This window comes from Synechococcus sp. RC10B2 (assembly GCF_047502635.1).
Window position 1 is genome coordinate 1 of the sequence record NZ_JANSHO010000089.1, and the last position, 40,615, is coordinate 40,615.

At 61.4% G+C, this 40,615-nt stretch carries 38 protein-coding genes, 1 tRNA gene and 2 pseudogenes; 27 read left to right on the plus strand and 14 right to left on the minus strand.

All coding sequences use genetic code 11. The features are described from left to right. Positions 1-359 precede the first annotated feature (359 nt). Both glgA and NW855_RS14035 read left to right on the plus strand, forming a co-directional pair. The gene (glgA, locus tag NW855_RS14030) at positions 360-1,754 is read left to right on the plus strand and encodes a glycogen synthase GlgA (RefSeq protein WP_049749844.1); all 1,395 of its coding nucleotides are present in this window, start codon (positions 360-362) and stop codon (positions 1,752-1,754) included. A gap of 126 nt (positions 1,755-1,880) precedes the next feature. Continuing rightward, positions 1,881-2,498, plus strand: coding sequence for a hypothetical protein (locus tag NW855_RS14035; RefSeq protein WP_011431432.1), 618 nt, complete (start codon positions 1,881-1,883; stop codon positions 2,496-2,498). On the opposite strand, the gene rsmD is transcribed toward NW855_RS14035, so the two are convergent. The 4 genes from rsmD to NW855_RS14055 all read right to left on the minus strand — a co-directional run bounded on the left by rsmD (position 2,495) and on the right by NW855_RS14055 (position 7,694). Beyond that, complete coding sequence (gene rsmD / locus NW855_RS14040; protein ID WP_011431433.1) at positions 2,495-3,046, minus strand: 16S rRNA (guanine(966)-N(2))-methyltransferase RsmD; 552 nt, start codon at positions 3,044-3,046, stop codon at positions 2,495-2,497. The two genes, NW855_RS14035 and rsmD, sit on opposite strands and share 4 nt — an antisense overlap. Before the next feature lie 5 nt (positions 3,047-3,051). After that, positions 3,052-3,942 carry a Sll0314/Alr1548 family TPR repeat-containing protein gene (locus NW855_RS14045; RefSeq protein WP_414508983.1) on the minus strand — a complete coding sequence of 297 codons (891 nt, stop codon included), beginning with the start codon at positions 3,940-3,942 and terminating at the stop codon, positions 3,052-3,054. Between the two features lie 60 nt (positions 3,943-4,002). Next, a complete protein-coding gene (locus NW855_RS14050; protein WP_228375357.1) occupies positions 4,003-4,767 on the minus strand; it encodes a HEAT repeat domain-containing protein in 765 nt (254 codons plus the stop codon). A 515-nt stretch (positions 4,768-5,282) separates the two neighbouring features. Then, positions 5,283-7,694 (minus strand): DEAD/DEAH box helicase, encoded by a 2,412-nt coding sequence (locus NW855_RS14055; RefSeq protein ID WP_414402509.1) that lies wholly within the window; start codon positions 7,692-7,694, stop codon positions 5,283-5,285. A 195-nt stretch (positions 7,695-7,889) separates the two neighbouring features. On the opposite strand from NW855_RS14055, the gene NW855_RS14060 reads away from it, so the two are divergent. The 3 genes from NW855_RS14060 to NW855_RS14070 are packed head-to-tail and all read left to right on the plus strand — an operon-like array spanning position 7,890 to position 9,923. Then, positions 7,890-8,543 (plus strand): anthranilate synthase component II, encoded by a 654-nt coding sequence (locus NW855_RS14060; protein ID WP_011433980.1) that lies wholly within the window; start codon positions 7,890-7,892, stop codon positions 8,541-8,543. After that, positions 8,540-9,358 carry an MBL fold metallo-hydrolase gene (locus NW855_RS14065; protein WP_414402510.1) on the plus strand — a complete coding sequence of 273 codons (819 nt, stop codon included), beginning with the start codon at positions 8,540-8,542 and terminating at the stop codon, positions 9,356-9,358. The genes NW855_RS14060 and NW855_RS14065 overlap by 4 nt, the downstream gene beginning before the upstream one ends. Before the next feature lie 4 nt (positions 9,359-9,362). Beyond that, entirely contained in the window at positions 9,363-9,923 is a 561-nt protein-coding gene (locus NW855_RS14070; protein ID WP_414402511.1) for an ankyrin repeat domain-containing protein, read from the plus strand. 7 nt (positions 9,924-9,930) lie between these two features. Here NW855_RS14070 and NW855_RS14075 read toward each other — a convergent pair whose 3' ends face one another. Then, positions 9,931-10,908, minus strand: a complete 978-nt coding sequence (locus tag NW855_RS14075) for a deoxyhypusine synthase family protein (protein WP_099834974.1) — start codon at positions 10,906-10,908, stop codon at positions 9,931-9,933. Between the two features lie 142 nt (positions 10,909-11,050). Here NW855_RS14075 and bioB point away from each other — a divergent pair, with 142 nt between their 5' ends. The 4 genes and pseudogenes from bioB to NW855_RS14095 all read left to right on the plus strand — a co-directional run bounded on the left by bioB (position 11,051) and on the right by NW855_RS14095 (position 14,834). Continuing rightward, positions 11,051-11,983: a biotin synthase BioB gene (gene bioB, locus NW855_RS14080; RefSeq protein ID WP_011431441.1), complete on the plus strand. Its 933-nt coding sequence runs from the start codon at positions 11,051-11,053 to the stop codon at positions 11,981-11,983. Between the two features lie 132 nt (positions 11,984-12,115). Continuing rightward, complete coding sequence (locus NW855_RS14085; RefSeq protein ID WP_414508984.1) at positions 12,116-14,197, plus strand: ATP-binding protein; 2,082 nt, start codon at positions 12,116-12,118, stop codon at positions 14,195-14,197. Between the two features lie 38 nt (positions 14,198-14,235). Further along, positions 14,236-14,481: pseudogene (locus NW855_RS14090) on the plus strand (DUF4126 domain-containing protein); the annotation flags it as partial. A 56-nt stretch (positions 14,482-14,537) separates the two neighbouring features. Further along, complete coding sequence (locus tag NW855_RS14095) at positions 14,538-14,834, plus strand: 2TM domain-containing protein (RefSeq protein ID WP_099812735.1); 297 nt, start codon at positions 14,538-14,540, stop codon at positions 14,832-14,834. Positions 14,835-14,843: 9 nt separating this feature from the next. Here the strand turns inward: NW855_RS14095 and NW855_RS14100 are convergent, their stop codons facing one another. From NW855_RS14100 to petG, 3 genes are all read right to left on the minus strand, one after another. After that, on the minus strand, positions 14,844-15,881 hold the full coding sequence (locus NW855_RS14100) for a hemolysin family protein (RefSeq protein WP_414402512.1): 1,038 nt from the start codon (positions 15,879-15,881) through the stop codon (positions 14,844-14,846). Between the two features lie 196 nt (positions 15,882-16,077). Next, positions 16,078-17,700 (minus strand): bifunctional pantoate--beta-alanine ligase/(d)CMP kinase, encoded by a 1,623-nt coding sequence (locus NW855_RS14105; protein WP_011431446.1) that lies wholly within the window; start codon positions 17,698-17,700, stop codon positions 16,078-16,080. Positions 17,701-17,771: 71 nt separating this feature from the next. Then, positions 17,772-17,885: a cytochrome b6-f complex subunit V gene (petG, locus tag NW855_RS14110; protein ID WP_011431447.1), complete on the minus strand. Its 114-nt coding sequence runs from the start codon at positions 17,883-17,885 to the stop codon at positions 17,772-17,774. A 222-nt stretch (positions 17,886-18,107) separates the two neighbouring features. Here petG and NW855_RS14115 point away from each other — a divergent pair, with 222 nt between their 5' ends. Continuing rightward, positions 18,108-19,514, plus strand: a complete 1,407-nt coding sequence (locus NW855_RS14115) for a 2-succinylbenzoate--CoA ligase (RefSeq protein WP_011431448.1) — start codon at positions 18,108-18,110, stop codon at positions 19,512-19,514. Here NW855_RS14115 and NW855_RS14120 read toward each other — a convergent pair. Continuing rightward, entirely contained in the window at positions 19,511-20,092 is a 582-nt protein-coding gene (locus tag NW855_RS14120; RefSeq protein WP_011431449.1) for a DnaJ domain-containing protein, read from the minus strand. The two genes, NW855_RS14115 and NW855_RS14120, sit on opposite strands and share 4 nt — an antisense overlap. 350 nt (positions 20,093-20,442) lie before the next feature. On the opposite strand from NW855_RS14120, the gene NW855_RS14125 reads away from it, so the two are divergent. The 5 genes from NW855_RS14125 to NW855_RS14145 all read left to right on the plus strand — a co-directional run bounded on the left by NW855_RS14125 (position 20,443) and on the right by NW855_RS14145 (position 25,953). Continuing rightward, positions 20,443-21,198: an ankyrin repeat domain-containing protein gene (locus tag NW855_RS14125; protein WP_099812733.1), complete on the plus strand. Its 756-nt coding sequence runs from the start codon at positions 20,443-20,445 to the stop codon at positions 21,196-21,198. A 730-nt stretch (positions 21,199-21,928) separates the two neighbouring features. Beyond that, the gene (locus tag NW855_RS14130) at positions 21,929-22,279 is read left to right on the plus strand and encodes a hypothetical protein (RefSeq protein ID WP_011431451.1); all 351 of its coding nucleotides are present in this window, start codon (positions 21,929-21,931) and stop codon (positions 22,277-22,279) included. Between the two features lie 282 nt (positions 22,280-22,561). After that, complete coding sequence (locus tag NW855_RS14135) at positions 22,562-23,482, plus strand: L-lactate dehydrogenase (protein ID WP_414402519.1); 921 nt, start codon at positions 22,562-22,564, stop codon at positions 23,480-23,482. A gap of 157 nt (positions 23,483-23,639) precedes the next feature. Then, complete coding sequence (gene trmB / locus NW855_RS14140) at positions 23,640-24,272, plus strand: tRNA (guanosine(46)-N7)-methyltransferase TrmB (protein ID WP_041439245.1); 633 nt, start codon at positions 23,640-23,642, stop codon at positions 24,270-24,272. Between the two features lie 67 nt (positions 24,273-24,339). Continuing rightward, a complete protein-coding gene (locus NW855_RS14145) occupies positions 24,340-25,953 on the plus strand; it encodes a CPBP family intramembrane glutamic endopeptidase (RefSeq protein ID WP_011431455.1) in 1,614 nt (537 codons plus the stop codon). Between the two features lie 12 nt (positions 25,954-25,965). Here NW855_RS14145 and NW855_RS14150 read toward each other — a convergent pair whose 3' ends face one another. Genes NW855_RS14150 through NW855_RS14160 form a run of 3 tightly spaced genes read right to left on the minus strand, consistent with a single transcriptional unit; the run spans position 25,966 to position 28,760 of the window. Further along, positions 25,966-26,991 (minus strand): J domain-containing protein, encoded by a 1,026-nt coding sequence (locus tag NW855_RS14150; protein ID WP_011431456.1) that lies wholly within the window; start codon positions 26,989-26,991, stop codon positions 25,966-25,968. Beyond that, entirely contained in the window at positions 26,949-27,875 is a 927-nt protein-coding gene (locus tag NW855_RS14155) for an ABC transporter substrate-binding protein (RefSeq protein ID WP_414402514.1), read from the minus strand. Before NW855_RS14155 ends, NW855_RS14150 begins: the two co-directional genes overlap by 43 nt. A gap of 30 nt (positions 27,876-27,905) precedes the next feature. After that, positions 27,906-28,760 (minus strand): inositol monophosphatase family protein, encoded by an 855-nt coding sequence (locus NW855_RS14160; RefSeq protein ID WP_414402515.1) that lies wholly within the window; start codon positions 28,758-28,760, stop codon positions 27,906-27,908. A 297-nt stretch (positions 28,761-29,057) separates the two neighbouring features. Here NW855_RS14160 and NW855_RS14165 point away from each other — a divergent pair, with 297 nt between their 5' ends. From NW855_RS14165 to coaD, 6 genes are all read left to right on the plus strand, one after another. Then, complete coding sequence (locus NW855_RS14165) at positions 29,058-29,660, plus strand: FHA domain-containing protein (RefSeq protein WP_228375359.1); 603 nt, start codon at positions 29,058-29,060, stop codon at positions 29,658-29,660. Positions 29,661-29,680: 20 nt separating this feature from the next. Then, positions 29,681-29,752 (plus strand) — tRNA-Gln (locus tag NW855_RS14170). A 211-nt stretch (positions 29,753-29,963) separates the two neighbouring features. Then, positions 29,964-31,445, plus strand: coding sequence for a cobyric acid synthase (locus tag NW855_RS14175; RefSeq protein ID WP_414508985.1), 1,482 nt, complete (start codon positions 29,964-29,966; stop codon positions 31,443-31,445). Between the two features lie 68 nt (positions 31,446-31,513). After that, complete coding sequence (galE, locus tag NW855_RS14180; protein WP_414508986.1) at positions 31,514-32,524, plus strand: UDP-glucose 4-epimerase GalE; 1,011 nt, start codon at positions 31,514-31,516, stop codon at positions 32,522-32,524. A 71-nt stretch (positions 32,525-32,595) separates the two neighbouring features. After that, positions 32,596-32,931 (plus strand): divalent-cation tolerance protein CutA, encoded by a 336-nt coding sequence (gene cutA / locus NW855_RS14185; RefSeq protein ID WP_414401745.1) that lies wholly within the window; start codon positions 32,596-32,598, stop codon positions 32,929-32,931. A 25-nt stretch (positions 32,932-32,956) separates the two neighbouring features. Continuing rightward, positions 32,957-33,439, plus strand: coding sequence for a pantetheine-phosphate adenylyltransferase (gene coaD, locus NW855_RS14190; RefSeq protein WP_414401744.1), 483 nt, complete (start codon positions 32,957-32,959; stop codon positions 33,437-33,439). On the opposite strand, the gene psbQ is transcribed toward coaD, so the two are convergent. Next, on the minus strand, positions 33,428-33,850 hold the full coding sequence (psbQ, locus tag NW855_RS14195) for a photosystem II protein PsbQ (RefSeq protein WP_414508987.1): 423 nt from the start codon (positions 33,848-33,850) through the stop codon (positions 33,428-33,430). The genes coaD and psbQ overlap by 12 nt on opposite strands. Before the next feature lie 163 nt (positions 33,851-34,013). Between psbQ and NW855_RS14200 the strand changes: the two genes are divergently transcribed. From NW855_RS14200 to NW855_RS14215, 4 genes are all read left to right on the plus strand, one after another. Next, the gene (locus tag NW855_RS14200) at positions 34,014-35,192 is read left to right on the plus strand and encodes a TRC40/GET3/ArsA family transport-energizing ATPase (RefSeq protein WP_414390718.1); all 1,179 of its coding nucleotides are present in this window, start codon (positions 34,014-34,016) and stop codon (positions 35,190-35,192) included. 342 nt (positions 35,193-35,534) lie between these two features. Then, positions 35,535-36,890, plus strand: coding sequence for an FADH(2)-oxidizing methylenetetrahydrofolate--tRNA-(uracil(54)-C(5))-methyltransferase TrmFO (gene trmFO, locus NW855_RS14205; RefSeq protein ID WP_414347011.1), 1,356 nt, complete (start codon positions 35,535-35,537; stop codon positions 36,888-36,890). Positions 36,891-36,947: 57 nt separating this feature from the next. Beyond that, the gene (locus tag NW855_RS14210) at positions 36,948-38,159 is read left to right on the plus strand and encodes an acetate kinase (RefSeq protein ID WP_099812726.1); all 1,212 of its coding nucleotides are present in this window, start codon (positions 36,948-36,950) and stop codon (positions 38,157-38,159) included. A 174-nt stretch (positions 38,160-38,333) separates the two neighbouring features. Then, positions 38,334-38,804: a hypothetical protein gene (locus NW855_RS14215; protein WP_099812725.1), complete on the plus strand. Its 471-nt coding sequence runs from the start codon at positions 38,334-38,336 to the stop codon at positions 38,802-38,804. Positions 38,805-39,031: 227 nt separating this feature from the next. Here NW855_RS14215 and NW855_RS14220 read toward each other — a convergent pair. Beyond that, positions 39,032-39,248, minus strand: a pseudogene (locus tag NW855_RS14220) (RNA-guided endonuclease TnpB family protein); the annotation flags it as partial. Positions 39,249-39,355: 107 nt separating this feature from the next. On the opposite strand from NW855_RS14220, the gene remA reads away from it, so the two are divergent. Further along, entirely contained in the window at positions 39,356-39,625 is a 270-nt protein-coding gene (gene remA, locus NW855_RS14225) for an extracellular matrix/biofilm regulator RemA (protein WP_011431477.1), read from the plus strand. Between the two features lie 94 nt (positions 39,626-39,719). Further along, positions 39,720-40,373 (plus strand): guanylate kinase, encoded by a 654-nt coding sequence (gmk, locus tag NW855_RS14230; protein ID WP_011431478.1) that lies wholly within the window; start codon positions 39,720-39,722, stop codon positions 40,371-40,373. Positions 40,374-40,615: the final 242 nt, after the last annotated feature.

The window sequence follows — 40,615 nt, forward strand, 5'->3', positions numbered from 1 at the left end:
CGACGATGTCGAACCATCCTCGCTCCTGGCGCGCGCGCCCTACTGCGATGGTCATAGGACAATTTTCTCCAGAAAAAGACAACCAACCAAAAATGCAGTGCAGCACCGCCCCCAGCATTTCTGAGCGGCACCGCCCTTCTATCTTACGAAAAATTAATAAATTGCAACACTTCTCAGGATGAGGCTCTGCCCCAGCTTGGCCGGCACAGGGATCCCTTGTGTTTTAGGATGGGAAGGGTTTTGCCGGGATCCGCTTGCCTCAGCAGGACGAGGGTCATCGCAACACGGAGGGCATTGTGGTGCAAGCCAGGATTTTGTTTGCAGCGGCGGAGGCTGCCCCCATTGCCAAGGTGGGGGGTATGGCGGATGTGGTGGGATCCCTGCCCGTCGTTTTGCGCAAGCTGGGGCAGGATGTGCGCATCATCATGCCCCTGTACGGGTTTCTCTGGGACAAGTTCGGCCCGGAACCGGGGCAATACCCCCGCTCCAAGGATCCCATCTGGTCTAAACAGGTCATGGGGCAGGTGGCCGATATTTACGAAAGCGTTTTGCCCGGCACCGATGTGCCCCTCTACTTGGTCAGCCACTATTGTTTTGCTCCCCACCGCATCTACTACGGCGAGGACGAGTTCTGGCGCTTTACTTTTTTTGCCAACGCCGTGGCTGAATTTGCCTGGACCTACTACCCTTGGAAACCCAACATCATCCACTGCCACGACTGGCACACCGGCATGATCCCGGCCTGGATGCACCAGGCTCCCGATATCGGCACCGTCTTTACCATCCACAACCTGGCCTATCAGGGGCCTTGGCGTTGGCAACTGGAACGCATGACCTGGCTGCCCTGGTATTTTTCCGCCCACAACACCATGGCTGCCGGGATCCTCTACGCCGACCAAGTGAATACGGTTTCGCCCACCTACGCCATGGAGATCCGCACCAGCCTCCATGGAGAGGGCCTCCAGGATCTGCTGGCCTGGAAAGGGGAGCGCCTGCGGGGGATCCTGAACGGCATCGACACCGAGAAGTTCGATCCCCGCACCGATCCCGCTCTCGAGGCCAACTTCAGCATCGACGACCTCAGCGGCCGGGCGGTGAACAAGGCGGCGCTCCAGTCTCGCTTGGGTTTGACCGTTAACCCCGACGTGTTCTTGATGGGCATGGTAGCGCGTTTGGTGGAACAAAAGGGGATCGATCTGCTTATCCAAACCCTGGATCGCTTTTTGGCCTATAGCGATTCACAATTTGTCTTGCTGGGCAGCGGGGAAGCCTACTACGAGGGGCGGATCCGGGAGATGGCCGAGCGGCACCCGGGCAGAATGGCCTATCAACAGGGTTACCAGCCGCAACTGGCTCAGTTGATCTATGGAGGAGCAGACGTCTTTTTGATGCCCAGCCGCTTTGAGCCCTGTGGCATCAGCCAGATGATCGCCATGCGCTACGGCTGTGTGCCCATTGCCCGCCGCACGGGAGGGCTGGTGGATACGGTCAGCCATCACATTCCCAGCAAGGGGATCGGTACGGGCTACTGCTTTGATCGCTACGAAGCCCTGGACTTCTACACCTGCTTGGCGCGGGCTTGGGAGGCCTTTCAGCACAAAGACACTTGGCAGGCGCTGCAAAAGCGGGGCATGGCCACCGACTTCAGTTGGCAGCGCTCGGCGCTGGAATACCTGCGCCTGTACGAGCTGATTATGAACTTGCCGCTGAGGCCGGAAAAGACCTCCTCTGAGAATCAGCCCGCCCCCACTTAGCTCTACTCCGTCCAAACAGCCAGCCTCCCAGCAACTTCTGGCTGAGGGGATCCCTGAGCTGCGGCGGAGGCACCCAGAGTGAGATAAAGTAGAACGGGTTAACGAGGTTTTGAGGACTGCCTGCCAATGTTCGGACGACGTCCCGCTGTTATTGGCCAAGGTCGGCGCCAAGACGCCACTGTCCAAGGGCTCAACTTTCTGCGCCGTTCTTGGGCGCGGTTGGCTTTCGGCTTGTTGCTTGGCCTTGTCCTGGGCGTCGGCTCGACTCTCTGGGCCACGGCTCAAGAGCTGCCCCCTGGCCAGCAGCTCATTCCCAACCCGCAGCAGTTTCGGGCCCTAGAACAGCCCAACAATGCCCTCAGCGTGTTGCGGGCTGAACAACTGGCCGCCGAAGCCGATGCCGCCATCCAAGCGCAAAACTACGACCGGGCCATCGAGCTGCTGCAACAGGTGTTCAACGCCTACAACCAGCGCTCCAACTACCACCAAGATCTCTCCCGGGCTTTTGCCGGGATCCAAAACCGCATCTCCGAAGAGCAGCGGGAGCTGGCCCGGGTTGCCGCCCAGGCCCGAGATGAGGCTGCCTACGATCTGGCCGTGGTCTATCGGGCTGCCGGGCGCCCCGAGGAGGCCGTAGCCTGGCTGATTCAGGTCATCAAGAGCCAGACCCCAACCCGGGAGCTAGGCACCCAGGCCTACCAGCAGCTTCTGGAGATCGGCTTCGTCAGCACCCCCTTCCCCTAGCGCTCCTCTCCCAGATGCCGGTAGAAAGCCAGCGCTGTTTGCCCGTAGGCCCGCTGGTCAAAGCGCAGCAGGGATCCCACCTGGTCGGGCAGCTCGTGGCTGCTGCGGTGCTCGACGATCAAAGTTCCGCCTGGCTTGAGGAGGGGCGGGATCAGCGGCAGCAGGGGGGCATACAGACCCGCCTCGTAGGGGGGAGCAAAGTAGACGTAATCAAAGGGATCCAAACCCAAGCCTCGGCTGAGCAGCTTGCGGGCATCTCCCTGGATGACCTGGAAAGATTGCCCCGGCTGCGCCACCTTGGCCCAGTTGGCTCGGATGATGCGACAGGCAGGGGCGGCGATCTCGATCCCGGCCACAAAGGCCGCCCCATGGCACAGGGCCTCTGCCCCCACTGTGCCGGCTCCACAGCAGAGATCCAGCCAGCGACAGCCCTCCACCTGCCCCCGCAAGATGTTGAACAGGGCCTGCCTCACCCGCCCAGGGGTGGGTCGAGTGCCCAGGCCGGCAGGGGTCTGCAGCGCTCGTTTGCCGCTGATACGCAGGCCCATTAGTGTTAGGGGGAGGGAGTCGGTGTAGGCAACTGGCCGGTTAACCCGCTGCGCTGGGCGGCACGATCCCGTTCCATCTGGATCTGCTCCACCAAAGCTTCAGGCAACTGGGCAGCAGCCTGCAGGGCTTGGTCGAAAAGGGGAACTGCCTCCCGGTCTTGGCCCTTGGCAACCAAAATTTGCGCCTTGAGGTAGTAGAGCTCAGGGTTGTTGCAGGAAGCAGCAATGGCCCGCTCCACCGCCTCCAGCGCCTCGTCAAAGCGTTTCATATCCCGATAGGCCAGGGCTTGGCCGCGGTAGGACAAATAGTCAGGCGCTGCCAGGCGAAATTGATTCAACGCTTTCTCCCGATAGGTCAGCAGCAAATCCATATAGCCGTTGAGGAGATTCAGCTCTGGGTCGCTGCTGTCCACGGCCTGGGCGGCCCGGATGGACGCAAACAATTGATTGAGGGTGGGCAATGCCTTGGGCAGCCCGATCACCACCCCCTCCCGCACCACAGTGTTGGCCGCCTCCAGCCCATAGCCCACGCCCTCATACAGGTTGCCGCGCAAGGGATCCGTCTTTTTCAGCTCGGCAGCCACTTGTCGGGTTTGGGTGGCCAACTGGGCAAAAGCATCCAGATCCCCCTCCTGGTAGGCCAGCGCCCCCAACAGGGCATAGACCATTGGCTCGTCGGGGGAAGCTTTCTTGGCTATTTCCAGCTTCTCTCGGCTCTGGGTGTAGCGGCCTGCGCAGAAAAACTCCTCAAACGCCGCAGCCACCTCAGGGCTGATGGGGCGGGCATTGGCCCCGCTGCGAAAAGGATCCTGCGCCCAAACCGGCAAGGCGGATCCCCACACCCAACACAGGATCCCTGCGAGCTTGGCCCCTCTGCCGAACTTGTCGCTTCTCATCCCCTGGCCTCAGCACCCACTACGAACTTTTAGCGAATCGACGCGTCCTTGACCTGCTCTTCAGCGCAGCATTTGCGCAATCGCAGCAATGGCTGCGTCCTGAACCAACTCATTGGTCTCGTGGGCCAGGAGAGCGTGCAAGGGATCCAGGGCGCGCGGATCCCCGATTTGGCCGAGGGCGCGGGCTGCCGCCTCCCGCACCGCCGGTTCGCCGTCAGAAAGCTTGGTCAGCAAAGCCGGCACCGCCTCAACTGCACGCATTTGACCCAACTGATAGATGGTTTGCAGTTGGGCCTCAAGAGGGGTTGTCGCAGCTGTAGGAACAGAGCCGTACACAGAGATGCCAGGAGAGTAGCCGTAGGAGCCCCGGCCCGCCATGGCGATGGCCGAAAGGGCCTGCAACGCCTCTAGGGCATGATACCGCTCTGCCTCGTTCATATGCGGCAATTGGGCCACCAGGTTGTCAAAGGCTTGCTGTACAGGGTCAGCAGCCGCAGCCTGTTGGACAATGCGAGCAAGGTTTTGGTCGGCCCGCATCTGTTGCCAAGACTGGAGCATCGCCAAGCCGGCAACCACCAAAGCAGCATCGGCCAAAACAGCCAGCAGTGCCATCCCGCCCCAAATCTTGCTGCGACGGCTGAGCTTTCGCATCTGCTTATCCAGGTAGACGAAAGCCTGGTGCTGCCGCTCCCAAAAGTCAGGGGCCACCTGCAGAGTTTGGGCGCTCAGATCAGGAGACAGAAGGTTTTCCTCGCGGGCCACCTCCAAGCTTTGCAGCCTCTGGTTTAGGCGAGAAAAGTGTTTCGTCCAGAGCCAAGTAAACATCAGATCCCATCCTCTCTCCGAGCCTGCCAATGGAGCCAAATCTCCCTGACACAGCAATCTAGGGACTCGTGCTTGCATCCGTTAAGCGACAGGATAACAAAAGCCTCGGCCCCCCACCACCCGCTCTCGAGCGAAAAAGCGCAGCGCGGAAGCAAGCCATGGCTGCGGTGAAGCGCTCGGTGGTGACCCCCCCATAGACAGCCGCCCGCACCTTAGGCAGGCGGGAGCATAATCCGCTCCGAAAGACCTAGGAACACCGGGTACTGAGCACAGCCGAGCACCGTTCAGCGCTGCATCGAGATCGTCATCCTTCTCTAAGCGATCTTTCTGGCAACGAAGCAATTTTCGGCCCGGCGGCATTTCCCGCCGGAGCAGCATCGCGTTTGCGCCAGCAGACTGTGGGCCCTACGCAATTGGCTGGACGGACAAAACAACCTGTCTTGTCCACTTCCAGTTCCCCAAACAGAGGATTCCCAGGGGCAACCGAATCCTGGCAGATTCCTTACAATCTACGCTCAGATCAGCTCGCTTACCGGGAAGCGATCCAGCAGTTTTTGGGCTTCGCGAGCGTTTTCCCGCAACTCGGCTGGCAGATGGGGTATGTAGGGAATCTGGGAGAGCAAATCCAGCGTGCGGCGAATCAGGCGCACAATATCCCCAGCATCCAGGTTGGTGCTGGCCTCTAGCTGTTCCCAAGGGATCCCTTGCGCCCAGTGTTCCACGATCCCGGCCAAGCCAGGCTCAAACCCAATCGGCACGTGAAACACCTGGTGTTGCCGCTGGCTGCGGAACAGTTGCCGCCGCAAGCCTCGTAAGCCATGCAGCACATCCTCGACTAGCCCGGAAGTACGCAGCCGGCTGTAGGTACCCGAACGGGGAGGCTCGGCCACCAGGGCAGCGATCACCCCAGCGAAGTGATGGGGAGCACAGCCTAGACATTCGCCAGAGAGCAGAGCTAGACCCAGCCAGAGCTCGTTATCCCCTCGCAGAGCAGCCACCACCTCCCCACTAACTGTTGGCTGATACCCTTGCAGACAGTCGAACTCCTGCAGCACGCCCACCAGGGCCATAAATTGCTGCCAGCGCAACTCCTGCACAGACTCACTCTGGCGCTCCAAGTGCTGGAGGCGCTTGAGCAGACGCTGGCGCTTTTCCTGTAAACCTAGCAGCTTTTTCCCGACCCTATGGGCAGGGTTGACGCGGATGCGGGCTTCTAGGGCGCGGATTTTCTCCTCTTGGGCTTGGATGTGGGGAAAGGCCAATAGGCGCAGGGTGGGATCCGGCTCGGCTTCTCGCTGTTTGAGCAGGTAGCGCAAGATGCGCCGCTCTTCCCGCCGTTGCGCCTGCATTTTCTCGTAGCGGGCGATATCTTCGTCGGAAATCCCCTCCAGGAGGCGGTCAATTTCCTCCAGCTCGGCGCGAGTGCGCTGGAGCTCCTGTTGTTCGGGCAACCTTTGCAGCGAGAGCAAATACTGGCCAAAGCTGCGGTTAATGAGATCCCGGGCCGCCTCCAGAGAGTGCTTCTGCAGCAAGTTCAGCACCATGCCATAGGTGGGGGTAAACTGGCTCACCAGGGGATCCGCTCCTGCCGTGGCCAGCCGCGCTGCCTCCTGCGCCCCCTCAAAGGGAGATTGCAAGGTCACCACATGCCCAATCACATCTTTGCCCCGTCGTCCGGCCCGGCCCGACATTTGCATAAACTCAGAGGCAGTCAGGAGGCGATGGCCGTCGTCGGTGCGCTTGGAGAGGGAGGAAATCACGGTCGTGCGGGCGGGCATGTTGATCCCGGCGGCCAAGGTCTCGGTGGCGAAGACCAGCTTCACCAACCCCTGCTGAAAGAGGTGCTCCACCAGGCCCTTCCAGGCGGGCAACATGCCGGCATGGTGGGCGGCAATCCCCCGGTAGAGGGCATCCAGTTGATCCCGACGCACGGCTTCCGGCGTTTCCCGGCAAAAGCGGTCGATCTGCTCGGCCAACTGCTGCCGTTCTGCCTCGCTGGCGATCAAGTCCAAGTTCCCCACGCTGGCCACCGCCAGGTCGCAGCCTTTGCGGCTGAAGATGAAATAGATGGCCGGCAACATGTCCCGCTGGCGCAGGTTTTCCACCACCTGCACCATATCCGGCACCCCCCCATAGGAGGACTGGCCGGACTTGGGGAGTTTGCTTTTTAGGCGGCGATTGCAAACCCACTGGCCCGACTCCGTTTGTTCCAGCAGGGGGAACAGCCCTTTGCGATTGGCAAAGTGAAATTGCAGCGGCACCGGGCGATGGCTGGAGTCGATCAGTCGCGTGGGGCCATGCACCTGGTTCATCCAGTCGGTGAGCTGGTCGCTGTTGGCCAGCGTGGCCGAGAGGGCAACAAGCTGGATGTGGGCAGGGCAGTAGATGATCGCCTCTTCCCAGACGGTGCCTCGCTGCTGGTCGTTCATGTAGTGGCATTCGTCCAGGATCACCGCCTGCACGTCTTGCAAGGGATCCCGGCTCAGGGCCTCCGCCTCCTCCCAAGGTTCCATCCCATCGCCAGAGGCTCCTCTCTGAACGGCCAGAGAGAGCGGCGTGCCATAGAGCATGTTGCGGAAGATCTCGGTGGTCATCACCAAGATCGGCGCCTCCCGGTTGATGGAGATGTCGCCGGTGAGCAGGCCAACCTGTTCTGGGCCGAATTGCTGGCCAAAATCCCGGAACTTTTGGTTGGAGAGGGCCTTCAGGGGCGTTGTATAGAAAACCCGCTTGCCCTGGGATAGGGCCCGATAGATGGCATACTCTCCGATCAGGGTCTTGCCGGATCCCGTGGGAGCACAGACCACCACCGATTCCCCAGCAGCCAGAACCTGAATGGCTCGGATCTGAAAGTCGTCCAGCTCGAAGGGGAAAAGCTGCCGCAACTCGTCCAGCAAATCGGTTGCCGGGGAGAGAAGCGCACTCATGGGATCCAAATCAACATTGGGAAACCTGGAAACCCGCCCAATTCACTGCTTCCTGTGGGTTGTACCTTCTAGGATACAAGCTTTCTTGGGGCGTCGACTGCTCCCCTGCAAAAAGCGCCAGTTACTCTGCTTCTTTGGATCAAGAACAGCAGCTCAAGCAAGTGCTAAAATGGGGTGCCGTTGCCGGATGCTATCGTGCTGGTCGTCATCGACAACTACGACAGCTTTACCTACAACTTGGTGCAGTACCTGGGGGAGTTGGGAGCTCAGCTTCAGGTTTTTCGCAATGACCAGCTCTCCGTTGACGACCTGCGCCGAATGCAGCCGCAAGCTGTAGTTATCTCTCCTGGGCCAGGGCGGCCGGAAGATGCCGGGATCTCCCTGGAGTTGATTCGGGAGCTGGGGCCAGAGCTGCCGATTTTGGGGGTTTGTCTGGGGCACCAGTGCATTGGCCAGGTCTATGGTGGTCAGATCGTGCGCGCACCTGAGCTGATGCATGGCAAAACCTCGCTCATTTACCATCGAGGGGTGGGGGTGTTTGAGGGGTTGAGCCAGCCTTTCACGGCCACCCGCTACCACAGCTTGGTGATCGAGCCTTCTACGTGTCCTGATGAGCTGGAGGTGACGGCTCAAACAGGCGATGGGATCATCATGGGGGTACGCCACCGCCGCTATCCCCACGTTCAGGGCGTGCAGTTCCACCCGGAGAGCATCTTGACTGCAGAGGGCAAGCGCTTGTTGAGCAACTTCCTGCGCAGCGCCAAAGCCTCAACTGCTGCTCAGCCCAATGTTTCGCAGAAACCTCAGGAAACCGTTGCCGTTGTTACATCAGGGATCCCCACTCCATGAAGCGTCGCCAGCTTCTGCAAGCCAGCGCTGGGCTGCTGGGATCGATGGCCGTGAACCTGGCCAGAGGGCGCAAAGCGGGCGCTCAGACAGCGCCGGCACAAGGTTCGGAAACGCCAACAACCCCAGGGTCTATAGAGTTCACTCCCGGCTCCAGCTCGCAGGGGCTGCAACTGACTTGGCTGCACCACAGTTGTGTTTTGTTCGAGGGGGAGGGCCGACGGTTTCTGGTCAACCCGTTTCGGCCGGCGGGCTGTACGGCTGGCTATCCTGCCCCACGAGTTGCTGCCGATCTGGTGTTGCTCAGCAGCCGCTTGTTGGATGAAGGGGCTTTGGATGTGGTGCCCGGCAACCCCAAGGTGCTGTTTCAGCCGGGAGACTATCTGATTGACGGGATCCGGGTGCAAGGAGTACGCATGCCCCGTGGCCCTCGCTTTGGCGTAAACGTGGGTTGGCGCTGGCGCATGGCTGGGATCGACATTGTCCATTTGGGAGGGGCGCTGCAGCCAATTACGCGGGAGCAGTCCATCCTGCTTGCTCGTCCCGACCTGTTGCTGGTGCCAGTGGGGGGTGGGCCGAAAAATTACGATCCTGCTGGGGCCAAGGCGGCCATTGAAGCGCTGCAGCCGAAGTTGGTCATCCCCACCATGTATCGCACCGTCGCCGCCGCCGACTCCCAATGCGATCTGGTGCCGCTGCAGGAGTTTTTGCGTCTCTTCCCCGCTGCTGCCCCGCAACCTGCCCTCAGCAACCCGTTGCTGCTCTCGGCCCAGGCTCTGCCCAGGCAGGGGCTCGCCATCCTTTTCTTTGAGGAATAGGGCTATGCGAGGTCAGGTCCTAAAAATCGCTGTCGGACTGGGATCCCTGCTAGTGGGGGGTCTGGGATTCTATGGATACTCCCTACCAGAAGATCCACAAGCCTTGGCCCAAGCCAACCCGCTGCGGCTGCAACTGGCTCTCTGGCTGGGGAAAGACGCCAACGCTGTCGATGAGCGGGGCAAGACAGCCCTGTTTTTCGTGGAGAGCGGCCTCAACGCCCGTCTTTTGCTGGCAGCGGGGGCGGATCCCAACCGGTTGGATCGCGGCGGGGCCAGCCCCCTGCACCAGGCTGCCCGCCTGGGCAACGCTGAGGTCACCCAAGCCTTGCTGGAGGGAGGGGCTGACGTCAACGCCTGCTTCGGGGCCGGCGGCTTGGCCCTGCATTTTGCCGCTTGGTCGGGCAACCCTGAAGTGGTGCGGCTGCTGCTGGAACATGGCTCTGAGATCGACGAGCCGGACGGCTACGGCCTCACCCCTTTGCAAATTGCCCAGGACATGCGCCGCTGGGAAGCGGCGATTCTGCTTTCCCAATGGCCCCGCCCCAACCATAAGGACAATCCCTGAGCCAGCCCTACCACCCCAGCACCCAGGCGAAGATCAAAGGCGCCACGATGGTGGCATCCGACTCGATGACGAACTTGGGCGTGTCGACCCCTAACTTGCCCCAGGTGATCTTCTCGTTGGGCACCGCCCCCGAGTAGGAGCCGTAGCTGGTGGTGGAGTCGCTGATCTGGCAGAAATAGCCCCACAGAGGGATCCCCTTGCGGCCCAGGTCTTGGTGCAGCATGGGCACTACGCAGATGGGAAAATCCCCGGCAATGCCGCCGCCAATTTGGAAGAAGCCGATGGAGCACTCTGCCGAGGTGCGCGTGTACCAGTCCGCCAGGTGGATCATGTACTCGATGCCCGTGCGGACGGTATGGACATGGCGGATCTCGCCGCTGATGCAGTGGGCAGCGTACATGTTGCCGGTGGTGGAGTCCTCCCAGCCCGGTACGTAGATGGGCAAGTCGGCCTCCATGGCCGCATAGACCCAAGAATCCCGCGGATTGATCTGGTAGTAGGGCTCCAGCCGGCCGCTGCGCAGGATGCGGTAGATGAACTCGTGCGGGAAGTAGCGCTCCCCCGCCTGATCGGCAGCCGTCCACTCTTCCAGCAGAGCTTTTTCCAGGCGCCGCATCGCCTCTTCTTCGGGAATGCAGGTATCGGTTACCCGGTTCAGGTGCCGCTCCAGCAGCTCCTGCTCCTGCTGCGGGCTGAGATCGCGGTAGTGGGGCACCCGCTCGTAGAAGTCGTGGGCGATGAGGTTAAAGATGTCTTCCTCCAGGTTGGCGCCGGTGCAGGAGATGGCGTGCACCTTGTTCTGCCGAATCATCTCGGCCAGAGAAAGGCCCAGCTCTGCCGTGCTCATGGCGCCGGCCAGGGTCACCATCATCTTGCCGCCTTTCTCCAGGTGAGCAGCGTAGCCCTTGGCGGCATCCACCAGGGCGGCGGCGTTGAAGTGGCGAAAGTGATGCTTAAGAAATTGGCTGATAGGACCTTTGGCCACTGCTTCTGCGGTTATCATGGTTGGGTTTCTAAGCAAGGCGGGTTCGCCTTCCCAAGGCACAGACTCCGTATCATAGCCAAACCTAAGAGCGCTGGCAAGCTTTTAGGGATCCCTTCAACCTTTTGTTTTGGACATTGCCGGCATGGCCATTGCTCTAGAGTACGTTCGCGAGATCTACTATCGGCCGCTGCTGCAGTTGGTGTACGAGGCGCAAACGGTGCATCGGCAGCACCATCCGCCTGGCCGGGTTCAACTCTGCGCCCTGGTCAACATCAAGTCGGGCCGCTGCCCGGAAGACTGCGCCTATTGCCCCCAAAGCGCCCGCTACTCGACAGGGATCGAGACCTACCCCTTGATCTCGCTGGAGTCGCTGCGTCAGCAGGCCATGGCCGCCCAAAGGGCCGGCGCCACCCGGCTGTGTATGGGCGCTGCCTGGCGGTCGGCCCCGGCAGGGGAGGCGTTTGAGCGGGTGTTGGAGATGGTGCGCCTGGTGCGCAAGCTGGGGATGGAAGCCTGTGTCACCCTGGGGATGGTGTCGGCTGCCCAGGCGCAGCAATTGGCGGCGGCGGGTCTGACGGCCTACAACCACAATCTGGACACCTCGCCGGCGTTCTACCCCCGCATCATCACGACGCGCACCTATCGGGATCGCCTGGAGACACTGGCCCATGTGGCGGCAGCCGGCCTGCAGATCTGCTGTGGCGGCATTGTCGGCCTTGGGGAAAGCGACGAAGACCGCATCGGCCTGCTGCACGTTCTGGCCAACCTGACGCCGCCCCCCACTTCAGTGCCCATCAACGCTTTGGTTCCCGTGGCCGGCACGCCCCTAGGCCAGCTTCCCCCGCCCGATCCGCTGCTGCTGGTGCGCACCATCGCCACGGCCCGCCTGCTGCTGCCCACCGCCCAGATCCGGCTCTCGGCAGGGCGAAAAAACCTGTCCGAGAGCGAGCAGGCGTTGTGCTTCTTGGCGGGGGCCAACTCCATCTTCACCGGGGAAAGGTTGCTGACCACGCCCAATCCGGGCCAGGCTGCCGATGCGGCTTTGCTCGAGAAGCTGGGCCTGCAACCTCTGTAGAGGCATCTCCCCTTGCCCTTTCGGGATCCCTGCTTGTAACAATCTTTGCAGAAAATCGAACCCTCTTAACCCTGTCGGCAGCCATGCCAGAATGGTGGCGACAGTGTTCTTCAGGGTTGTCACGTCGGGTTCATGTCTCCTGTCAGCACTGCCGAGCCCCTTGCCGAAGTCCAATCCCCTGAGGCGGCTGCTGCTTCTCCTCCCCAGCCCTTGCCGGGGGAGACTGGGGAGCCGTCAAGGGGGGGGTTCTTTTGGGGATCCCTGCGGCGCTGGTGGTCTCGCTGGAAACAAAAGCTGCGCCTGGAGACCCAGTTGCTCTTTGTGGCCACGCTGGTGGTCTCGCTGGTGGTGAGCAGCTTCACCTTCTGGGCCGTCAGCACCGTGCAGCAGGATGCGCGCTTTAACGAAGCCCGCTTTGGCCGGGATCTGGGGCTGCTGTTGGCGGCCAATGTCGCCCCCCTGATCGCAGAAGATCGCATTGGCCAAGTGGCCCAGCTGTCGCGGCAATATTTTGAGAGCACCAGCAGCATTCGCTATTTGCTCTATGCCGACCCGGAGGGGAACATCTACTACGGGATCCCGTTTTCCAACCAGGAGGTGAAAACCTCCCTCAGCCTTACCCGTCGCATCCAACTGCCGGACAACCGCCCGCCTGCCGAGGGTCAGCCGCTGGTGCGCGCCCACCTCACCCCTGCCGGGCGGGTGACGGACATTTTTGTCGGCATCTATCATCAGGGCCGCTTTTTGGGCACCCTCGGCCTTGGCATCAACCCCAACCCCGCCCTCGTGCGCTCGACGCAACTGGCGCGGGAGGTCGCGATTGGAGTGTTCTTGGCGGTGTGGGTTCTGGCCATCCTGGGAGCCGTGGTCAACGCCCTCACCATTACTTACCCCATCAAAGCACTGGTCAAGGGCGTCCAGGAGATCACCAAGGGCAACTTCAAGCAGCGCATCGACCTGCCCTTTGGGGGAGAGCTGGCCCAGCTCATCGACAGCTTTAACGAGATGGCGGAGCGGCTGCAGAGCTACGAGGAGCAGAACATCGAAGAACTGGCCGCCGCCAAGGCCAAGCTGGAGACTTTGGTTTTCTCCATCGTCGATGCCGCCATTTTGCTGGACGCTGAGTTTCGCGTACTCTTGCTCAACCCGGCGGCTTCCCGCATGTTCGGCTGGGAGGGCGAGCCTGTTTTGGGCAAGCCCTTGCCGGAGCTGTTGCCCGAGGATCTGCGGCAGCAGTTGGCCCGCCCCCTGATGCAAATTGCCCGCGGGGATCAAGAGGCAGAGGAAATTCGCGTCAACCTCAGCGGCCCCACCAAGCGCGTCATCCGCATCCTGCTGTCGCCGGTGTCGGATCCGCGGCGGCAAAACCTCAAGGGGATCGTGATGACGGTGCAGGACATCACCCGCGAGGTGGAGCTCAACGAGGCCAAGGCCCAGTTCATCAGCAACATCAGCCACGAGCTGCGCACCCCACTCTTTAGCATCAAGTCCTTCATCGAGACCCTCTACGAGTACGGCGAGCAGATGTCGCCAGAGGAGCGGCTGGACTATCTGGAAATTGCCAACCGCGAAACCGATCGCCTCACCCGCCTGGTCAACGATGTGTTGGATTTGTCCCGTCTGGAGTCGGGGAAACAGTACCACTTCGAGGCTGTCGATATTGCAGCGGTGATCGAGCAAACCCTGCGCACCCACCACCTGCAAGCCCGCGACAAAGGGATCCAGTTGCGCAAGTTCGTCGATCCGGATCTGCCCCTGGTGTGGGGCAACTACGATCTGCTGCTGCAAGTGATGACCAATCTCTTGGGCAATGCCCTCAAGTTCACGCCCTCGGGAGGGCTGGTGACGGTGCATGCCCACCCGGTCGTGCAGGCGGATGGATCCCCGCAGGCGGTGCGGGTGGCGGTGGCCGATACGGGCATCGGCATTGCCCCGGAGGATCAGGAGCGGATCTTCGACCGCTTTTTCCGGGTGGAGAACCGCGTCCACACCCTGGAGGGCACCGGCCTGGGCCTGGCCATCGTGCGCAACATCCTGGAGAAACACCACACCCGCATCTGCCTGGAAAGCAAGCTGGAACAGGGATCCACCTTCTGGTTCGACCTGCACCTCTACACCGAAAACGGGCCGCTGGAGTTTGCCGCCCAGCCAGGCGAAACGGATCCCCCCAGTTGCCGCTGGCGGGAGGACTCCCGTCACACCCATCAATCTTGAGGAGCAGAAATGGACAGCCTACCGGCAATTTTTTGGGATTGGGCCTCAGCGCTGCCTGCGGCTTTCGCATTTTTGTGCCGCTGTTGGTGATGAACCTGGCAGCTCGCTCCGGGCATCTGCCGTTGGCTCCCGATCTGCAGTGGATTGGGTCGGAAGAGGCGCTGTCGGTTTTTGCGGTGGCTACCTTTTTCGAGGTTGCTGCCTACTGTGTACCCTGGGTGGATAACCTGCTGGACGTGGTGGCAACGCCGGTGGCGGTAGCGGCCGGGATCCTGGTGATGTCGGCGGCAAGGGATCCCTCTACACTGGAGAAGGTTTTGAGTTGTGAGGGGTTGCTGCCATGCCGCCTCGCTGGCCCCGGAAGCCCTCCCGTCGGGATCCTGAGTTTCGCAAGCTGGATGACCGCTACACCTACGCGGCGCATCTGGCTGTTTTTCTCTGCAGCGCGTCGGGGCTGGTGTTTTTCCAGCAGCTGTATCGGGCGGATTGGCCGTGGCTGCTGCCGCTGTTGGGCGGGTGGGGCCTAGGCCTGGGGATCCACAGCTTCTGGATCTTTTTTGTGGCCCGCTATCCTGCCGATCCGGGTTTGGTGGAGCTCCCCCCCGAAGCCAACGAAGACTCTGCAGAAGCCGGCTAGCGGCCTCCTTCAAGGGGAGCCAGAAGAGAAGAGGCGCTGTCGTCGTTGCCGCTGCAGCAGCAGGGGGGAAAGGTCGCTCTCGTCGTAGATATCCCCCACCAGCTCTTCCAAAATGTCCTCCAGCGTAATGAGGCCGGTGGTGCCGCCAAACTCATCCACCACGATCCCCAGGTGTTGGCGGGAGCGCAGCATCTCTTTGAGCAGCAGGCTGACGCGCTTGGTCTCGGGCACAAAAAAAGGCGGGGACATGGCCTTGGTCACCTCGGCATTGCCCTTTTGCTCCAGGTAGCGCAGGGCCTGCTTGAGGTGGATGACGCCGACGATCTCGTCCTTGGATTCCCCCTGCACGGGGATGCGGGAGTAGCCCGTCTCCAGGCAGAGCTTCACCACATCCTGCAGCGTTTTGTCGTGGGAAATGGTCTCCATTTTTACCCTTGGCTTGGCCACATCCCCAGCCTGGAGCAAATCCAACGCCAGCGCCCCGCGAAACAGGCGCCGTTTTTGCCAATCCAGTAGCCCTCGCTGCCCCAGCACATCGATCAACAGCTCCAAATCCTTGAGGGAAGCGGTGGCTGTCAGCGGCGAGAGCTCCAACAGGTTGAACAGTCTGCTGACAACCCACTCAGAGGCAGCGGTAAAAGGGCGCAGCAGCACCGAGAGGACATGGACAGGCCGCACCACCCAGCGGAACACTGCCAGCGGATGGCTCACCGCCAAAGACTTGGGCGCCACTTCCCCCACCAGGAGCACCAGGATCGTGGTGGGCACGGTGGCGGCCAAAGCTCCAAACTGGGATCCCAGCAGCTCAATAGAGATGGTGGTGGCCAGGGCGGCAATGCCGATGTTGACAAAGTTGTTCACCAACAACAGGGTGGTGATCATCCGTGAGCGCTGTTGTTGAGCCAGTCGATAGAGGCCTTGCGGATCCCCTTGTTCTTCGATCAGGGACTCCAAGCGCAGGTTGTCCATAGCCGTGATGGCGGTTTCCGCTCCGGAGCAGGCCCCTGAGAGGAGAAGCAGAAAAGCCAGGAGGAGGACATTACCCATAGTGCTCGCGGCTACCCAGAGCCGGATACGAGTGATTTGGGCCGAGGGGGAGCAGGGCAGGCCAGTATCTCTTCGTCAACAGGATTCCTACCTTAGCGGTTCTGGCCAAGCGCATCGCCCCCCCAAGGCTCAACACCTCAGAATTGAATTGGCCCCATCTCGCAAGCTTGAGAAAATCTTCAGGGTTCAGATAACTTCAGATAATATCGAAATGGGCTGCCCCGGATCGCTCCAAAAGCTGCCGGTACAGCCTCACAATTTTGTCTTCCACCTCAGCTTGGCTCAGGTGATCCGTGTCGATCAGAATGGCATCGGGGGCAGGCCGCAAGGGAGAGATAAGCCGCTCGCTGTCGCGGCGATCCCGCTGCTCGATCTGAGCTTTTAACTCTTCGAGGGACACCACTTGTCCTTGGGCTTGCAGTTGGTGTTGCCGGCGCTGGGCCCGCTCCCCCACCGAGGCGGTCAAAAAGACTTTCAGCTCGGCATCAGGAAAAACATGGGTGCCGATATCTCGCCCCTCCAGGACGGCCCCCCCATCCCGTCCAATGAGGCGTTGCCGCTTCACCAGCTCCTGCCGTACCCCCGGCACTGCCGCCACCTGAGAAACCCAGCGGGTCACCTCTGGGGAACGAATGGCCTGGGTAACTTCCTCACCGTCGGCCCAGATGCGGGTGGGTTCGTCGGCCGAGGGGCCACTTTGTAGGGTTAGTTGGGTTTGGGCAGCCAGTTGGGTCAGTTGCTCGGCGTCGTCCAACGGGATCCCCCGCTGCAGCGCCAGCCAGGTGATGGCCCGGTACATCGCCCCCGTATCCAGGTACAAGAGCTGCAGTTGAGCGGCCACTGCCCGCGCTACGCTGGACTTCCCGGCCCCTGCCGGGCCGTCGATGGCAATCAGCGGGCGACGCCCCCTTTTCGGGGAAGGAGGCACTGCACTCTGCTGTTCTTGGGGCAAGGGATCCACCCCTTCCGGGGAAAGGAGCAGGTTGTCGATGAGGCGAGTTTGCCCTACATAGGCGGCGATGGCCAGTAGCCCCTTATCTTTCACCTCCGATAGGGGCTGGAGGGTTTGCGGATCCACCAATTCCAGATATTGCACGCGCAGCTCGGGGGTGCGCTCCAGCTCAGCACGGGCGGCGGCCAGGATCCCTTCGGCGGAGGGATCCCCGGCTTGCCAGTGGTCGTAACCTCGGCGCAGGGCGCGGTACAGGCTGGCGGCCACCTGCCGCTCCACTGCCGAAAGGTAGCGGTTGCGGGAGCTGTAGGCAAGGCCGTCGGCTTCTCGCACGGTGGGGCAAGGGACAATGGTGGTGGGAATTTGCAGATCTTGAACCAGCCGCTGGATAATTGCCAGTTGCTGGGCATCCTTTTGGCCAAAATAGGCCCGCTGCGGCTGCACCAGGTTTAGCAGTTGCAGCACAATGGTGGCCACGCCGCGAAAATGCCCCGGTCGGTGGGGGGCGCAGAGGGTCTGCAAAAGGGACTCAGGAGGCATGACCCAGGTGCGATCGCCGGCAGTGGCCGGGTCGGCCCCCATCTCCTGCGGGTCGGGGGCAAACACCACATCCACGCCCGCGGCTTCACACAGAGCCCGATCCCCTTCCTCGTCGCGGGGGTAGCGATCCCAGTCTTCGTTGGGGCCAAATTGGAGGGGGTTGACAAAGATGCTGACCACCGTGTGGTCACACTCTTGGCGGCAGCGGCGAATTAGGCTGAGATGTCCTTCGTGCAGGGATCCCATCGTTGGCACCAGGCCTATGGTAGATCCCCGCCAGCTCGCTACCTGCTCCCGCAAAGCCGCCACCGTGCGCAGCCACTGCATCGCCATGCCACCTCACCTGCTGAGCCACTCTCTTGCCGACGGTTTGGTGCCAGCTTTTTCCTCCCTGGCTTTCACAGACCCATCTTATTGCCGCGCTGATACTGTCTGTAGGCGGCCACAAACAGGCCTGCCAAGGTAACCAGCACCATCCCCAAAACGATCCCCAGCAAAATTGGCTCGATCACAACCTAGGCCTCCTACTTCAAACCTAGATCATGATAAGCCAAGCCCAAACTCTTCCTCACCTTGCCCGGGGGGATCCCTGCCAAAAGTCAAAACAACGAAGGTACAGGGGACGCCCCCAATTGCCTCGGTGGAGGGTCAAGTCTCCACGGCTATGGCTTGCTCTTTGATCGCTTTGATCGCTTCGTTGAACCTGCAACTGTCCCGCCCGAACTTGCCGAAAGATGTTTCCCAACCACAACTGCTCTCCCGCTTTGAAGGAGTGTCTGGCTGGGCTGGAAGAGCAACTGCGCCCTCTGGCGGACAAGGCCGTTCCCCTGTTGGTGGCAGACTCGGATCCGCTGCAAGTGTGGGCTGCCGTTTTGGCCTGCCAACACCTGGGGATCCCCCTCTTCTTGGCCAATCCCCACTGGGGAGGACGAGAGTGGGGGCAGGCTCTGGCCAGCCTGGGATCCGCTTGGCGCTGGCGGCGAGGGCAGTTGCAGGAGGGTTCTGCCTCCTCCCACCCCCCTCTGCAGCATTGGCAACAGATCCTACCCAGCGCCGATTGGCCAGTAATCGGGATCCCTACCGGTGGCTCCGGCGGCCAGGTGAAATGGGCAGTGCACTCCTGGCGTACCCTCAGCGCCTCTGCCAGAGCCCACCAGCAGCACTTCAGCGTGGATTGCGTCCATAGCTATTGTGTCCTGCCCCTGTACCACGTCAGCGGCCTGATGCAAGCTGTTCGTTCCTGGCTGAGCGGCGGCCAGTGGATTGTCTGGGATTGGAAACGACAGCAGCAGGCCGAGGCCTGGGATCCGCCTTTGCCGGGCAGCTTTCTGTCGCTGGTGCCCACCCAGTTGCAGCGGCTGTTGCTCAACGCCCAGCCGGGAGTCTTGGAGAGCCTGCGCCAGTTTCGAGCCATTCTGGTTGGCGGCGGCCCCACCTGGCCCAGTTTGCGGCAACAGGCCCGGCAACTGCACCTGCCCTTGGCCCTCACCTATGGCATGACCGAAAGCGCCTCCCAGGTGTGTACGCTCCTGCCGGAAGCCTTTTTGCAGGGGAGCGATAGCCTGGGGCGGCCCCTGCCCCACGCCACCCTGGAGATCCGCGGCGAAGCAGGGGATCCCTTGCCCGCCCAGACGGCGGGCCACATCCACGTGTGGGCGGAATCCCTGGCGCTGGGCTACTACCCTTTGGCGAGGGAGGCTGATGGCCTGGGCAAGTGGCAACAGCGGGGCTTCACCCCTGGAGATTGGGGCTATCTGGACTCAGACGGCTATCTCTACTGGCTGGGCCGCGCCGACGACCTGATCCTGACCGGCGGGGAAAAGGTGATGGCGGCCGAGGTAGAAGGGGAGATCCGGGCCAGCGGCTGGGTGGAGGATGTGTGCGTGCTCGGCCTGCCCGACGGCGAGTGGGGCCAGCAGGTGGTGGCGGTGGCCGTGCCCAAGGCTGGGATCCCTGCCCTCCCCGTAGAGCTGGAGAGGCACCTAAAGCAACACCTGAGCCAACAACTGAGCCCCTTCAAGCACCCTAAGCAATGGCTATGGTGTGCCGGGATCCCGCGCAACGCCCAGGGCAAAGTCAGCCGCCAACAGCTGCGGCAGTGGGCGGCCCAGCAGTTGAGACTGGCAACGCCAGGCAGCTAGCCGGATCCCTCCCGGATGCCCAGACGGGCCAAGTCTCGCCAGATTTCAAAGGCCAACTCGCGGTTGTGTGGCTCTGTGGCCAAAGCTTTTCTCAAGTAAGCCTCTGCCTGCTGGTAGCGACCCTCGCAGATTAAATGATTGCCGAAGCGCTGATAGGCCAAAGCCAAGATGTGGATGGCTTCCTTGGAGTTGGGAAACCGCTTCAGCAGCGCCTCCGCCAGAGCCACTGCCGTGGGCAACTTACGCTCGCGCCAAGCCGCCTTGACGCGGGCAATCCCTGCCTCAAGGGATTCCCGAGCCGGTGGTTCTGCTGAGATGGAGCCTGACCCAGTGGTGCGTACAACCACGCGCCTTTCCCCCCTCACAGAACTGGGTGGAGAGTGTCGTTGGGCGTCGTAGCGCCGCCGCTCTTCAGGGTTGCTCAGCACTTGGTAGGCCTGGTAGATCTGCTCAAATCGTTCTCGGGATCCCTCTCCTGCCACATCGGGGTGAAACTGCCGCGCCAACCGGCGAAAGGCTCGCTTGATATCTTCGCTGTTCGCTTGGGGAGAGAGGTTCAGGATTGCATAGTAGTCCATGAGCGGCAGCAGAAGAGAGGGTGAGGGGCTGCTGAACCTGGGCGAAGAGTCAGCTCTGGCTCGGAGCTACGCCGATCATGCCATGCCAACCTGGGCTGAACCAAGGGATCCCCTCGGCGCTCATGCAATTTAGATCCAATCTAGTAGAGAATCATTCTCATGTTGAGGCATGGTGCTGCATTGACCATTCTGACTGAGCGCTAAGAGGCATCTCTTCGCACAGCTACCTCAGAGGCAGGGATCCAGTGCTAGACTTTGCCCAAGTTGTAAATTCCAGACTTTGCCTAACTCTACTCCTAACTGTTCTCAAAGTACTTTTAGCTGTCTCTAAGTCCTATTTCTGAGTGACTATGAGCGAAGCACTGCACCGCGCCCTTGCCAATGAAGACCCGCAAGGATTGCTGGCTTACTTGCAGCAAGGGGGAGATGTGAATGCTCCCGATTCGCAGGGGTTCACCCCGCTTCACAAAGCAGTACTCATCGGCAATCTGGAGCTGTTGGACTTGCTTTTGGCTTATGGCGCTTCCGTCGACTCGATGGATTCCACAGGGGCTACGCCGCTCCATTTGGCTGCTGCCAGCGGCCAGGTGGAAGTGGTGGAGCGGCTTCTCAAGGCAGGCAGCGATATCGATCTGCTAGATCGCTATGGATACACTCCTCTCCATCGGGCTGCCCTAACCGATCAGGCAGAAGTTATTGGTCTGCTGATCCAAAAAGGGGCAAAAACCTGTGGCGTTCTCCACTGGGCTACAGCTACGGGTAGGAAAAGCGTTCTCGCCCGCTTGCTCTCCAAGGGGGCACCGGTGGATGCCGTTGATGAGACGGGGCGAACTCCTCTGCACGAGGCGGCCACACAAGGACACTTGGGCATCGCTCGCTTTCTCATTTTGTACGGGGCCGATGTCAACGCGCGCAACCGCTTCGGGGCGACACCCATGCACTGGGCTGCCTGGGAAGGGCATATCCAGATCCTAGAGCTGCTGTTGGAAAATGGGGCCGAATTAAACCCCCGCAATCACGATGGACACACTCCCCTCGCCTATGCCCAGAAACGTCAGCACAGGCTAGCTGCCCAATGGCTGCAAGACCGAGGCGCAACCCTTTAGTTTGGCTTAAGGGATCCCTACTTCTTGGGAGACGGGAGATAGAGTTGGAAGGAATTCCACAGAAAAAGGAGAGAGGATGTTAGATTTCCCCTCTCCGATCTCTTCGTCGCGGTTAGCGTTAACGCCATCTAGATTCTAATCGATAACTCGCATCTGGTTCAATTCCTTTCTCCAGATTTTAATCTTCTTCCAACATCATTTTTTAGAGAACAAAACAAAGACGGAACAGCTAGCTTGTTCCGAAAACATCCGTTTATCTCCTTACTTTCTAGAGGATTGGTAGCCATTCCAAATAGCTCAAGATACTTCCCCAGCGCTTCACGCCGCTTTCGCTTGCTGGCCCGCCGACGCAAGCGCGATCACCCTCGACTGCTACCTCCTACTTCAACACGATGTTGGCGGAAAACCTCCCCCTCTCCCATTAATTGATATTTAGTCTCATTAACTTTGTGGAGAAAAAGGGATCCCTGCCAAGCGCAGGATGGCCAGTTCCGCCGGCGCGGGATCCCTGCTGCGTCCAAGACAAGAGAGGAAGACTGATGGATATGACTCCACCACTCAACCGGGTGACAGTATAGCACTATTGAGATTAAGTTGCAATATATTCCATGACACATCGGTTCCTCTTTGATAAAGACTTGCATCAAACCGAGTGAGTCTGGTAGAGTACCTAGCTAAAGTAGTTGGAAAAATTTGCAGCTAGGTCTTCGCAGGTTGCGGAGTGGTGAGCATGACATGGCAACAGGTTCAGGCGGGCGTGTGGTGTCGGCAGTTGGGGCAATTGGCGCCCCAGTGGTGGCTGGGGTGGAGTCCTGAGCAGGGCTTCCGGCTCTATCGCCAAGAGTCCCTACCTTCTCTCTCTGCTTTGCGGATTCGCTGCCAAGAGCGAGATGGCTGGCTGGATGTGTTTTTGGGAGAAGCGGAGCAACATCTCCAGCGGCGGCGCAGTCTCTTAGACGCAACGGCGCGGGTGGCTTTGCACTACTTGCCGGAAGAGCTGGTTCAGATTCGGTCTCTTCCACGTCCTCATGAGCGCATTCCTCTGGAGCTTTGGCAGCGGCTAACCCAGCAACGGAGTTGAGGTCTACCCAAGAATTCTTAAAAAACCATTAAAACCCTTACTGAGCTGCATTCAAAGTCACTTCACCCCGCGGGGATCCGAGGCGACCGGGAAGGCGGAAGTTCTCTTCCCTTCCAGCCTTTCTTGCTCTGGGGAGCGATAGCCCCTCTGCTCTTTTTCTCTCCGCCTGGCCAGGCTTAAGCTGGGAAGGGAAGTGCAGCGGCTGAAGCCATGACCGTTTCTGAGCACCAACCCAAGCCACGCTTTGAGCAGCAAGCCGGTGGGCTGACTGCTCGCCGCCTTTTGAAGGGATCCATCATCGGCGCCGGGCAGGTGGGCATGGCCTGCGCCTACGCGATGCTTATCCAGAACACCCTCGATGAGCTGGTGATCCACGACATCGACCGCGCCAAGCTGGAAGGGGAAGTGATGGATCTGGTGCATGGGATCCCCTTTGTCGAGCCGACGCGGATCTGGGCAGGGGAGCTGGCTGACTGCGCCGGGTCTGATGTGGTGATTTTAACGGCAGGGGCCAAGCAGCGGCCTGGAGAAAGCCGCTTGGATTTGGTCCACCGCAACGTCGAGATCTTCAAAAGCCTGATCCCGGCCCTGATGGAGCATTGCCCCAGCGCCATTTTCCTGGTGGTGAGCAACCCCGTTGACGTCATGACCTATGTTTCCCTGAAGTTAGCGGGGCTGCCGGCGGGGCAGGTGCTGGGGTCGGGAACGGTTTTGGATACGGCTCGCTTTCGCTATCTGTTGGCCCAGAGGCTGGGGGTGGATCCGCGCAGCCTGCACGCCTACATCATCGGCGAACATGGGGATAGCGAGGTGGCCGTCTGGAGCAAGGTGAACATCGCCGGCACGCCGATTGGCCAGCTCTCGCCGGAATGGGATCCCGCCCATTTGGGCGATATCTTCGAGCAGGTGCGCAATGCCGCCTATGAGATCATCCGCCGCAAAGGGGCCACCAGCTATGCCATTGGTCTGGGGGTGGCACAAATTGTCCAGGCCCTGGTACGGGATCAGCGGCGCGTTTTAACCGTGAGCAGCCTCACCCAGGGAGAATATGACCTGCCGGAGGTCTGCCTTAGTTTGCCGAGAGTGGTCGGTCGGCAAGGGGTGGAGCGCACGCTGGCCATGTCCCTCACCGAGAGCGAGCGGCAGCAACTGCACCGCTCTGCCCACATCTTGCGGCAAGTCATCGACAGCATCCGGTGGTAGAGCTGGGCTGCCGGATCCCGTTTGTTTTGGATCCACCGTTGGGTTCGCTACGGCTGTGGCTGACGGCAGGAGGTGGTCTGTGGAAGCGGACGTGCAGCGAGCACAGCAGGCCCAACTTGAGAAAGGCTCCTCTGTTCCCCCCTGGACAGGGATCCCGCTGCAGAAGGGTCTCGGCCAGCGACTGCGGCAACACGTCAACCCCCTGCAGGCTCAGTACCAACAACCCACCCCCCCACCCCACTGGGAACGGGTGTATCGGCGACTGGGGCAGCCCTTGCATTTGGATATCGGCTCAGGGAGCGGACGCTTTTTGCTGCGCATGGCCCAGGAGCAGCCCGACTGGAACTTTTTGGGGGTAGAGATTCGACAGCCGCTGGTGGAGCGGGCCAATGCTTGGCGGGACGAGCTGGGGCTGGATAACGTCCATTTTCTGTTTGCCAACATCAACGTCTCCCTGCGGCATCTGTTTGCGCCGGGAGATCTCAGCCGGGTCACCATCCAATTTCCGGATCCCTGGTTTAAAAAGCGCCATCACAAGCGGCGGATCGTCCAACCGCGACTGGTGGCGGATCTGGCCCTGCTGCTGCAACCGGGCAGCCCCGTCTTCCTGCAGTCGGACGTGCGGGAAGTGGCCGAGGAGATGGTCGATCGTTTCCTAGAGCATCCGCAGTTTTGGAATCCCTACCAGGGGCCCATCGATGACAACCCCTTCGGCATTCCCACCGAGCGGGAGTGGCAGTGCCTGCAGTTGGGTCTGCCCATCTACCGTTATTGGCTAGAGCGACGCTGACCCCTTTATCCGGCTGAAGCCAATAGAAGCTAGGATATAACCCGCTGGAGTTGCCTCGGTTGCTGCCATGTCTCCCTCTGAAGCCACGGCCTCTGTCGATCCCTTTTCCGCTTGGCTTTCTGTTCGCCGAGGGATCCTCAACCTGCTGAGCCTATTGGCCCTTTTGATTGTCGGGCTTTCGCTTTCCAGCAGTTGGTTTCAGCCGCCGCCGCAAACGCAGTTGGATCTGTTGCAAACCAATCTCGCCCTGCAGGCTGCCCGCACCCTCGACGATCCCCGCTATCAGGACCTGGCGCGGGCTCTGCTGGGGCAGAACGTTTTCGAGCTGGCCCACAATCGCTACCAGCAGGTGGCCGACAACTACGCCGAACGCCTGCAGCGCCTCAAACGGATGGCACGGCTGGAAAGGGCGACTTCCTCGGCAGGGGGCAAACCCGAATTGGCCAGGGTATCAGATGCGGTGGGGCCGGCCTCAACCCCAGAAGAAGTGGATCCCGTCCTCCTGGCTTCTGTCCAGGATCTGCAGGCGGAGCTGGACGCCCTGCGGCTGCGCCTGGGTCTGCTCTACGTCTACCAGGAGGATCTGGAGGCAGCCCAGCAGCAGTGGCAAGAGGTAGTCGATCCAGAACGTCCCTTGGAGCTGGAATCCGGCCAGAAGAGGGTGGCACAGGTTTTACAAGGGCTGTGGGGAACGCCACGGCGCATCTTGCCAGAGGCCGAGGTGCAAATCCGCAACCACCTGGACGGTTGGTTTGAGGCGGTGGCCCTGCAGCAGCTCTACCGGCTGCAACAGCGCAGCGACAGCCTCAATGCCCTCAACCAGCAGCAGGAAAAATTGGCCTTGGCAGCCCTGTTCCGGCTGGCGGTGGTGGGCGGGATCCCGCTGCTGGGGGCGCTGCTGGGGCTGGTGCTCTTGTTGGGCTGGCTGGGCTGGAGCTTCTGGCGCCAACGTCCTCTTGTGGGCCCGCCGTGGGAGGTGCCTTGGCCGGGGATCGGGGCGCAGGCGGTCCTGACCGGTTGGTTTTTGGGTTTCATTCTCCTCAATGCGCTGGTGCCTCGCCTTTACACGGTCGGGCTCGGCCTGGGGACGCAGCAGCTCAGCCCTTGGCATCAGGCGGTGGCCCTGTTTCTCACCTACAATGCGGGCGCTCTGCTGGGGGCGGCGCTGTTGTACCGGCTTCTTCGGCTCTATCCCGGTTGGCAGAAGGTGCTGCAGGTGCGGCTGTGGGGCCCTTGGATCCTCTGGGGCCTGGGCGGCTACTGGGCGGCCCTGCCTTTGGTGGTGCTGGCAGCGGCGCTGTCGCAGTTGCTGCTGCCCCAGGCAGGGGGCGGGAACCCCATCTTGCCTCTGCTGCTGGAGAGCCATGGCTGGGGGGCGCGCTTGGTGTTTTTGGCCGTGGTGTCTGTCTGTGCCCCTGTTTTTGAGGAGGTGCTGTTCCGGGGCTTTTGGCTGCCGACGCTGAGCCGCTACTTGCCGATGGGGGCTGCCATCTTGCTCAGCGCCTTCACCTTTGCCCTTGCCCACCTCAACCTTTCCGATCTGTTGCCTTTGACCATGCTGGGGGTGGTGCTGGGGGTGGTGTACAGCCACAGCCGCAACCTGCTGGCCCCCATCCTGTTGCACAGCCTCTGGAATACGGGATCCCTGGTCACGCTGCTGGTGTTGGGGGGCGCTTCCTGAGGGGAGTTTGGCCTACTTTTTCTTGCCGAAGAGGCGGCTCCAGAAGCCGCCGCTATCCTCTTTGCGCGGCGGTGGCACGATTTTCTGGGCCTGGGAGGTCTGACGGCTGGCCGAGGGAACGGGAACCGGCTGTTGGGTGGTGACCTGCTGCAGCCAGCGGCGCACCTCGGCCATCAACTCGGCGTTGGCCGGCTCGAGGCGGCTCGCCTGCAGGAAGTCGGCCTTGGCCATGCCAGCGTTGCCCTGCTTGAGGTGGGCGATACCTCGGTGCAGATAGTAACGGGCCACGTTGGGCTGGGCGCTGATGGCGAAGTTTAAATACTGGATGGCAACCCGGTACTGCTTGCGCTCGATCATGTCCAGCGCCTGCAGGAAACGGGTCTCAGCGGGGCTAAGTTGCGGGGTTGGGGGCGAAGGAGGGGCGGGCTGGACAGGGGGAGCGGTGGGTGGAGCAGCCGGGATCCCGCCCAAGGTGGTGCGGCTGGGGGAAGGGGTTGGGATCCCCGTCGGGGTGGTGGTTTTGGCAGCAGGGGCGGGGATCCCTTTGTAGCCGGCCTTGAGCAGCAGGTAGGCTAGGTTGAGCTCGCTCAACTGCTCGGTTTTCTCCAGCAGGGTGGCCATAGAGCTGTATTGCTCTTTGGCCAGCTTCTCCACCCGCCGGACATATTCTTCCTGCCAATCGGCGCGCTCGGCCAGGTCTTTGACAGCTTCTCCAGTGGGCCACAGATCGGGGGGTGGCGACTCCAGCAGGCGTTGAACGCGCAGCTTGAGCACAGTCTCATATTCTGACCGCTCTCGCTCCTTGGCCAGCACCTCGTTGGCCGGGCTGACCAGCTTGGCGAAGAGGACGTTGGCCCGCTCTGCCCCTTCCGGATCCCCGACAAAGCGATCCGGGTGCAGAGCCTTGGCCGCCTGCAGGTAGCCGCGTCGGATCCCTTTGGCATCGGCGGTGAGGGGCACGCCCAAGATGGCGAAATGGTCGGTCTCGTAGCGGGCTAGCCCTCGGGTGAGGCGGGGGACATCAGAGTTGGATCCCATAGTTGCCACTTCTCCAAGATGCGTTGCAAAGTTCCGTTTTCGGTCAGGACTGCGATCGCCCCATCCACGGCTTCCTTCAGGGAAGGATGCTGTGAGGATACCACGCCCACCAAAGGAATCGGGAACAGAGGCGGCCCCGCCAGGCGCAGCCGGGATCCCGCCTGGCGCAGGCTCAGGGCGGCAACGGGCTGATCGACGAGCACCGCATCCAACTGGCCAGCCTGGAGCTGGGCAAACAAGCGATCCGGGTTGCTGGTGGCAAAAAGACGAATGGCGTTGCCCCGCCTCTCGTTGTACGCCTCCAACAGAGCGGCTCCCGTACTGTTAACTACAATGCCCACTTTGCGGCCAAAGAGTTGCGACAGCGCCTCAATGGGAGCTTCCTCTGGCCCGGGATCCCGTACCACCAAGCGCTGCGGGCTGAGGTAGTAGGGTCGGGTGGCGAGAAACTGCTGCGGATCCAAGCCCAAAGCTTCCCGCGCCCCCCAGATGAGATCCACCTCATCCGCTTGCAAAGCCGCCAACTGCTCGCTCCAAGCCACATAGACGGGCTCCACTCGCACCTGCAGCGTCTGGGCAAGCGCCTCCAGGATATCCCACTCGAAGCCGGCGTAGGTTTGCCGCTCCAGGTCGGTGTAGAGGTAAGCCGGGCCCAGGCTGGGATCCAGGCCAACCCGGATGCGCCCCCGCGCCTGAATCTCGGCCCAACGGGAATCGGGAACCTGTGCTCGCTCGCTGGCAGGAGCGGGCAGGGTCGGCTTTGGGGCAGGCTGAGGGTAGGCCGGGATCCCCAAGAGCAGCGCCAGGCCAAACCCTGCCGCCCAACAACGACGCCGGAGTCTTTTCCCGACTAAGTTGCCTCCCTTGCTTTGCAAAAGCGCCATGACTTGCTGGCCTTTACGTAGACTTTGACTTTAGCTGCTGCGCTCTCCGAGCTGGCGATTCCGCCGCAGCGGGAAGGAAACCGGCAGGGGGCTGACCTGGGCCAGTTCTTCTTGGAGAGCAGCATGGAGCCAGCCGTTGCTGGCCAGCAGGCGGCCACTGTACACATCCACCGGGCTGCCATCGTAGGCGGTGACCTTGCCGCCCGCCTCTCGCACCAAGACAATCCCGGCGGCAATGTCCCAGGGGGAGAGGCCCCGCTCCCAATAGCCGTCCAACTGGCCGGTGGCCACGTAGGCCAAGTCCAGGGCAGCCGATCCACCTCGCCGCACTCCCTGGGTGAGGTGGGTGAAGTGGCAGAACTCGGCGTAGTTGTTGTCGGGGGTTTCGCGGCGGTCGTAGGCAAAGCCGGTAACTAAGAGGCTGTGGGAGAGTTCAGTTGTGGAAGAGACGCGGATGGGCTGGCGGTTGCGGGTGGCGCCCATCCCTTGTACGGCGCGAAAGAGATCCCCGCGAAAGATGTCGTAGATCACCCCCAGCACCGGCTCCCGCCCCTCCAGCAGACCAATAGAGACGGCAGCAAAGGGATAGCCATGGGCAAAGTTGGTGGTGCCATCGAGGGGATCGATCATCCAGGCGTAGGCGCCCTGCGGGGATCCCTGCTGGCCGGATTCTTCCGTCAAGATCACATCTTCGGGGAAGTGCCGCCTTAAGATTTTCAAGATAAGCTCCTCGGAAGCGCGATCCGCTGCTGTTACCAAGTCGCCCGGACGTTTCTCCTCAATGGCAAGGGTGCCCCCCACGTAACTGCGCAGCAAAGCCCCTGCCTCCAGGGCCGCCTCTGTGGCCACATCTAACCGACGCAACAGGGCCTCCGTCACACCCACACCTCAAGGCTACAAACCTGCTACCCAGAATAGCCCGCCCGCGGCCAAGGCTGTGGCTCCCAAGGGATCCCTTAAAACGGGAATAGCTCCGACCTGAACCCAAACCCAATTTTTCCAATTTTTTTTAGGAAAAGGGAGTATCTCCAAGGCTGCCTGTGGTGTATAGTAGTGTACATTAAGGCCTATGAGTTTTCCACTAGCCCGCCAACGCCGGGGGGATGTTGGGTGTCTCCTAGTTTCTGGGAACTCTAGGGTTCAGGGAGTTGGACTGGAAGAGCCAGGCTGCCGGGCAGGTAGTTGAGCGTCGAGGAGGAAACGCTGTTGCCCCAGAGCTACGACGATTTTTTTACCTCTACTACGGCAGTGGGCAGAGGCCATCTGTCCGGCAGTCAGGACTTCGATCTGCCGTTGGATCTGTTCGACCAAGTCCCGCAGCAGCCGGTGTCTCACCCGGAGTTCACCCTGTCCGTCTGCCATCCTGTGCGGCCCTGCAGCTACATCCTGCGGGAGAGCATTTACACGATCGGACGGGATCCCTCCAATGCCATCCAGATTGTCAACCGCTTCGTCTCCCGCCGCCACGCCTATTTGGTGCGAGTGCCCACCAAGTCCAATCGCACAGGATTTACGTATTGTCTAGTCGACGGCAACCGCAAGGGGCAGTCCAGCACCAATGGGGTGTTCGTCAACGGCACGCGGGTAGCTACCCACTACTTGAGGAGTGGCGATGTTATCTACTTTGGGCCGGAGATCCGCGCCTACTTCTTCGAGGTGGCCCGCATTCCCCCTCTGCCCAACCCTTTTGAGGTCAACCCTGACCTCGGCAAAGGATCCAACTTGGTTCCTGAGGAGATGAGAGGTGGCCGCAGCCCGTTGACAGATCCAAGGTTGCATCGCTAAAGTAGTCAAGCAGTGTAAATTGGGGCATCGCCAAGCGGTAAGGCAGCGGGTTTTGGTCCCGCCATTCGGTGGTTCGAATCCATCTGCCCCAGTCTTAAGCTGGGCTAGGTCTGCTTGAGACAGCAGAAGGCTTTTTTGGGCAGTTCCCCTTCGCTGATTCGGGAACTTCCCGCTAGGCGCAAGGGTACGCTTTTTGCATTGCTGGCGCGAAGACTTTGGCCAGCAGAGGGCCAATCCGTCAACCTAGCGCAGTCGGCTTAGGGGAGAGGGTGGACAATCGGCCTGGGAGGGAAAGGGAGCCGAATGAGCAGTGCTTGCCGATCCTTGATGGTCGTGGGGACTTCTTCCCACGTGGGCAAAACCCTTTTGGTAGCTGCCCTCTGTCGCCTTCTCAAAAAGGCGGGGAAGAAGGTTGCCCCTTTCAAGGCCCAGAACATGTCGCTGAATGCCTACGTCACCCCGGAGGGCCATGAGATTGCCTATGCGCAGGCTCTGCAGGCTTGGGCCGCCGGGATCCCGCCCGCGGTGGAGATGAACCCGATTTTGCTCAAGCCGCAGGGCAACCTGACTTCCCAGGTCGTCCTCAACGGCGTGGCAGTAGATACCTGTCGCGCCGGCGAGTACTACGAGCGCTGGTTTGCGCCGGCCTGGGAGGCGGTGAAAACGGCCCTGACCCGCTTGCAACAGCAGTACGAGTGGATTATCTGCGAGGGGGCAGGCAGCCCGGCGGAGGTAAACCTCAAACACCGGGATCTGGCCAACACGCGGGTGGCTTTGCATCTGGGATCTCCCACCTGGCTGGTGGCGGACATCGACCGGGGTGGGGCGCTGGCCCATGTGGTGGGCACCCTGCAGTTGCTGGAGCCGGCCGAGCGGGCCCTGATTCGCGGCATTGTTATCAACAAGTTTCGCGGCGCACGGGAGCTGCTGCAGCCCGGCCTGGATTGGCTGGAGAACTACACCGGGATCCCCGTGGTTGGAGTTCTGCCCTGGCTGGACTGGGCGCTGCCGCAGGAAGATTCGCTGGGCCTGGAGGCCGGCCCCCACCTCTGGGAAGTTCGCCGTCCCCGGCGGGGAGACCGGCTGGAGATTGCCGTGGTTCGCCTGCCCCAGGTGGCCAATTTCTCCGACTTCGACCCCTTGCTAGCAGAGCCCAGCGTCCATCTGCGCTGGGTTGTCCCTGGCCAGAGCCTGGGATCCCCCGATGTGGTCATCCTGCCCGGCAGCAAAACCACCCTCAAGGATCTGTTGGCATTGCAAAAGACCGGCCTGGCCGACCAACTGCGCCTCTATTCCGGCCACATCGTCGGCATCTGCGGCGGGCTGCAGATGTTGGGGCAAACCATCGCCGATCCCGCCGGCCTAGAGGGAGTTGCCGGCACCTACCCCGGGCTGGGCTTCCTGCCGCTGACTACTGTCTTGCAACCCACCAAGGTTACCCAGCAGGTGCAGACGCAAAGCCGCTGGCCCGCCCCCGCTCCCGTCCAGGGGTACGAAATCCATCAGGGATCCACCCAGGCCGATCCCGCTGGCTGCCTGCCGATCTTCGAGCAAGAAGGCCTGGGCTGGCGGGATCCCACAGGCCGGGTCTGGGGCAGCTATCTGCACGGCCTCTTCGACAACCACCGCTGGCGGCGCCACTGGCTAAACGAGCTGCGCCGCCAAAAAGGCTGGGATCCCTTGCCGGAGTTGGACGGCCACTATGCCCAGCAACGCGAAGAACTGCTGGATCGTCTGGCAGAGGCCTGGCGGCCTCATCTGGATTGGCATCAGCTCCTGGAATAGGCCGGGGCCATTGCCAAGGTCTGCAAGAGTAGCTGTATTCTAGACAGGAATTTCCTTCCCCCTGACCTATGCGGCTTCTGGTTACCGGCGGCGCGGGCTATATCGGCAGCCACACCTGTAAGGCCCTGGCAGCCCACGGCCACCTGCCAATTGCCTACGACAACCTGGTTTACGGCCACCCTTGGGCCGTTCGCTGGGGGCCTTTGGAAATCGGCGACATTGCCGACCGCCAGCGGCTGGATCAGGTCATTCGGCAGTATCGGCCCGAAGGGGTGATTCACTTTGCCGCCTATGCCTACGTGGGCGAGTCGGTCAAGGATCCGGGCAAATACTACCGCAACAACGTGGCCGGATCCCTGACCTTGCTGGAGGCCATCCGGGATCACGGGATCCCCTACCTTGTCTTCTCCAGCACCTGTGCCACCTACGGCGTGCCGGAGCAGATCCCGATCCCGGAAACCCACCCCCAGCGCCCCATCAACCCCTACGGCCAGAGCAAGCTGGTGGTGGAGCAGATGCTGCGGGACTTCCAGACCGCCCACGGGATCCGGTTTATCAGCCTGCGCTACTTCAACGCCGCCGGCGCCGATCCCGACGGAGAAATCGGCGAAGCCCACGACCCCGAAACCCACCTCATCCCCCTGGTGCTGGAAGTCGCCGCCGGCCAACGCCCCCACATCACTGTTTTTGGCGACGACTACGACACCCTCGATGGCACCTGTATCCGCGACTACATCCATGTCGCCGACCTGGCGCAGGCCCATGTGTTGGCCTTAGAAGCGCTGGCGTCTGGCCAGCCTGTGCAGGCAGCCTACAACCTGGGCAATGGCCAGGGCTTCTCTGTTCAGGAGGTGATCGCCACGGCAGCAGCGGTAACTGGAAGACAGATCCCGGTGCAAGTTGGAGCCCGTCGACCGGGGGATCCCCCCTGCTTGGTGGGCGATGCCACGGCCATCCAGCGGGATCTCAACTGGCAGCCCCGCTATGCCGACTTGGCCGAGATCCTGCAGACAGCTTGGCGCTGGCACCAAAGGCGGCCCTATTTTGCCAAGGCCACACCGCCGCTCCGGGGGGCTTGACCCAACTGGGATGGCGATCCGAGGATCCAGCGGTACGATCAGGGGAGGTCGACGCCTAGAGCTTGCTTCCGATGGAGGAAAAGACCGCCCCCGATACCCTGGCGGTTGTCATGACCACCGTGGGATCCGAAGCCGACGCCCATCGTTTGGCACACACTCTGGTGGCCGAGCGCTATGTGGCCTGTGCCCAGGTGCTGCCGCCGATCACCTCCTACTACCGCTGGCAGGGATCCCTGCAGAGGGAGGCCGAGTTTTTGCTGTTGCTCAAATTGCCCTCCACTGCTTATCCCCGCCTGGAACAGCGGCTGCGGCAGCTCCACCCCTACCAGGAGCCGGAGATCCTGGCTATCCCGGCCAGCCACGTGAGTGCAACCTATTTGGCTTGGGCGCGAGAGCAGGTAGGGTAAGGAAAAGCGGTACTCCCCTTAGACCATGATCGCCCTCTATCCTGGCAGCTTTGACCCGATCACCCTTGGGCACCTCGATATCATCGAGCGGGCCAGCCGCCTGTTTTCCAAGGTGATCGTCGCCGTCTTGAAAAACCCCAACAAGACCCCTCTGTTCAGCCCGGAGCAGCGGCAGGCTCAGATTAGCCTTTCTGTTGCCCACCTAAAAAACGTTGAGGTCGATACTTTTTCCGGCTTGACAGTGGCTTATGCCCGCCAACGGGGGGCAAAAGTTATCGTGCGCGGCTTGCGCGTCTTGTCCGACTTTGACGTGGAGCTGCAGATGGCCCACACCAACAAGCTGCTGGCCCCCGAGCTGGAAACCCTTTTCCTTGCCACCGCCAGCGAACACAGCTTCGTCAGCAGCAGCCTGGTCAAGGAGGTGGCCAAGCTGGGCGGCCCCATCGATCACCTGGTGCCCCCGCCGGTAGTTCAAGATCTGCGGGAGCGTTTTCCCTTAGCTGGATGAAGGGATCCCTGCCTGGGAAAACAGGGCCTTCAGCTCTTGCAACGTCTTTCTCACCTTGGCCTGGGCCACCTCCACCTCCGGCTGGTCGTAGGCTTTGGCGGCAAAGTCCAGTTGCTCCAAGCCGCGGCCCATCTCCTTGGCCAAGCGCAGCATCTCCCGCTTTTGCTGCTGGGGCAAGGTGTTTGCCAGGCTAGTTAGGGTCTTGCGGGTCAGGCCCATCGGCCCGTGAATGTAGGAGCGGATCTCGAGCCAGTCCTCGGCATCCACCAGGCTCTGCAGCTGCTCCACCTGTTGCTCCAGCTGCTGCAGCTCTCGGGGCAAGGCGGCAGCCGCCTGGACGGGAAGGGATCCCAGCCACAGACCCAATGTGAGGATGGCAATCAGCAGCAGATTGGGCCAACGACGCATCATCTTACACCTCCCATCCGCCTTCACAGGCTTGCTTTCTGGCCGTTACTTCCTTGGCCAGCCATAGGCAATCAATAGTGTACCTGGTAACTGCCCTCCAGGCCGCTGTGGGCAGAGGGGCAAATCGGTTAGCCTAGAGCTGTAAAAGAACGTAAAGAGCGCTCCCATGCAACGCATCATCCTCATGACCGGCAAAGGTGGGGTCGGCAAGACCTCGATGGCGGCAGCAACCGGCTGGCGTTGTGCCGAGCTCGGCCTGAAGACCCTGGTGTTGAGCACGGATCCGGCCCACTCCTTGGCCGACAGTTTCGACCAGCCCCTGGGCCACGAGCCGGTGGAGGTCAAGCCCAACCTCTGGGGAGCAGAGCTAGACGCCCTGCAGGAGCTGGAGCTGAACTGGGGATCCGTCAAGACCTACATCACGCAGGTGTTGCAGGCCCGCGGGCTGGATGGCGTGCAGGCCCAGGAGCTGGCGGTGCTGCCGGGGATGGACGAGATCTTCGCCCTGGTGCGGGTCAACCGCCACTACGACGAGGGCAAGTTTGATGTGCTGATTATCGACTCGGCTCCCACCGGTACGGCCTTGCGCCTTTTGAGCCTGCCCGATGTTTCCGGCTGGTACATGCGCAAGTTCTACAAACCTTTGCAGGGGTTGGCGCGGGTGCTGCGCCCCATTGCCGAGCCGATTGTAAAAGGGCTAACCGGGATCCCCCTGCCGGATGACCAGGTGCTGGATGCCCCCTACGAGTTCTACCAGAAGATCGAGCGGCTGGAGCGCATCCTCACCGACAACCGCATCACCTCGGTGCGCCTAGTCACCAACCCCGAAAAGATGGTGATCAAGGAGTCGCTGCGGGCCCATGCCTACCTCAGCCTCTACGGCGTCGCCACCGATTTGGTGATTGCCAACCGCATTTTGCCGGAAGGGGTGGTGGATCCCTACTTTGCCGCCTGGAAGGCCGCCCAGCAGAAATATCGCCAGGAGATCCACGAGAACTTTGCCCCCCTGCCGGTGGTGGAGATCCCGCTTTACCCAGAGGAGCTGGTGGGGTGGGACGCCCTGGCCCGCCTGAAAAAGGATCTCTGGGGGGATCGCAACCCGGCGGAGGTGTTCTACGCCGAGCAGACGATGAACGTGGCTAGCGACAACGGCCAGTACCGCCTGGATCTGTACTTGCCCGGGATCCCAAAAGAGCAGGTGGAGCTGAGCAAAACTGGCGACGAGCTCAACATCCGCATTGGCAACCACCGCCGCAACCTGGTGTTGCCCCAGACCCTGGCCGCCATGAAGCCGGCCCGTGCCAAGATGGAGGAAGATTACCTGCGCATCCATTTTGCCGCCTGAAGCCGCAGGGCAGTGTCCTGCTTGCCGTTTGCCAAAAAGTAGGCTTGTTGGAGTTGTTCCTGGTCGAGAGTGGGCATATTTGCAGGACGGGAGGAACTCTGGCTGGAAGAGAGCCCACGGAGGGGTGGGGAAGCGCCTTCATCTAGCTGTAGCCCTCTTCGGGCAAGGAGTTGGGCAGCAGCCTGGTTGGCCTCCATCGGTGGGGCCTATTCTCCAACCGCTTGCCCTACACCGTCTAGCTTGAGCCATGCTGATCATCAAGGTCACCTCCTTGGGAGGTTGCTCTTCTGGCCCAGCGAGGGCCCCTTTTTCGCTTCCTGAGGACTGTTGCGGGAGGTCATGATGCCCCATTCCATGAGCCGAGCAGAGACCCTAGCTCCCATCCATGTGGTGGGTGGGGGGCTGGCGGGGACAGAAGCCGCCTGGCAGATTGCCCAGTTGGGGGTGCCCGTCATCCTGTCGGAGATGCGCCCTGTGCGGCAGAGCCCGGCCCACCACACGGATCAACTGGGAGAGCTGGTGTGCAGCAATTCCTTCGGGGCCCTAGCCAGCGACCGGGCGGCAGGCCTGCTCAAGGAAGAGCTGCGCCAACTGGGATCCCTGGTCATCGCCACCGCCGATCGCCACGCCGTGCCGGCAGGGGGAGCCCTGGCCGTGGATCGGGCCCGCTTTAGCCAGGCCCTAACGGAAGCCATCGCCAACCATCCCCTCATCACCCTGCGCCGGGAGGAGGTGACCGGGATCCCGGAAGGGATAGCCGTCCTCTGCACGGGCCCGCTGACCAGCGAGCCCTTAGCTAAGGCGCTGCAAGCTTTTACGGGCCTGGAATACCTGAGCTTTTTTGACGCTTCCAGCCCCATTGTTACCGGGGATTCCCTCAACCGGGCGGTGGTGTTTCAGGCTTCCCGCTACGACAAGGGGGAAGCGGCCTACCTCAACTGCCCCATGACCGAGGCGGAGTACGAGCGCTTCTGGCAGGCGCTGGTGGAGGCCGAGCAGGTGCCCCTCAAAGACTTTGAAAAGGAGGAGCGCAAGTTTTTCGAGGGCTGCCTGCCCATTGAAGAAATGGCCCGCCGCGGCAAAGATACTCTCCGCTTTGGGCCCCTGAAGCCGGTGGGGCTGGTGGATCCCCGCACGGGATCGCGGCCCTATGCGGTGGTGCAGTTGCGCCAGGAGGACAAAGCGGGCAAGCTGTGGAACCTGGTGGGCTTTCAAACCAATTTGAAGTGGGGAGAACAGCAGCGGGTCTTTCGCCTCATCCCTGGCCTGGAGGCGGCGGAGTTTGTCCGCTTTGGCGTGATGCACCGCAACACCTTTTTGAATTCGCCGCAGCTTCTGTTGCCTACGTTGCAATTTCGCCGCCGGCCAACGCTGTTGGCTGCCGGCCAGTTGGTGGGCACCGAAGGCTACGCCTGTGCCGTGGCAGGAGGGTGGCTGGCCGGACAGAACGCCGCCCGCCTGGCCCTGGGGCTGCCTTTGATCACGCTGCCGCCGGAGACGATGATGGGATCCCTATTCCAGTTCATCAGCAGCGCCGATCCCAAGCACTTCCAGCCCATGCCGGCCAATTTTGGCCTCCTGCCGGAGCTGGAGGGGCAAAAAGTTCGCAGCAAACAAGAGCGCTACGCCCGCTACCGGGATCGCGCCTTGGCTGCTCTGGCGGCCACAGGCCTGGTGCGCCAGGCGCAAACTGCCTGAGTTCCCAACCCTGCAGGCGCAAACGGCCAGCTAGCCTGGAATAAAAGGAGGGATCCCGTGCCCATCCTGGTCGTCAACGCCGGCTCCAGCAGCCTCAAGTCCTCTCTCTTTGCAACCGTTGAGGGCAAGGTGGAGGCCACCCCCCTCTGGCAGGCGCAGGTGGACTTTGCCTACCAGTCCGGCCAAGTCTTGATTCAAACTCGGCGGCGGGGCGGCCCCTGGGAATCTTTTCCCCCCCTTGCCCCAGAAGCCGGCATTAGCGGTTTGGCTCCCCTCTTTCAAAGCCTCTGGCAGGGGGAGGGATCCCCGTTGGCCACAGCGGCTGAGATCAAGGCCATTGGCCACCGGGTGGTGCATGGGGGATCCCTCTATCGCCAGCCCACCTTGATTACGCCCGAGGTGGAACAGGCCATCGAGCAACTAAGCCCCCTGGCACCGGCTCACAATCCCCCTGCTCTTGAGGGCATTCGCCTCCTGCGCCAACTGTTGCCTGGGATCCCGCAGGTGGCTGTCTTCGACACCGCTTTTCACCAGCAGATGCCTGCGGCAGCCGCCCTCTATCCTCTTCCCTACGCCTGGGCCGAGCAAGGGATCCGCCGCTACGGCTTCCACGGCATCAACCACGAGCACTGCGCCCGCCGCGCCGCTGAGATCCTGGGCCGGCCCCTGGAAGAGCTGCAGCTCATCACCTGCCACCTGGGCAATGGCTGTTCTCTGGCGGCCATTCGCGGGGGCCACAGCGTCGACACCACCATGGGCTACACCCCCCTGGAGGGCCTGATGATGGGATCCCGCTCCGGCTCGGTGGATCCGGGGATCCTCATCCACCAGTTGCGCCGGGGCATGGACGTGGAGGAGCTGGATCGGATCTTGAACCGGGAATCGGGCTTGCAGGGCGTGTCCGGCCTCAGCAGCGACATGCGAGTGATCCTGGAAGCCATGCAGGCAGGCCATGCCCGCGCCGAGCTGGCCTTTAACCTCTTCATCCACCGCCTGCGCAGCCAGATTGGGGCCATGCTCATGAGCCTGGATCGGCTGGATGCTTTGGTCTTCTCCGGCGGCATCGGGGAAAACGCGGCGCCGGTACGGGCCGCAGCCTGTGCCAACCTAGGCTTTTTGGGGATCCAGATCGACCCAGTTCTCAACGCCGGATCCCCGCGCAACTGCGACATCAGCACCTCTGATGCTCCGGTGCGGGTGTTGGTCATCTCAGCCCAGGAAGACTGGGCCATTGCCAATGCCTGCCAAAAGCTCCTGCAAGAGGAATAGGCGAAGGAGCTCAGGCTGCTTCTAGCCAGGTTTTCTCCTTTCCAAGGACTGGCTCCGTCGAGACCCTCCCGCCACAATGGAGCCAAAGCCCTGGGCAGGGGAGGATAGGAGGAACCCTCCCTTTCTGCCAAGAGAAGACTTGCAACCCAGCTCATTTGAAGGTAACGGAAACCTATGCAGCCTGCCCAACTCCTGAACAGACGGATCCCCCTGCTGTGGCTCCTGGGCGTCGTTTTGGCGGGATGCGGGGAGACGACCAGCAGCAGCCCCCTGCCCCTGCCGACGCCCCTCCCTCCTCCTTCTCTCACCATCACCGATCTCTCGCCCCGCACCGTCCCCGTAGGGCAAACCCCCACCTTTGTCGTCTCCTTCCGCGTCGAGGCTCCTGCCGGGATCCGCGGATCCAACGCTTTCTTGGCTGCCGTCACCACTCCCCTGGGCAACTTTGTAACCCTAGGGGCTTTCGACGCTTCCCAATTGCCCGGCTGCTTCGTTGGAGCCACCGCCTGTACCGTAACAGGGCTTACCCTGCCCCAGAGCCGCTTTACCGTCACCCAGACGGGATCCCATCAACTCACCATCAGCGTTTTCGATCGCCAGGAGCGGCTGGGCAGCGGCAGCTTTACCTTCAACGGCGTGCTCTAGAGCTCAAAAGCGGAATCCAGCCTTGCTAAGCAAAACGCCACCGAGAATTTGCAAACGCAAGGGGCCTCCTCGTCGCCAGCGCAGACGTTGACAAGGCTTTGCTTCTCTGAGGAGAAAGCCATTTCCAGTAGCCATAGAACGGCTTGCTGCCTAATACCTGCACTTTCTTGGGAAAAAGGGTAAACTACCCGGCTCCAACCGCCCTCCACACCCCCCGTATACGGGGGGATGGACCTACATACCTGCACAGCCAAGTTGCTGGACAGCCCAAACCGTGCATGGATTTCGCGGTCGCTCAGAGACTGAAGCTGAAGAGCGTTGGTTATCTTCTCTGGCGTGTTTTGGTTGACAGGCCTGGGCAAAGGCATCCAAAGTTGCATCCAGCTTTGTGGCTTGCGAGGCAGATACCTTGAGCTTGCAGAAGATAGTCAGGACTTGGGTCATGCTGGTTATATTAGGCGCTATCGCTCCCCACCGTATAGACGGTGGGGTGTCCCGCGCATTCAGATGAAGGCTGCTGGCCGGACAGGCGCTAGATTGGCTGATTAACCATGGATACTCGCCTAATCAACATCGGCTTTGGCAATATCGTCGCCGCCGGGCGCGTTATCGCCATTGTCAGTCCTGAGTCAGCTCCCATCAAACGCATCATTAGCGACGCCCGCGAAAGAGGCCAGTTGGTGGACGCGACCTACGGTCGCCGCACCCGCGCCGTAATCATCACCGATTCCGGGCACGTCATCCTCTCGGCCATTCAGCCGGAAACCGTTGCCAACCGCTTCCTTACTGCCAAAGTCGGTGCGCCGGAGGAACCTGAGTAAGGGCCTCACAAGCAGCCTGCGAGGCCGAGAGTGAGATATCCTAAAACAAACCAAACCAGCCAACTGTCCAGCCGTCCTTTGTCGCTCTCCGCCTATGGCAGTTTCTTCCACTACGCTCTCCTCGCCAACTCCCCCTGAGTGCCTGCAGCAACAGGAAGCCCCTCGGCCTCCTGCCACTCGCGGTCGCCTGGTGGTTTTGACAGGGCCCAGTGGGGTGGGCAAAGGCACTCTGGTCAGCCAATTGCGCCAGCGCCACCCTGAGCTGTACTTTTCTGTCTCGGTAACCACCCGCCCCCCCCGCCCTGGGGAACAGGAAGGCGTCAACTACTACTTCCGCACTCGCGAGGAGTTCCTCAACCTGATTGAAGCCGATGAGTTGTTGGAATGGGCCCAGTACGCAGGTAACTTTTACGGCACTCCCCGCGAGATCGTGTTCCAAAAACTCAGCCAGGGTCAGGATGTGCTTCTGGAAATTGAACTGGCCGGGGCCCGCCAGGTGAGACAACAGTGTCCCGATGCCATTCGCATCTTCCTGTCTCCTCCCTCGCTAGAAGAGCTCGAACGCCGCATTCGCGAACGCGGACAAGACTCTGAAGCCAGCATCCAACGCCGTCTGCAACAGGCTCGCAAAGAATTGGATGCCAAAGACGAATTCGACTACGTGATCGTCAACGACAATCTAGAGCAGGCTCTACAGGAGCTGGAAGCCTTGCTTTATCCTCCCTCTCCAGGGAAGGGGCAATCCTAGGAGCTCTGCGACTCTACGCGCTTTTTTCCGAGAGCTCGCGTCTTTTTCTTAACTAAAAAACGGCGACACAAGCCTCGGCATCCACGCCAAGTGCTTTTTGACACTCCCCCGACTCAAGTCGGGGAATTCTCACGCAGTCCACAACCGGAATCGCGAAGGCGCTGTCAAGACGCCCCTACACACAAAGGGATAGCTTGGTAGCCCCGCACTTGAGTGCAGGGCGGAAAAGCCCGCTAGCCACT

Coding starts and splice junctions, on each gene's coding strand:
- glgA (WP_049749844.1), top strand. CDS start 360: ATGGCGGATGTGGTGGGATCCCTGCCCGTCGTTTTGCGCAAGCTGGGG.
- NW855_RS14035 (WP_011431432.1), top strand. CDS start 1,881: ATGTTCGGACGACGTCCCGCTGTTATTGGCCAAGGTCGGCGCCAAGAC.
- rsmD (WP_011431433.1), bottom strand. CDS start 3,046: ATGGGCCTGCGTATCAGCGGCAAACGAGCGCTGCAGACCCCTGCCGGC.
- NW855_RS14045 (WP_414508983.1), bottom strand. CDS start 3,942: ATGAGAAGCGACAAGTTCGGCAGAGGGGCCAAGCTCGCAGGGATCCTG.
- NW855_RS14050 (WP_228375357.1), bottom strand. CDS start 4,767: ATGTTTACTTGGCTCTGGACGAAACACTTTTCTCGCCTAAACCAGAGG.
- NW855_RS14055 (WP_414402509.1), bottom strand. CDS start 7,694: ATGAGTGCGCTTCTCTCCCCGGCAACCGATTTGCTGGACGAGTTGCGG.
- NW855_RS14065 (WP_414402510.1), top strand. CDS start 8,540: ATGAAGCGTCGCCAGCTTCTGCAAGCCAGCGCTGGGCTGCTGGGATCG.
- NW855_RS14070 (WP_414402511.1), top strand. CDS start 9,363: ATGCGAGGTCAGGTCCTAAAAATCGCTGTCGGACTGGGATCCCTGCTA.
- bioB (WP_011431441.1), top strand. CDS start 11,051: ATGGCCATTGCTCTAGAGTACGTTCGCGAGATCTACTATCGGCCGCTG.
- NW855_RS14085 (WP_414508984.1), top strand. CDS start 12,116: ATGTCTCCTGTCAGCACTGCCGAGCCCCTTGCCGAAGTCCAATCCCCT.
- NW855_RS14095 (WP_099812735.1), top strand. CDS start 14,538: ATGCCGCCTCGCTGGCCCCGGAAGCCCTCCCGTCGGGATCCTGAGTTT.
- NW855_RS14100 (WP_414402512.1), bottom strand. CDS start 15,881: ATGGGTAATGTCCTCCTCCTGGCTTTTCTGCTTCTCCTCTCAGGGGCC.
- NW855_RS14105 (WP_011431446.1), bottom strand. CDS start 17,700: ATGCAGTGGCTGCGCACGGTGGCGGCTTTGCGGGAGCAGGTAGCGAGC.
- NW855_RS14115 (WP_011431448.1), top strand. CDS start 18,108: ATGTTTCCCAACCACAACTGCTCTCCCGCTTTGAAGGAGTGTCTGGCT.
- NW855_RS14120 (WP_011431449.1), bottom strand. CDS start 20,092: ATGGACTACTATGCAATCCTGAACCTCTCTCCCCAAGCGAACAGCGAA.
- NW855_RS14125 (WP_099812733.1), top strand. CDS start 20,443: ATGAGCGAAGCACTGCACCGCGCCCTTGCCAATGAAGACCCGCAAGGA.
- NW855_RS14130 (WP_011431451.1), top strand. CDS start 21,929: ATGACATGGCAACAGGTTCAGGCGGGCGTGTGGTGTCGGCAGTTGGGG.
- NW855_RS14145 (WP_011431455.1), top strand. CDS start 24,340: ATGTCTCCCTCTGAAGCCACGGCCTCTGTCGATCCCTTTTCCGCTTGG.
- NW855_RS14150 (WP_011431456.1), bottom strand. CDS start 26,991: ATGGGATCCAACTCTGATGTCCCCCGCCTCACCCGAGGGCTAGCCCGC.
- NW855_RS14155 (WP_414402514.1), bottom strand. CDS start 27,875: ATGGCGCTTTTGCAAAGCAAGGGAGGCAACTTAGTCGGGAAAAGACTC.
- NW855_RS14175 (WP_414508985.1), top strand. CDS start 29,964: ATGAGCAGTGCTTGCCGATCCTTGATGGTCGTGGGGACTTCTTCCCAC.
- galE (WP_414508986.1), top strand. CDS start 31,514: ATGCGGCTTCTGGTTACCGGCGGCGCGGGCTATATCGGCAGCCACACC.
- cutA (WP_414401745.1), top strand. CDS start 32,596: ATGGAGGAAAAGACCGCCCCCGATACCCTGGCGGTTGTCATGACCACC.
- coaD (WP_414401744.1), top strand. CDS start 32,957: ATGATCGCCCTCTATCCTGGCAGCTTTGACCCGATCACCCTTGGGCAC.
- psbQ (WP_414508987.1), bottom strand. CDS start 33,850: ATGATGCGTCGTTGGCCCAATCTGCTGCTGATTGCCATCCTCACATTG.
- NW855_RS14200 (WP_414390718.1), top strand. CDS start 34,014: ATGCAACGCATCATCCTCATGACCGGCAAAGGTGGGGTCGGCAAGACC.
- trmFO (WP_414347011.1), top strand. CDS start 35,535: ATGCCCCATTCCATGAGCCGAGCAGAGACCCTAGCTCCCATCCATGTG.
- NW855_RS14215 (WP_099812725.1), top strand. CDS start 38,334: ATGCAGCCTGCCCAACTCCTGAACAGACGGATCCCCCTGCTGTGGCTC.
- remA (WP_011431477.1), top strand. CDS start 39,356: ATGGATACTCGCCTAATCAACATCGGCTTTGGCAATATCGTCGCCGCC.
- gmk (WP_011431478.1), top strand. CDS start 39,720: ATGGCAGTTTCTTCCACTACGCTCTCCTCGCCAACTCCCCCTGAGTGC.